Here is a 57,671-nt window from a genome sequence, read left to right as displayed (position 1 = left end):
GGCTAGACGATTCAAAAAGCAAAAAAAAACGCCTGAAACCTTTCGGTTCCAGGCGTCTTTGCCTGTTCTTTTGCGGTGTTGATACCAGACGTCTATGCCTGATCCACCGATGTTGCCCGCGATTCGATCGTCGTTGACCGAGGGGGCTGCCCACTCGACTGTATTCACGGTGGGCCTGCAGGGTGTCTTGCAGCGTTTGTGCCACTTTTCGCGCAGGGTGCTTCAGGCCTGCTTTTCAGGCTTAAAGCCGCTCAATGAGCACCGATATACATCCGGTACTTGCCTTCGCATAGTGCAGCGACAGGCGCTACGGCTTTATAAAAGTGCACGGAAGGGGCCGACATCAGTCCTTCAACCCGAAGAACCAGCCGGCAGGACGACAAAAAACGCACAAACAAAAAACGCCACTCTATTGAGTGGCGTTTTTGTGAATCTTGGAGCGGGAAACGAGACTCGAACTCGCGACCCCGACCTTGGCAAGGTCGTGCTCTACCAACTGAGCTATTCCCGCGTCTTGGTGTGGCGCATTCTATAGAAATCAGAAGCCCCGTCAACCCCTTGATTCAAAAAAGTTTTATTTCTTTTCAACGTCAGTCTTCAGATGCGGCCAGGCAGCCCGCAAGTACTGGACCATCGACCACAATGTCAGGCCCGCGGATACCATCAACAAGGCATAACCGATCAAGACCCAGAAGGAAAAATCTGACGGATTGGCCAGCAGGATCACCAGCGCAAGCATCTGCGCGGCGGTTTTCCATTTACCCAGGTTCGACACCGCGACATGCGCGCGGGCGCCGAGTTCAGCCATCCATTCGCGCAAGGCCGAGACGACAATCTCACGACCGATGATCACGGCGGCCGGCAGCGTGAGCCACAGGTTGCCGTGTTCCTGCACCAACAAGACCAGCGCGACGGCGACCATCAGCTTGTCAGCCACGGGATCAAGGAACGCCCCGAACGGAGTGCTTTGTTCCAGGCGTCGAGCCAGATAACCGTCCAGCCAGTCTGTGGCGGCGGCAAATGCGAACACCGAGGCGGAAGCCACGTAGCTCCATTGGTAAGGCAGGTAGAACAGTAAAATGAAGATCGGGATGAGCAGGACGCGTAGAACGGTAATCAGATTAGGGATATTCATCGGCACAACTGGCTACGAGGTGAGTTGGCATTCTACTCGCTGTGCAGATTTGCATAAATCAACTCTGCGAGCTTTTTACTGATCCCGGGTGCTTTGGCGATCTCTTCGATGCTGGCACGAGACAGCTCCTGCAATCCACCAAAATGTTTCAATAAATCGCGACGTCTAGTTGGTCCGACACCGGCAACGCCCTCAAGCGTGGACGTGCGGCGGGTTTTCCCACGACGGGCGCGGTGCCCGGTAATGGCGAATCGGTGAGCTTCGTCACGTATTTGCTGGATCAAATGCAGCGCGGGGGAATCGCCGCGCAAGGTGAATTCGTGGGCCGCATCGTTGAGGTACAGGGTTTCGAAACCGGCCTTGCGCGTCGCCCCTTTGGCCACGCCCAACAGGATCAGGTCCGGCACCGCCAGTTCATTGAGTACATCACGGGCCATCGACAGCTGGCCTTTGCCACCGTCCACTAACAATATGTCCGGCAGCTTGCCCTCCCCGTCCTTCAGCTTGCTGAAGCGACGGGTCAAGGCCTGATGCATCGCGGCATAGTCATCACCTGCCGTCACGCCTTCGATGTTGTAGCGGCGATAGTCCGACTTGATCGGACCTTCCGGACCAAACACCACGCAAGACGCCACGGTGGCTTCACCACTGGAATGGCTGATGTCGTAGCACTCCAGACGCTGCGGCGGTTCGTCCAGCTTCAATACCTCGGCCAAGGCATCGAAACGTTCGGCGACATGCTGACGGTTAGCCAGGCGTGCGCCCAATGCCTGCTCGGCATTGGTGACCGCCAATTGCTGCCAGCGTGCTCGTGTGCCACGCACCCGATGGCTGATGGTCAGTTCGCGACCGCGCAGCGCTTCGATGGCTTCGATCAGCGTCGGGAAATCTTCATGAACCACGTTGACGATCAATTCACTCGGCAAGTCGCGCTCGGGGCTGGTGATGAAGTATTGGCCGAGAAAGGCAGCCATGACTTCGGATACGTCTTCGTCGATACCGGTTTGCGGGAAAAAGTTCTTGCTGCCCAGTACCCGGCCGCCGCGAACGCTGATCAGGTGGACGCAAGCACCACCTGGGTTTACGAACGCCGCGATCACATCGATATCGCCGGTGCCGCCTTCCATGCTTTGCTGGTCCTGAACCCGACGCAGCAACGATATCTGGTCGCGCAACTCGGCGGCCCGCTCGAACTCAAGGTTGATCGCCGCCTCTTCCATGCCCGCGGACAATTCGTCAGTCAGCGCATTGCTGCGGCCTTCAAGGAACATCACCGAGTGGCGAACGTCTTCGGCGTACACCTCAGGCTCCACCAGCCCTACGCACGGCGCCTTGCAACGTTTGATCTGGTATTGCAGGCAAGGACGCGTGCGGTTTTTGAAATAGCTGTCTTCGCACTGACGGACAAAGAAGGTCTTTTGCAAAAGACTCAGGCTTTCACGAATCGCTCCGGCGCTCGGGTACGGACCAAAATACTTGCCCTTGGCTTTTTTCGCACCGCGATGGATGCTCAAGCGAGGGAACTGGCCATCCGAAAGAAAGACGTAAGGGTACGATTTGTCATCGCGCAGCAGGATGTTATACGGCGGCCGCCATTCCTTGATCAGCGTCTGCTCAAGCAGCAGGGCTTCAGTTTCATTGGCGGTGATGGTGGTTTCGACCTGGGCGATGCGCGCCACCAGCGCTGCGGTCTTGGGCGCCAGACCGGATTTTCGGAAGTAGCTCGACAGGCGATTTTTCAGGTTCTTGGCTTTGCCGACATACAACAGGCGCGCATCGCTGTCGAACATGCGATACACACCGGGACGCCCACTGACCGTCGACAGAAAGGCGCTGGGATCGAAGACTTCAGTCATTGTCAGAGGCTGGCATCGACCATGCCGTGACGAACCGCCAACAGCGTCAACTCCACATCACTGCTGATCGATAGCTTCTCGAAAATGCGGTAACGGTAGGTGTTGACCGTTTTGGGCGACAGGCAAAGCTTGTCGGAAATGATCTGTACCTTCTGACAGCCGACAATCATCAGCGCGATCTGGATTTCGCGCTCGGACAATGCGTCAAAGGGCGAATCATTGGTCGGCTGGAAAGATTTGATCGCCAATTGCTGGGCAATTTGCGGGCTGATATAGCGTTGGCCAGCAAACACCAGGCGAATGGCCTGGACCATTTCCGGCAACCCGGCACCCTTGGTCAGATAACCTGCGGCACCGGCCTGCAACAACCGTGTAGGAAACGGATCTTCCTCACAGACGGTGACTGCGACGACTTTGATATCCGGATGACTGCGCAACAGTTTGCGCGTGGCTTCAAGACCGCCAATGCCGGGCATCTTGACGTCCATCAAGACCACATCGGGTTTCAGCTCACGCGCTTTCAGCAGGGATTCTTCCCCTGACTCAGCCTGGCCGACCACTTGCAGGCCATCGATGTCAGCCAGCATTCGTGTAATGCCTGTACGAACGAGATCATGGTCATCGACTACTAGCACCCTAATCAAGCAGACACCTCGCGAAATGGTCTTATTGGGTTGCCGGACACCTTAGCAAAAAGCAATGGGCAGACCTAGCGGCAAGCGTCATATAAAAAGTATCAATACGTCATGAAAGGCTTGTCGCCAGCGTGTTTCAGCGATGAAGTCCGCCGACATCCCGCTGCATTCTCAGGAAACACTCGTCTTGACCGACCACCTTCAGGCCTTTTCTCTCGTAAAGTTTTTTGCCGGATTATTTTCAAAAACGGTCAAGCGCAAGGCCGGGCGTCGTTCCTCGCCTGCAATATCGAATACCTGATCGATTGCCCAGGCCCCCGCGCCCTGCCCCTGGAACGCTTCAAGGACCTGCAATTCGCGGATGTACAAGGCCCTCGCATCGCGACTCAGGCTGACAAAACCCAGCACGGCATCATCGCGCACAATCAAGCGATTCTCACGCCCCGCCCAAGCGACATCAAACGCTTCATCCAGCCAAAGCAGATCGTACTGAATGTAATAGCGCAGCATGTTGGTGCAGGTGAGCGTACGCGCGAAGTCGAGATCCGCGGATAAGACCGCACGCCATTGGAACGCCATTCAAGCCTCCGAAACGTCTACGACACTGCCCTTCCAGCCGCCTGCATCACGGCGAGCCACCACCATCACGCTCCCGGTACTGCTCGCCGCCACGATGAGTGAACCGTCCGGCGCCCAGATTGCGCTGCGTCCGGCTGACTCCCAGCCTCCGGTCGCACCGCCATGGTTTGCCATCAGCACCGTCATTGAATGAGTGCCGGCGTAGCCTTTCAGGAGCGCCGAGTCCGGGGCATAGCCGCTTTCAGTGATCAGCACACCGGCGGCATAAAGGTCGGCACCCTGCTGCGCAGCAGCGGCAGCGTGACTGGCGTGAGAAAAATCCGCACACACCGCCAACGCGACGGTATCGCCACCAATGTTCAGCATCGATCCGCCATTGCCTGGCGCAAACGCGACTTCCTCGCCGGGGTGCAGATGCTGTTTGCTGTAAACCCCAAGCGAACCATCAGCGCCCAAAACCAGCGCACCAATCAGGACTGGCGAATCGTCCGACAGTCGAATCGGCATTCCGACGACACTGGTTACGCCGACTTCGCGGGCGAAATCGCGCAATGGCTGCAGCTCTTTCGCATCAGGTACAACCGCAAGATCGGCCGCCAACCCCCGCTCATAGCCGGTCAATGACAGTTCCGGAAAGACCAGCAACTGAACGCCCTGCTCCGCGGCAACCTGCATGAAACGTTGATGCCAAACAATGTTGGCGGCGAGATCACCCGCGACGGAAATCGATTGTGCGGCGGCAATGGTCAATGGCGTCATGCTTCATCCTTGCGACGTTAGAGGGCGGGCAAAAAACCAAGTGTGTCATAAAGCGGCCCGTGCTCAAGCGATAGAAACCGCTGCCGGTGAGCGATAGCATTTTCTGATTGAAACCGCGCACCGGCCTCTAGTAAGCTCAGGCACATTCTTCGGAGACAGACCATGTTCAACACCCTCTCACAGCTTGCAACGACCAGCGCCCTGCGCTCGGTGGCGGCTGCGCGAGTGAATGACGTCTGTGCTTCGGTCAGCTTTTATTTTGGGTATTGGTTTAGCCACTGGCGCGCCTGATACCCACACGGCGCCCACTTTGAAACGGGTCGCCGCCAGAGTTTTCCAAACCCCCGGTCGGCCTCCCGACCGGGGGTTTTGTTTTTTCAGCCCCGAACATTTTTGCAGCACACCAGACAATTTGAGGATTCACGACATGAACTACGCCACTTATTACCGTTACGACAGTTTTTCCGCCTGGCGATTTAGCAGCCTCCGCTCGGGACAGCCTGCCGCCTCCGATCGGTCACCTACAGGTGGCAAGCACACACACGAAGCCAATCCGGCCAATTGTCGAACACCCCAGTAGGGCCGAGCGCGCGGGAACGAACCCGCCGCCAGCCCAGGAAGCCTGAATATGAACTCGTCCGTCTCTGCTCTGCCGCTGTCCACCTTGAGCCCTGCCAACGAAGCGCTGACCCTGCGTCTGCCCAACTCGTTGCAACTCAAACAGCAATTGCCCCTCAGCAATGCCCTGACCCGGCAAGTCGCTGCCCACCGCGATGCGGTCCGCGCGATTCTCAACGGTGAAGATTCCCGTTTGCTGGTGATCGTCGGTCCTTGCTCGATCCATGACCCGCAGTCCGCCCTCGAATACGCGGCCAATCTTGCCCGACTCGCCACCGATGTCAGCGATGAAATGCTGCTGGTGATGCGCGCCTACGTCGAAAAACCTCGCACCACGGTCGGCTGGAAAGGCCTGGCCTATGACCCGCATCTCGATGGCAGTGATGACATGGCCGGCGGTTTGACGCTGTCGCGTGAACTGATGCGTGAAATGCTTCGTCTCGGCTTGCCGATTGCAACCGAACTGCTGCAACCCATGGCAGCCGGCTACTTTGACGACTTGCTGAGCTGGGTGGCGATTGGTGCCCGCACCACTGAATCGCAGATCCATCGAGAAATGGCCAGCGGCCTGAGCATGCCCGTCGGGTTCAAAAACGGCACCGACGGCGGCGTGGCCGTTGCCAGCGACGCCATGCGCTCCGCTGCGCATCCGCACCGCCATTTCGGCGTCGATAGCCAGGGACATCCCGCGATCATCCAGACGCCCGGCAACCCCGACACTCACCTCGTATTGCGCGGCGGACACCATGGGCCAAACTACGCTCGCGACAGCGTCACCCAGGTGAACCGCGATTTGACCCAGCTCAAGATCCCGGCGCGAATCATGGTCGATTGTAGCCATGCCAACAGCGGAAAAGACCCGGCGCGGCAACCTGCGGTGTTCAACGATGTGCTCGAACAACGCCTGCAAGGCGACCGGTCGCTGATCGGCATGATGATCGAGAGCCATTTGTTCGAAGGCTGCCAACCCCTGAGTCCATCGCTGCGCTATGGCGTCTCGGTCACCGATGGCTGTCTTGGTTGGGAAGGCACGGAACAGTTGTTGCGTCAGGCCGCCGACCGGCTACGAGCGCAGCGCCAGAATCAATAAACGGCTAACGCACTTTCTGTAGCAGCTGGCGAAGCCTGCGTCGGCCGGTCCGCGCTCGGGCGCAGCAGTCGTAAACCTGAGTTTGCGGTCTACCTGAAACACCGCATCGTCTGATTTCACGACTGCTGCGCAGCCGAACGCAGGCTTCGCCAGCTGCTACAGATTGCGTTATGGCATAAACAGGGACATTACTGACAGGTAAAGGTGTTTCCTGAGTAGGCCATCGCGGAACAACGCGTTGTTACAGATAAATAGATGTCGAAATATTCCGAACAAGACCTCAACCACATTCGAACTTTCCTACTTTTTCTATACCTTTTTCATCAGCTTACAGCGGATTCTTCATACATCGCAGAACCGTTGGGGTGCTTTAGAGTGAGCCCATCTGCTCACCTCTGAACGACGGCGAAAAAGGAATCAACATGCTACGGAACGCAACCACCCAGTACCCAATTCTGCTGGTCCATGGGCTCTTCGGCTTTGATCGGATCGGCACAAACAGAACTCTTCCATAACGTCAAGCAATCCCTGCGAAGTGCGGGGGGCCAGGGTGTTCATCCCTCACCTCTCGGCTACCCATAGCAACGAAGCACGTGGTGACCAACTCTTGGCACAGATCAATCGGGTCCTGGAAGGAACCGGCGCCAGCAGGGTCAACTTGATCGGCCACAGCCAAGGGGCATTGGCGGCACGCTATGCGGCGGCAATAGCCCCCCATATGATTGCTTCGGTCACCTCGGTCAGTGGACCGAACCATGGCTCGGAACTGGCCGACTTCCTGCGCAAGGCGCTGACGCCAGGGCGGCTGCCGGAACATGTCGCAGCAACGATTGCGACGCTGTTCGCCGATTTTGTGTCGTTACTCAGCGGCAACGTGCACCTGCCACAAAACGCTGTCGCTGCGCTTAATGCTCTGACCACTGAAGGCGTCGGCGCTTTCAACGACAAGTTTCCTCAAGGGGTTGCCGAAGACCTGGGGCGGCAAAGGGCGCGAACTGGTCAACGGCGTGCGGTATTACTCCTGGAGCGGAACGTTGCAGGGAAACAGGCTCGATGAGGGACTGGATGCGCTCGATCCGTTGCACGGGTTCCTCCGCGCCTTCTCCCAATACTTCACTACGGAAGCGGAGCAAAATGACGGCATGGTCGGCCGCTACAGTTCACATTTGGGAAAAGTGATCCGCTCCGACTATTCCCTGGATCATTTGAGCAGCCTGGGTCACACCGCCAGTCCTGGTCGCAAAGGCACCGACCCTGCGGCATTGTATGTCCAACATGCCGAGCGCCTGAGAAACGCCGGCCTTTGAACCGTACGGAACTTTTGACAAGAAATGGAGCACTGAATCCGGTAGTCTGCGCACTTACTGTACGCAGATTATTGAAAGGAGTATTTCCCATGGCCAAAGCCACTGCCCGTCACATCCTGGTTGCCTCGGAAGCCAAGTGCAACGAACTCAAAGCCCAAATCGAAGCCGGCGCTGATTTCGCCGAAGTCGCCAAAGCCAACTCCACCTGCCCGTCCAGCCGTCAGGGCGGCGACCTGGGTTCGTTCGGTCCAGGCCAGATGGTCAAGGAATTCGACTCCGTCGTTTTCAGCGCTCCAATCAATGTCGTACAAGGCCCGGTGAAAACCCAATTTGGTTATCACCTGCTGGAAGTGACCAGTCGTCAGGACTGATCGATCCGCCAGGCTTTACGTGCAACGGCCCGCCAATTGGCGGGCCGTTCTGTTTCGGATACGTTTTTAGGCTGGCGAGGGACGCGCCGCTAGCGTACAAATTGTGCTTTTCGATCCTCCGGCTCTAAGGCTGACAATGCGACTGGCTTTCCCCACATTATTGTTCACTGCCGTGGCGCTGCTATTGGCCGCCGGTGTGAATGCTGCACTGCAACATGCGTTGACCGTGTACGGCGAACCCGCGAAGTATCCCGCCGGCTTCAGTCATTTTGCCTACACCAACCCACAGGCGCCCAAGGGCGGCACGATGCGACGTTCGGCAATCGAAATCGGTCATTTCGACCATATGCTGCCGTACATCGACAAGGGTATCGGCGTGACGCAAATTGACGGTTTGCTCTACTCGCCGCTGGCCCAGCGCTCGCTGGATGAGCCTTATACCGTATACGGCCTCGTCGCACAAAAGATGGAGCGCTCGGACGACGGCCTGTTTCTGCGCTTCTATCTCAACCCCAAGGCCCGCTTTGCCGATGGCAAACCGATCACGGCAGAAGACGTGCGCTACACCTTCGACTTGTTGATGACCCAAGGCAGCCTGCGCTATCGCACCCAATTCGCTGACGTCAAAGGCGTGGAAGTCGAGTCACCCTGATCGTCCGGTTCGACTTCAAAAGCAATGAAAACCGCACCCTGCCCCTCGACATCGCAACACTGCCGGTGTTTCCCGAGCATTGGTGGAAGAGCCGCGACTTCGCCAACGGCGGCGGCTACGAGGCCCCTTTGGGCAGCGGCCCTTATAAAGTGAGCAAAGTCGATTCCGGTCGCAGCATCACTTTCGAGCGCGACGCCAATTGGTGGGGCAAAGACTTACCGGTCAGCCGTGGCCTGTACAACTTCGATCATTTCAGCATCGAGTACTTCGGCGACACCGACGTGGCGCGCCAGGTGTTGCGCGGCGGTGCCTATGACTACAACCGCGAATTCTCCGCCACCGGCTACTCCATCGGCTACGACAGCCCGGCCTTGAGCGACGGTCGCCTGCAAAAGGCTCATCTGGCAACCGACGCGCCGCAACCGGCCCAAGGGTTTGTGTTCAACCTGCAAAACCCGATGTTCCAGGATCGCCGCGTGCGTCAGGCCCTGGTCATGCTCTGGGATTTCGAATGGAGCAACCGGCAGATGATGCGTGACATGTACATTCGCCAGCAGAGTTTCTTTTCCAACACCGACCTGGCTGCGCGGCAACTGCCGGATAAAGCGGAACTGGCCATTCTTGAGCCGTTGCGCGGACAGATCCCGGACGAGGTGTTCACCAAGGTCTTCGAAGCGCCGAAAACCGATGGCAGCGGTGTGATTCGCGACAAGCAACTGCAAGCACTGGACCTGCTCGGGCAGGCCGGCTGGAAACCCGATGGCGATCAACTGGTCAACGCCGAAGGCGAACCGCTGAGCTTCACTTTCCTGGTCAGCCAGAACGGCATGGACCGTTTGCTGCTGCCTTATAAGCGCACCCTGAAACAGATCGGTATCGACCTGAACATCCGCCGGATCGATTCGTCCCAATACGTGAATCGCCTGATGAGCCGCGACTACGACATGATCGTCACCGGCTACCCGGTCACCACCTCACCCGGCGGCGAGCTGTTCAATTACTTCGGCTCGATCTCGGCCAACGACCCCGGTGCCAACAACTACATGGTGCTGAAGAATCCGGCGGTCGATACCTTGATCACCGGACTGGTCCGCGCCACCACCCAGCCGGAGATGCTGCGCTACGCCCACGCACTCGACCGGGTACTGCAATGGAACTACTACTGGATTCCCAACTATTACCCGCCGGGCACATCGACCGTCTGGTGGAACCGGTTCGGCCGGCCCAACGTGCAGGCCAGCAATGACGAAGCCATCGAGAGCTGGTGGGAAATAAGCACCACCGCGCTGACCAACCAGCAAATGACGGCTGAGCAAATCAGTCGTGGCAGACCCGGAGGGCCGCACTGATGTGGGCTTACACACTGCGGCGCTTGCTGCTGATCATCCCGACGCTGGTGATCATCCTGTTGGTCAATTTCATCATCGTCCAGGCCGCGCCGGGCGATCCGGTGGAACAGGCGATTGCGCACCTGCAAGGCATCGGCGGCGCGACCGTCGGCGGCGGCGCCGGTGAACGCATGACCGGCACTTCGCGCGCCAGTCGCGGGCTCGACCCGCAACTGATCAAGGACATCGAAAAGCAATACGGTTTCGACAAACCCGCCCATGAGCGCCTGTGGCTGATGCTCACCAGTTACGCCAGGCTGGACTTCGGCAAAAGCTTTTTCCGGGGCGCCACGGTCACTGACCTGATCCTGGAAAAAATGCCGGTGACCATCTCCCTCGGCCTGTGGGCGACGCTGATCACTTATCTGGTGTCGATCCCCCTGGGCATCCGCAAGGCCGTGCACCACGGCAGCCATTTCGATATCTGGAGCAGCACCGCGATCATCATCGGTTACGCAATGCCGGCGTTCCTGTTCGCCATGTTCCTGATCGTGGTGTTTGCCGGAGGCACTTCGCTGAACTGGTTCCCGGTGCGCGGGCTGGTCTCGGACAATTTCGAGTCGCTATCAACCGTGGGCAAAGTCGCCGACTACTTTTGGCACCTGGTGTTGCCAGTCACATCGCTGGTCATTGGCGGGTTTGCCACGCTGACCATCCTCACCAAGAACTCGTTCCTCAATGAAATCACCCGCCAGTACGTGATCACTGCCCGCGCCAAAGGCATGAGCGAGCGCCGGGTGCTGTACGGGGCATGTGTTCCGCAATGCGATGTTGCTGGTGGTGTCGGGCATTCCGCAGGCATTCATCAGTGTGTTTTTCGCCGGTTCCTTGCTGATCGAAGTGATTTTCTCACTCGATGGCCTGGGCCGCATGAGTTATGAAGCCGCGGTCTCCCGAGACTATCCGGTGGTGTTCGGTTCGCTGTTTATCTTCACCTTGTTCGGGCTCCTGATAAAACTCGTCGGCGACCTCTGCTACACCCTGGTTGACCCGCGTATCGACTTCGCCGCGAGGAATGCCTGATGTTCAAGCTCTCGCCGGTTGGGTCGACGCCGTTTTGAGCGTTTCAAGAAAAACCGCCGGGGCTGGTGGTCGCTGTGGTTGTTCATCGGTCTTTTTATGCTGACGCTGGGTGGCGAGTTGATCGCCAACGACAAGCCGCTGGTGGTCAGCTATCAGGGGCAATGGTATTTCCCGGTGTTCAAACGCCACACCGAGCAGGAGTTCGGTGGGCAATTGCCGTTCCAGGCGGATTACCGCAGCGACTATGTGCAAAAGCTGATCAAACAGGATGGCGGCTGGATGCTGTTCCCGCCGATCCCGTTCAGTGACGACACACCCAATTACGACCTCAACAAACCCGCGCCGAGCCCACCCTCGGATGTGGAACTGGCTGGGCACCGACGATCAGGCCCGGGACGTATTGGCCCGGGTGATTTTCGGCGCCCGAGTGTCAATCCTGTTTGCGTTGATGCTGACCTTTGTCAGCGCCCTGATCGGCATTGCCGCCGGGGCGCTTCAAGGGTATTACGGCGGCTGGGTCGACTTGATCGGCCAGCGCTTGCTGGAAGTCTGGTCCGGGTTGCCGGTGCTGTACCTGCTGATCATTCTCTCGGGGTTCGTCGAACCGAATTTCCTGGTGGCTGCTGGGGATCATGGCGCTGTTTTCCTGGCTGGCACTGGTCGACGTGGTGCGCGCCGAGTTCCTGCGCGGGCGCAACCTGGAATACGTCAAAGCCGCCCGGGCGTTGGGCCTGACGGATCGCAAAGTGATCGTGCGGCACATTCTGCCCAACGCGATGAACGCGACCCTGAGTTACCTGCCGTTCATTCTCACCGGGGCGATTTCCACCCTGACGGCCCTGGATTTCCTTGGTTTCGGCATGCTGGCGGGCAGCGCATCGCTGGGCGAGCTGATCGGCCAGGGCAAGCAGAACCTGCAGGCGCCATGGCTGGGATTGACGGCGTTTTTCACCCTGGCATTGATTCTTTCTTTACTGGTGTTTATCGGCGAGGCATTACGTGATGCTTTCGATCCGAGATCCTGACGCGGACTGTTGATATGAGTACCAACCTGATCGAAATCCGTGACCTCAGCGTCGCCTTCAGTGGTGAAACCGTGGTGCGCAAGCTGTGCCTGGACATCCGCCCCGGTGAATGCCTGGCGCTGGTCGGCGAGTCGGGGTCCGGTAAATCGGTGACCGCCCATTCGATCCTGCAACTGCTGCCCGAAACCGGCACCGAGTCCACCGGCAGCATTCGTTATCGCGGCAGGGAATTGCTCGGCGCGACGCCCAAAGTGCTGCGGGAACTGCGCGGCAACCGGATCGCGATGATTTTCCAGGAGCCGATGACGTCGCTCAATCCGCTGCACAGCATCGAAAAGCAGATCGGCGAAACCCTGCTGCTGCACAAAGGCCTGACGGGTAAACCGGCGCAAGCGCGGATCCTTGAGTTGCTGCACCTTGTCGGCATTCAAAAGCCCAAGGAGCGGCTCAAGGCCTACCCCCATCAACTCTCGGGTGGTCAGCGTCAGCGCGTGATGATCGCCATGGCCCTGGCCTGTGAGCCTGAGTTGCTGATCGCCGACGAACCGACCACGGCGCTGGACGTCACGGTTCAGCGCAAGATTCTGATCCTGCTCAAATCGCTGCAACACCGGCTCGGCATGTCGCTGCTGCTGATCAGCCATGACCTCAACCTGGTGCGCAGCATTGCCCAGCGTGTTTGCGTGATGAAGGCCGGGGAAATCGTCGAGCAGGCCACGTGCGAAACGATTTTTACCGAGCCAAAACACCCTTACAGCCGCATCCTGCTCAACGCCGAGCCGGAGGGTGAAGCCCTGCCCCGTGACGAGCGCGAGAACGTACTGGAAGTGGACAACCTGCGCGTGCAGTTCGCTCTCGGCGGTGGTTTGTTTCAGCGCAAGACTTACCTCAATGCCGTGGACGGCATCAGCCTCAACATCCAGCGCGGCAAGACGCTGGGCATCGTCGGCGAGTCCGGCTCGGGCAAGTCGACGCTCGGCCAGGCGATCCTGCGCTTGCTCGACTCCCAAGGCAGCATTCGCTTTCAGGGCGAGGCACTGGATGGCCTGACGCAAAAACAACTGCCGACCGTGGCGCAAGAAAATGCAGGTGGTGTTCCAGGACCCTTATGGCAGCCTCAGCCCACGCATGTCGGTGGCACAGATCATCAGCGAAGGCCTTGAGGTACACAGCCAGTTGACCGACGAACAGTGCAAGGCCGAAGTGATTCGGGCACTGGAAGAAGTCGGCCTCGACCCGCAAAGTCGCCATCGCTATCCGCACGAATTTTCCGGCGGCCAACGTCAGCGCATCGCGATTGCCCGGGCGCTGGTGCTCAAACCGGCGCTGATCCTGCTGGACGAACCGACCTCGGCGCTGGACCGCACGGTGCAAAAACAAGTGGTCGCCCTGCTCCGCCAGCTTCAGGAAAAACATGGCCTGACGTACCTGTTCATCAGTCACGACCTGGCGGTGGTGCGAGCCCTGGCCCATGACATGATTGTGATCAAGGACGGCAAAGTGGTGGAAAGCGGCGCCAGCCATGATGTGTTCGATTCGCCGCAGCATCCGTACACCAAAGAGCTTTTGGCGGCGGCGCATCCGGCGGTAGGCATCATTTCAACAGGCAGTGAGACCGCGTCGCCCGCATCGCGAGCAAGCTCGGCTCCTACAGGTTGTACGGCGTTAGACCTGTGGGAGCCGGGCTTGCCCGCGATGAGGCCCGCCCCAGACACCACACTTTCTGGATATAAAACCCATGAACACCACCGAAAGCCTCAAGGATTACCAACGGGTCCGTCTGCTGGCGATCCGTTCGCTGTTCGAGATCATCGAGCAGTCCAGTGAAGGCACGGTGATTGTCGACCGCGATGCGAACATCGTGTGGATGAACGAGCGTTACGCCCGGCGTTTCGGTCTGGAATCGGCGCAAGGCGCCATCGGCAAGGCCTGCGAAAGCGTGATCCCCGGCAGTCTTTTGCGTGAAGTGGTGCGCACCGGGCGCCCGATTTTGTTGGACATGCAGGACACGCCGAAAGAGCCGCTGGTGGTCATGCGCCTGCCGATCCATGACGATGCCGGCGTGGTGATCGGCGCGATCGGTTTTGCCCTGTTCGACGAATTGCGCAGCCTGTCGCCGATGCTCAAGCGCTATATGAGCATGCAGGAAGAACTGGCGTCCACCCGCTCGCTGCTGCGGGCGCGGCAAACCAAATACAACTTCGCCCATTTCATCGGCACCAGCGCCGCCAGCCTGGAAGTCAAACGCAGGGCCCGGCGCAGCGCCAGTGCCGACTCGCCGGTGTTGCTGCTCGGAGAAACCGGCACCGGCAAGGAACTGCTGGCGCAGGCGATCCATGGCGCTTCGCCGCGTGCGCATAAAGCCTTCGTCAGCATCAACAGCGCGGCGATTCCCGAATCGTTGCTGGAAGCGGAATTCTTCGGCACCGCCCCCGGCGCCTTCACCGGTGCCGACCGCAAGGGCCGCGCCGGAAAATTGCAGATCGCCCAGGGCGGCACCTTGTTTCTCGATGAAATCGGCGACATGCCACTGCCGCTGCAAAGCAAATTGCTACGGGTTTTGCAGGAAAAGGAATTCGAGCCGGTCGGTTCCAACGAAGTGATCCAGAGTGATGTGCGGGTGATTGCCGCGACCTCCACGGACCTTGAGGCCGCGATCAAACGCGGCGAGTTTCGCGCGGATTTGTACTACCGCCTCAACGTGCTGCCCATCCACGTGCCGCCGCTGCGTGAACGCCTCGATGACCTGCCGGCACTCAGCGAAGCGATTCTTGAGGAACTGCGCAGTCAGCACGAACTGAACCGCGAGGCGCTGGAGGTGTTGGGCCAGCACGCATGGCCGGGGAACATTCGAGAACTGCGCAACGTCCTGGAGCGGGCGGCGTTGCTCAGTGATGATCTGCTGCTGGATGCCGACGAGATTCGTGCGGCGATTGGCACCTTCACGCCGGTGGAGCGAGTGGCACCGCTGATGATTGAGCCGGTTGCGCACGAGACGTTTAGCCAGGCTCGGGAGCGGTTTGACCGGCAGTTGATTGAGTCCGCACTCGCGCAATGCGGGGGCAAGGTGATTGAAACTGCGGCGCGGCTGGGGTTGGGTCGGTCGACGTTGTACAAGAAGATGGTGGCGCTCGGGATTGACGAGTCTCTATAAGGAGACATGAATCTCAATTATTAGACAGACCTTCGCGGGCAAGCCCGCTCCCACAGGGTCAGCTATTTTTCAGGAGAACGCCGTCAAACTGTGGGAGCGGGCTTGCCCGCGATGAGGCCATCACTGCCAAACAAGTCTCAATGTAGAGACAAGCTCTCCAGATACCCGCACCATTTCCGGCACACCCCCTTGTATTTCAAGGCCTCTAGCCTCTGGCACGAATCTCGCTATAGGCCTTTTCCACAACAGATCTACCCTACAAAAATAACAATCCAGGAGACACACCATGAGTGTGATCATTGCCTTGGCAGCGCTCGCGCTGTTGATGCTGGCTGCTTACCGTGGCTATAGCGTTATCCTTTTTGCCCCGATTGCCGCCCTCGGCGCCGTCCTGCTCACTGACCCTTCCGCCGTCGCCCCAGCCTTTACCGGGGTGTTCATGGAGAAAATGGTCGGCTTCATCAAGCTGTATTTCCCGGTGTTCCTGCTCGGCGCGGTGTTCGGCAAACTGATCGAGTTGTCCGGCTTCTCGCGCTCCATCGTCGCCGCTGCTATTCGCCTGCTCGGCACGCGCCAGGCGATGCTGGTGATTGTGCTGGTCTGCGCCCTGCTGACATACGGCGGCGTGTCGCTGTTTGTGGTGGTCTTCGCGGTGTATCCGTTTGCCGCCGAAATGTTCCGCCAGAGCAACATCCCCAAGCGTTTGATCCCGGCAACCATCGCCCTCGGCGCGTTCTCGTTCACCATGGACGCCCTGCCCGGTACCCCGCAAATACAGAACATCATCCCCAGCACCTTCTTCAACACGACCGCGTGGGCGGCGCCGTGGTTGGGTGTGATCGGCGCGATCTTCGTGTTCTGCGCGCGGCATGCTGTTTCTTCAGCGCCAGCGCAACAAGGCTCAGCTTGCCGGTGAAGGTTATGGCACCGAACTGCGCAACGAGCCGGAAACTGCTGCCGACATCAAGCTGCCCAACCCGTGGATCGCCCTGTCGCCGCTACTGGCCGTCGGCATCATGAACCTGCTGTTTACCCAGTGGATTCCGCAGTGGTACGGCAAGACCCACAGCCTCGCGCTGCCGGGTATGACGGCGCCGGTCACCACCGATATCGCCAAGCTCACCGCGATTTGGGCGGTTCAGGCAGCCTTGCTGGTCGGCATCATCATGGTGCTGGTGTTCGGCTTCCAGGCGATTCGCGGCAAGTTGGCTGAAGGCAGCCGAAGTGCAGTCAGCGGTTCATTGCTCGCGGCGATGAACACCGCTTCGGAATACGGCTTCGGCGCGGTGATCGCCTCGTTGCCAGGCTTCCTGGTGCTGGCCGACTGGCTCAAGAGCATCCCCAACCCGCTGGTCAATGAAGCGATTACCGTGACCTTGCTGGCCGGCATCACCGGTTCTGCGTCGGGCGGCATGAGCATTGCGCTGGCGGCCATGGCCAATGACTTCATCGCCGCTGCCCATGCAGCCAACATTCCGCTGGAAGTGCTGCACCGTGTGGCCGCGATGGCCAGTGGCGGCATGGACACCTTGCCGCACAACGGCGCCGTGATCACGTTGCTGGCGGTCACCGGCCTGACGCATCGCGAGGCCTACAAAGACATTTTCTGTATTACGCTGATCAAGACCCTGGCGGTCTTCGTGGTCATCGGCACTTTCTACGCCACTGGCATTGTGTGAGGTATTCATGACGACTCTTACAGGCAAAACCGCGCTGGTCACCGGTTCTACCAGCGGCATCGGCCTGGGCATCGCGCTCAGTCTGGCCAAGGCTGGCGCGAACGTGGTGCTCAATGGTTTCGGCGACGCCTCCAAGGTGATTGCCGAAGTCCAGCAGTTCGGCGGCAAGGTCGGTCATCATCCGGCCGACGTCAGCGACCCGGCGCAGATTGCCGACATGGTCGCTTATGCCGACCGTGAGTTCGGTGGCATCGACATTCTGGTCAACAACGCTGGCATCCAGCATGTGGCGCCGGTGGAAGAGTTCCCGGTGGAGCGCTGGGATTCGATTATCGCGATCAACCTGTCGTCGGTGTTTCACAGCACCCGCCTGTGCCTGCCGCGCATGCGGGCCAAGAATTGGGGGCGGATCATCAACATCGCCTCGGTGCATGGCCAGGTCGGATCGACGGGCAAGGCTGCCTACGTCGCCGCCAAGCATGGAGTGATCGGCTTGACCAAAGTGGTCGGCCTGGAAACCGCGACGACCCACGTCACCTGTAACGCGATTTGCCCGGGATGGGTGCTGACGCCGTTGGTGCAGAAGCAGATTGATGACCGCGCCGCGACCGGAATTGATCCGCAGCAGGCGCAGCATGATTTACTGGCCGAGAAGCAGCCGTCGCTGGAGTTCGTGACGCCGCCGCAACTGGGTGAACTGGTGCTGTTTTTGTGCAGCGAAGCCGGCAGCCAGGTACGTGGCGCGGCGTGGAATATTGATGGCGGGTGGTTGGCGCAGTAACCCACCAGTGGACCGCGTTATCGTTCTTCGCGGGCAAGCCACGCTCCCACATTAGATCGCGTTCCCTGTGGGAGCGTGGCTTGCCCGCGATTGGATCTGAAGCTAGAACAAGAGGCCAAGCCATGTCCGACATCCTCTGGCAACCCAGCGCCGAGCGAATCGCCAAGACGCGCATGGACGCCTTTCGGCGTTCCATCAGTCAGCGACACCACATCCATATCGATGACTACCCCGCCCTGCACCAATGGTCCATTGATCATCGCGAAGATTTCTGGCAAGCCATCGTCGATTACTTCGACATCGATTTTCACGACCAGCCGGATGCGGTGTTGGTCGAGGGCGCGCAAATGCCCAGCGCCCAGTGGTTCCCCGGCGCCACTCTGAATTTTGCCGAACACCTGCTGCGCCGTCGCGACGATGCCATCGCGGTGATTGCCATTGGCGAGAATGGCCAGCGCGAACACCTGACATGGGCGGAACTGGCCGAGCACGTTGCCGGGTTCCAACACAGCCTGATCGCTGCGGGTGTCGGCCTCGGTGATCGCGTAGCGGCGTGCATGCCCAACACCTGGCAAACGCTGGTGGCCATGCTCGGCACCACGAGCCTGGGGGCGATCTGGTCCTGTTCGTCGCCGGATTTTGGCACCCAGGGCGTGATCGACCGTTTCGGCCAGATCGAACCGAAAGTACTGGTCACCTGCGCCGGTTACCACTATGCCGGCAAGGACATCGACCAGACCGGCAAAATCAATGAAATCCTGGAACGCCTGCCGTCGTTGCAGCAGTTGATCGTGGTGCCTTTTGCAAAGCCGCAGGCACACATCGTGGACTTCCACACCCCGGCCAATGTCACGCTCTGGGAGGATTTCTACGACGTCGGCGGTGAACCGGATTTCGTCCCCGTCCCCTTCGCTCATCCGCTGTACATCCTCTATTCCAGCGGCACCACTGGCGTGCCGAAATGCATCGTCCACAGCACCGGTGGCGTATTGCTGCAACACGTCAAGGAACATGGATTGCATTGTGATCTGGGCGCCGGCGACCGTCTGTTCTACTACACCACTTGCGGCTGGATGATGTGGAACTGGCTGGTCTCGGCGCTGGCGGTGGGTAGCGCCGTTGTCCTGTACGACGGTTCACCCTTCCATCCGGACCCGCAACGCTTGATCGACCTGATCGATGACGAGCGCATCAGCGTCTTCGGCACCAGCCCCAAGTACCTGGCAACCCTGGAAAGCAACGGCGTCAAACCGCGCGAAAGTCACGCGCTGAGCAGCCTGAAAACCCTGCTCTGCACCGGCTCCGCGCTATCACCGCAGAGTTACGATTACGTCTATCGCGACTTCAAGACTGACCTGTGCCTGGCCTCGATGTCCGGTGGTACCGACATCGTTTCGTGCTTCGTGAACAGCAATCCGTTTCAACCGGTATGCCGTGGCGAGATTCAGGGCAAAAGCCTGGGCATGGCGGTCGAAGTCTGGAACGACGACGGCAAGCCTGTGATTGGCGAAAAAGGTGAACTGGTGTGCACCCGGCACTTTCCGGCGATGCCCATCGGTTTCTGGAATGACCCGCAGCAGGAGAAGCTTCACACCTCGTATTTCAGCCAGTTCCCGGGTGTCTGGGCCCAAGGCGATTACGCCGAACAACTGCCGCACGGCGCGATGATGATCCATGGCCGTTCGGATGCGGTGCTTAACCCTGGCGGCGTGCGCATCGGTACGGCGGAGATTTACCGTCAGGTGGAAAAAGTCCCGCAAGTGCTGGACAGCGTGGCCATTGGTCAACAATGGCAGGGAGACGTGCGGGTGGTGCTGTTTGTGCGATTGCGCGACGGTGTCGAACTCGATGAAGCCTTGCAGCAGCAGATCTGCCAGATGATCCGCGCCAACACCACGCCGCGGCATGTGCCAGCGAAGATCGTCGCGGTCACCGATATTCCACGAACCATCAGCGGCAAGGTCGTCGAGTTGGCGGTACGCAATGTGGTGCATGGGCAAAAGGTCAAAAACACCGATGCACTGGCCAATCCCGAGGCGCTGGAACAGTTCCGAAACCGCCCCGAACTGCAGGATTGAAAATGTTTCCCTGTGGGTCAGCGTCATTACAGTTGGCCCGCGGGGCTGACAGCGCATCGATTTCCATGGCAAAAAGCGCCCGCAAAGCATTCAATGCAAAAATAATGACCCCAAACGGGCCATCCAGCGTCTACCCCTCTACGAGAAAGTAGACGCCGCCACACCGGCTTAAACGCAGGACGACTTGATGAACGCATTCCCCATCGGCAGCGATGCCCAGGCCTTGATTGCCAGGCTGGACTGGACACGCACCCCATTGGGCGCGGCCGGCACCTGGCCACAGAGCCTGCGCACCGCCGTGGATATCGTGATCCACTCACCGATGCCAATGCTGTTGCTGTGGGGTCCGCAACTGACACAGATTTACAACGATGGCTTCGCCCTCCTCGCCGGCAGCAAGCATCCACACGCTTTCGGACAGCCGACGCATCAAATCTGGCCAGATCTCCAGGACTTTGCCGACCCGATTTACAGCGCTGTCCTACAGGGCCAGGTACGCACCTACAGCGAACAGCGCTTTACCTTGCAGCGTGACGGTGCGGATTCCGACTTCTGGCTGGATTTGACCTACAGCCCGATCCGCGATGAAAGCGCCGAGGTCGCCGGAATCCTGGTCACCGCCATTGAAACCAACGAACGCCGCCGCATCGCCCTGGAACTGGAGCAGCGCTCGGCCGCGAGCCTCAAGGCCCAGCGCGAAACCGAGCAACGCCTGCAACTGGCCTTGGCGGCCACCGACGCGGTCGGCACCTGGGACTGGGACATCGGTGAAGACCGTTTCCTCGCCGATGCCCATTTCGCCCAACTGCACGGCGTCAACCCGGAACTGGCCGGGCAGTTACCCATCAGCGAGTACTTGCACGGCGTGCACCCCGAAGACCGGGCGATGATCGCGCGCAGCATCAAGCACTGCATCACCCATGGCACCGAGTACGCCGAGGAGTATCGCCTGCTGCAACCCGACGGCCAGTTGCGCTGGGTGTTTGCCCGGGGTCGTTGCTATAAGGATCACCATGGCCGGCCGATGCGTTTTCTCGGGGCGGCGCTGGACCTTACCGAGCGCAAACACACCGAACAGGCGCTGCGCCAAAGCCAGACCGAGCTGCAACTGATCATCAATGCCATGCCGATCCTGATCAGCTACGTCGACAGTGAAGAGCGTTTTCGCCTGAACAATTCCGCCTACCTGGACTGGTACGGCCTGACGCCCCAAGAGCTCTTTGGCAAAACCATTCGTGAAGTGCTGGGTGACGAGGCCTATGCGTTGCGCGCCGAATACATCGGCGAAGCCCTGAAGGGCAAGCCCTGCAGTTTCAGTATCAGCACGCCACACCGTGACGGCAGCCTGCGCCAGGCGCTGATGAATTACCTGCCGCGCCACGGTGCGGACGGCGCGGTGAATGGTTTCTACATTTTTGTAATCGACGAAACCGAGCGCAAGCAGACCGAGGAAGCCTTGCGCAACCTCAACGAAACCCTGGAAGAGCGCGTCGCCGCCCGCACACAGCAGTTGGCCGAAGCCAACCAGCGTCTGCAGAACGAGATGGTCGAACGCGAGCGTGCCGAGGACGCCTTGCGTCATGCACAGAAAATGGAGGCCGTCGGCCAACTCACCGGCGGTATCGCCCATGACTTCAACAACATGCTCACCGGGATCATTGGCAGTCTCGACCTGATGCAGCGCTACATCGCCGACGGGCGTACTGCCGAGATTGGCCGTTTTACCGAAGCCGCCGTGTCCTCGGCCAACCGCGCCGCCGCGCTGACCCATCGCCTGCTGGCGTTCTCCCGTCGCCAGTCACTGGATCGCAAGCCGCTCAATGCCAACGAGCTGGTGCGTTCGCTGGAGGATTTGCTCAGCCGGACCAAGGGCGACCACATCGAGCTCAAACTGCAACTGGCCGATGAAGTCTGGTCGATCAGCACCGACGTCAGCCAACTGGAAAATGCCCTGCTCAACCTGGTGATCAACGCCCGCGATGCGATGCCCGGTGGCGGCGAACTGCTGATCGAAACGGCGAATGTTTACCTCGACGGCAGCGACATCACCACGGTGGAACCGGTCAAGGCCGGGGACTACGTGATGATCGCCGTCAGCGACAACGGCACCGGCATGACGCCGTCGGTATTGGCCAAGGCGTTCGACCCGTTCTTCACCACCAAGCCCATCGGCCAGGGCACCGGCCTGGGGTTGTCGATGATTTACGGCTTCGCCCAGCAATCGGGCGGGCATGTCAGCCTGTTCAGCTTGCCGGGCCAGGGCACCAGCGTGCGCCTGTATTTGCCACGCCTGCACGCCATGGAACCGCAGGACGTGCTGACGCCGGTGACGGGCGAGGCACCCGCAGCGATTGCCGGGGAAACCGTGGTGTTGGTGGAAGATGATCCGGCGGTGCGCATGCTGGTGCTCGATCTGCTCAAGGAGCTGGGTTACCACGCTTACGAAGCCGAAGATGCGACAACGGCCCTGCCCTTGCTGGAATCTGATTTGCGCGTCGACCTGCTGGTGACCGATGTCGGGCTGCCGGGCATGAACGGACGGCAGCTGGCAGAGATCGCCCGCCAGCATCGCCCGGGACTGAAAGTGCTGTTCATGACCGGTTACGCGGAAACAGCCGCCGAACGCCAGGGGTTCCTCGAAGAAGGCATGGACATGGTCGCCAAGCCTTTTTCCATTGATCTGCTGGCCAACAAGATTCGCACGATGATCGGCCAACCGGACTGAGTTAAGGCATAATCGCGCGCCCCGCTGGTACCAACATAGCCACCACCGTTGCAAGGTATGCCCCAATGAAAGCTCAAGCCCGCCATATTCTGGTGAAAACCTCGGAAGAAGCCGAGCAGCTCAAACAACGCATCGCCAAGGGCGAAGCCTTCGATGTGCTGGCCAAAAAGTACTCCACCTGCCCGTCCGGCAAGCGCGGCGGCGACCTGGGTGAAGTTCGGCCGGGGCAGATGGTCGGGGTCATTGATGCGGTGATTTTCAAGAAACCGCTGCGGGTGGTGCATGGGCCAATCAAGAGCAAGTTCGGGTATCACCTGGTGCAGGTGTTTTACCGGGATTGATCGGTTGGCTGTTGGGCCCCATCGCGGGCAAGCCCGCTCCCACAGGTTTTGTGAACACCGAAGATCCACTGTCGGAGCGAGCCTGCTCGCGAACCGATGGCGCAGCCAGTGGCCATCCACCGCTATCTTGGGATCAACGCTCCCGGCACCTGAATCACCCGGCTCGCCAGTCGATGCCCCGCCTCCGCCGCCTCCGCCGGGCTCCCGCCCTTGAGTCGGCTGGCCAGATACGCCGCACTGAACGAATCCCCCGCCGCCGTGGTGTCTACAACGCGCTCGACCTTCTGCGCCGGCACCTCGAACATCTCGCCGTCGCAACGAATCAAACAAGCCTCGGCGCCACGCTTGAGCACCACTTCCGGCGTACCGATCTGCTCGTAAGCCTCGAACACCGCCTCGCCGCTGGAGAAATGAAACAGCGCCTGCTCGTCCTCAAGGGTCAGCAACGCCAGGTCCACATACGGCAAAACACTGCGATACGCCGCGCGAGCTTCTTCGACTGAAGTCCACAGCCGTGGCCGATAATTGTTGTCGAAGACGATCCGCGCATCTCGTTGACGGGCTTCAATCAACGTTTCCAGCAACTTTTCCCGACCTTGCACACCGAGCACCGCCAGGGTAATGCCGCTGAAATACAGCACGTCGTAATCCGGCAGTGCCGCCAGGATCGGCGCGGCCGCTGGCGTGGTGAAGCAATCGCGCACGGCGGCTTCGTTGCGCCAGTAGAGGAAACGGCGCTCACCGGCGGCATCGGTCTGGATGCAATACAAACCGGGCAAGCGACCGGGCAAACGCTGGACCATGCCCAAGCCGATGTCTTCGCTGGCCCAGTGCTGGCACATCGCATCGCTGAAACTGTCGTCGCCCAGGGCCGTGACGTAGTCGACGATACCGCGCTCGCCCAGTTCACGGGCCAGGTAGACGGCGGTGTTCAGGGTATCGCCGCCGAAGCTTTGTTGGAGGCTGCCGTCGGCGCGATGTTGCAGCTCGATCATGCATTCGCCGATCAGGGCGATGCGTGGGGCATCTGGCCCCAGGGTGTTGATGGTGTGCATTGTGTGGGGTCTCTGGTGTTTCTTTGTTGTCTGGGCGGGCCTCATCGCGAGCAAGCTCCGCTCCTACAGGGATCGTCTAACCCCTGTAGGAGCCGGGCTTGCCCGCGATTGCCGCACCTCGGTATCAAGCCTTAGAAACAGGTTTCCATGGTTTCGATGACATTCAGCTGTTCATCCACCAGACACCCGGTACGCCACTTGTCGAACGTCAGGCACGGGTGCGAGGTGCCGAACGAAATGATGTCGCCCACCCGCAATTCAACCCCCGGCGCGACGGTCATGAACGCGTGTTGATCCATCACCGCTGTCACCTTGCAGGCGCTGACGTCATCGCCGTTGGCCGGGATCACCCCGGCCTTGTAACGCAGCAGCGGCACCGGCAAACCGGCGTCATAGGCCACATCGCGCTTGCCCAGGGCAATCACCGCAAAACCCGGCTCCGGCATCGACTGCACGTGCGCCCAGACTTCCAGTGCCGGGCGCAGGCCTTCGTGCAGGTCGCTGCGACGGTCGAGCACGCAGCACTGCGCTTCTTTGTAGATGCCATGATCGTGCGCCACGTAGCTGCCGGGACGCAGCACGCTGAGGAAACGGCCCGCGGCGTTCTGCGCTTCGAAAGACTCAGCGATCAAGTCGTACCAGGCCGAGCCCGACGCGGTGATGATCGGCTTGTCGATGGCAAACGCGCCGCTGTCCTGCAACTGCACCGCCAAACGCACCAGAGAGGCGGCGAAATCACGAATGCCGGTGACCGCATGATCACCATGGATCACGCCTTCGTAGCCTTCGATACCGGTCAGTGCCAACGCCGGTTGTGCGTTGATCGCTTTGGCCAGTGCGAGAACTTCGTCTTCCGTGCGGCAACCGCAACGACCACCCACCACGCCGTATTCGATCATCACGTTCAGGCGCACACCGCGCGAGGCGAAGAACGCCCCGAGGTCGGCGACGTTGTCCGGGTGATCGACCATGCAATGGAAATCAAAGGTCGGGTCTGCCAGCAGATCGGCGATCAGCGCCATGTTCGGCGTGCCCACCAACTGGTTGGCCATCAGCACCCGACGCACACCGTGGGCGTAAGCCGCGCGAGTTTGCGTAGCGCTCGCCAGGGTGATGCCCCAGGCACCGGCGTCCAGTTGGCGGCGAAACAGTGCCGGGGTCATGCTGGTTTTGCCGTGAGGCGCGAGTTCGGCACCGCTGTTGCTGACAAACGTCTGCATCCACCGAATGTTGTGCTCCAGCGCTTCGCGGTGCAGCACCAGCGCCGGCAGGCTGACGTCGCGTACCAGATTGGCGCCGGCCTGGGCAAAGCCCTTTTCCACGGCGGCAGTATTTTGGGCAGTAGACATGGTCGAACTCCTCACATTCGCGGCCGCAGGCAGCCGCTGTTATTCGTTGATACGCCGGGCCAGGCTGTTGGCGCTGTCGATCAGCACCTGGCGATAAGCGTCGTAATTGTTCTTGGCATCGTCCCGTGGAGCGACGATGCACAAGGTCGCGATGGCAACGCCGGTCGGGTCTTTGACCGGAGCGGCGAAGCAGTGGGTAAAGGTGTCGGCGACACTATCGAAAGAGAAGAAGCCCTCGATACCGGCCTGACGGATCTCCTGGAGAAACTGCTCCAGCGCCAGACGCTCGCCGTTGGGCAGGATGAAGTCGTCGTGGTCGATCAAGTCGACGATTTCCTGGTCACTCAAGTGCGTCAGCAGAAGGCGCCCGGACGCCGTCCACGGAATCGGCGCGTTCTCGCCGATGTCCGAAGAAATGCGGAAATGCCGCTCGCCTTCCTTCATCAGTGCCACCGTGTATTTGCGCCCGTTGAGCAGGCACATCTGGGCGGTTTCATGGGTCTGGCTGACGATCTCCTGCAAGGCATGATCAGCCTCGCGGGTCAGGTCGAAATGACGCAAATGCGCCTGCCCCAGGAAGTACAGCTGACGGCCGAGGTAAACGTGACCGTCCTTGCCCACGGCCTCCAGAACCCGACGTTCCAGCAGCGAGGCCACCAGTTCGTAGACCGTGGATTTCGGACTGCCGATGCCGCTGGCGATTTCGTTCGGGCGCAGGGGTTTGCCGATTTCCTTGAGGAAGTCGAGGATATCGAACGCCCGGTCCAGCCCACGTGCCCGGCGCTTGATGGTGTCTTCGGTCATGTCAGTGGTTCCCATTCAAATTCGCCGGGGAGTTTACCCAGAGTCCCGCGGTGACCGTTAGGCCGCCATCGCTGGCAAGCCAGCTCCCACAGGGATTGTGTGAACACTGGAGATCCAATGTGGGAGCGTGGCTTGCCCGCGATGAAGTCACCTCGGTTCAGGCCTTTTTCTTGTACGCGATGCAGTCGATCTCAACCTTGCAGTCGACCATCATGTTCGCCTGCACACACGCGCGCGCCGGGGCGTGCTCGGGGCTGAAGTACTCGGAAAACACTTTGTTGAAGCTCCAGAAATCCCGTGGGTCTTCCAGCCATACGCCCGTGCGCACCACGTCTTCCAGGCCATAACCGGCCTCTTCGAGAATCGCGATCAGGTTTTTCATGGTCTGGTGAGTCTGCTCGACAATGCCACCCACAATGATTTCGCCATCCAGCGCCGGCACCTGGCCAGACACATGCAGCCAGCCATCGGCTTCAACGGCGCGTGCAAAAGGACGGGGCTGGCCGCCACCGGCGGTGCTGCCGGTGCCGTAACGAGTAATGCTCATGAGTGTTTCTCCTGATTGAGAAGTGAAAATGCTTCTGAAAAAATCAGAAGCGCGTGTTCTTGAGAAATTCCGCCAGTCGCGGTGATTGCGGACGTTCGAACAGCTCCTTGGGTGGCCCCTGCTCTTCAATGCGCCCCTGATTCATGAAAACGATCTTGTCCGAAACTTCGAACGCAAAACGCATTTCGTGGGTGACCAGCAACATGGTCATGCCTTCGTCGGCCAGGCCCTTGATCACGTTCAGCACCTCGCCTACCAGCTCAGGGTCGAGCGCCGAGGTGACTTCATCAAACAGCATCAGGCTCGGGTTCATCGCAATCGCCCGGGCAATCGCCACGCGCTGTTGCTGACCGCCGGACAACTGACCGGGATAGTGATCACGGCGCTCCAGCAAACCGACGCGCTCCAGCCATTTTTCCGCCAGCGCGACCGCTTCGTCCTTGTGGAGCTTCTTGACCTTGAGCAAACCCAGCGTGACGTTTTGCAACGCGGTGAGGTGCGGGAACAGGTTGAACTGCTGGAACGCCATGCCGGTCATCGCACGATGACGGGCGATGACTTTTTCCGGGTGGCGCACACGCTTGCCGTTGACCTCGTCATAGCCGATGGACTCGCCATCGAGCATGATCTGCCCGCCCTGAAACTCTTCGAGCATGTTCACGCAACGCAACAGTGTGGTTTTGCCCGAGCCGCTGGAGCCGATCAGTGTGACGACGTTGCCGCGCTGCATGCTCAGGTCTACGCCCTTGAGCACTTCGAGCTTGCCGTACTGTTTGTGCAGCCCGCGAATGTCCAGCAGGGCCTGACCGTTTTGCATGTTGGAAGTTTGAGTCATGGCAAGGCCACCCGCTTTTCAATGTGCCGGCCGAGTAATTCGATGCCGTAGTTGATGACGAAAAACAGAAATCCGGCGAACAGGTAAAACTCCAGGGTCATGAAGGTCCGGGCGATGATCTGCTGCGTGCTGAGCAGCAACTCGGCCACACCGATCACCGACAACAGGGTCGACGCCTTGACGATCTCGGTCGATGAGTTGACCCAGGTCGGCAGGATTTGCCGCAGCGCCTGAGGCAACAGCACATACCCGAGGGCCTGATAAAACGTCAGGCCGATGGCTTTGCTCGCTTCCATCTGCCCGCTGGGTAATGCTTGCAACGCACCGCGCACGATTTCGGCGACGTGGGAGCCGCAAAACAGCGTCAGACCCAAGGCACCGGCCTGAAACGCGCTGATCTGCCAACCCAGTGCCGGCGCCATGTAGAAGCAGGCCAGCACCAACACAAATACCGGCGTCCCGCGAATCAGGTCGACATAAAAACGAAACGGCGCGCGCATCCAGAACTTGCCGTAGGTCAGCACCAGGCCGGCGACAATGCCGACCATCGTACCCAGCAAAATGGCCAGTGCCGACACCTGCACGCTGGTCAAAAAGCCTTGCCACAACACTTCGCGGGCCACCCATAACTCATGCAACCAACTGGGGGATTCGTACATGGGGCCTCCTATCGGCGGATCGCCAGACGCTGTTCGAGGTAACGCAGCATCATGGCAATGAGGTAGCAGGCCGCAACATAGAGCGCCGTGGTCACCAGCCAGGTTTCAATCACCCGGTAGCTCTCGACATTGATCTTGCGCGCGTAATAGGTCAGCTCCGGCACCGCAATCGCAGCGGCCAGCGAAGTGTCCTTGAACAGCGAAATGAAGTTGTTCGACAAGGCTGGCAGCACATTGCGCAACATCACCGGAACGGTGACGTACGCCTTGACCTGCCACTCGCCCAGGCCAATGGCCAACCCGGCTTCGCGCTGCCCCTTGGGAATGCTCAACAAGCCGCCCCGGAACACTTCGGTCAGATACGCCCCGGCATACAGCGACAGCGTGATGATGAACGACGGGATCTTGTCCAGGCGAATGCCCAGGCTCGGCAAGGCAAAGTAGATCAACAGAATCAATACCAGAATCGGTGTATTGCGGATCACCGTCACATACACCGACGCCAGCACCCGCAATGCGCGGTGCTTCGAAAGCAAAGCAAACGCCATCATCAGGCCGATCACGCAGCCGATGGCGATCGACACCAGTGCCAGTTCGAGGCCCAGACCGAGCCCCGCCAGCAAGGTGTCGAAATCGCGCCACACGGCGGCAAAATTCAACTGATAGTTCATGGTCAGCAGTACCTTGAGCGGGGCGCGTTACAGGCGCCCCGCTCTCACGGGATCATTTGAATTCGACAGGGAAACCGATGGCCGGCGACGGCAGGTCGACACCGAACCACTGTTTGAACGACGCCGCGTAGGTCGGGAACTCCACGCCGGTCATGGCTTCATGCAAGGTGGTGTTGACGAAGTTCAGCCAGTCCTGATCGCCACGTTTGACTGCGCAGGCGTAGGTTTGCGGGCTCCAGGCGTAAGTCGGGCTGCGATAGCGGCCAGGGTTCTGCACCATCAGGTATTTGACCGACGACTGATCGGTGGCGGCGGCATCGGCACGGCCTGAGTTCACGGCCTGGTACATCAAATCCACACTGTCGTACTGATCGACCTTGGCCTTGGGCAGTGCCTGGTGCACCAACTCCTCGGCGTACACGTTCTGCAACACCGCCACGGTCACGCTGTCGCCAGCGGCCTTGAGGTCTTCGATTTCCTTGTACTTGCTGTTCGCCGGCAACAGCAGGCCGACGCCTTCACGGTAATACGGCAGGGTGAATGCCACCTGTTGCGCACGACTGGCGGTCACGGTGATGAACTGGCAACTGATGTCGACCTTGTCGGTGAGCAGATTGGGAATCCGCGCATCGGACGACTGCACCACGAACTCGACCTTGGTCGGGTCGTTGAACAACCCCTTGGCAATCATCCGCCCGATATCGATATCGAACCCCTGCAACTTGCCATCCGCTCCCTGGAAGTGCCACGGCGCATTGGTGCTGCCCGTGCCCACAATCAATTTCCCGCGGGCCAGCACGCTATCGAGCTTGCTGTCTGCTGCCTGGGCCATGCCCATGACAGAGGCAGACGCGGCGAAAAGAAAAACACACGCTTTAAACAAGGAAGGTCGGCGATGCATGGCAAGCACTCCAGGGTGATGTTTATTCCGCTATACCGGACACGAGTATGTAACAGCGGAATAGACAGCAGAAAGTGTGCCACAGGTTGTGGAGGGAATGTTGGGGAGATTGAAAAGTGTTTTGAATCAAATGGATGTGCGAAAGCACGGCAAGAGTGTTACGGAACGCACGATCAAGGGAGCGCTACCGTTGGCCACAGTTGGCGGGTATCTGGTTCACATCTGGGATGTCGATGAGCCAAGACGGTGCTGACTAATAATGCATTCTTTCTTGGAGGAATCGAGAAGGGCAAAGTATTGCGTGCCCTACACTCCACATTTTCTTCCACGATCAATCAGGGCATCTGGCATCTACGAGTACAGCGTCTCCGTCGGCGCACATTCCTTTCGGAATAAGCCTTCAGACAGCTCCCGTCAGCGATCGCCTGCATTTTTGTAAACATCGCCCCGTTCTCGTTTCCCCACGGCGATGACAGTCACTATCAACACCTCGTCCTTCACTCGATAAACCATCCTGTATCCAGCACCACGTAGCTTGATCTTGTAAGCATTTCCAAGCCCGCTTAGCCGGTCTGCGGGAACATGCGGATTAAGCAGTCGCTCCTGAAGCTTCCTTTTGAATTGCTCCCTTAGGTTGCCCCCCAGCTTTTGCCATTCTTTCCACGCTTTTTCAGAGAATTCCAGCTCATAGGTCATCAATTGAAACCTTTATGGTGGGATCGTTCTCTCGTTCTTTGCAAAGAGCGATTAACTCCAAATCTTCCAAACGACTCATCATCGCTTCGTACTCCTTGGCGGGAACGCAATAGAAAGCCGGCTCATTACGGTTGAGGATCGCAACAGATAAACCACCACCGGCAGCAACCGTACCCATCGGGTTTTTTTTCAGCTCGGAGATGCTCGCCACGACTTGCGAAAGCACGATATGTGTCATGAATTTGTTCCTATGAGTGCTTTTAGAGACGCTAAAAATAGCACTCTAAAGCGCATCTGAGTTCCATCCTTTTGAGAGAAATTTCACGCCCCCAAGGCAAGGGTGTCTCATTACAGATCCTGAACAGTGCTTGTTCTCGATTGCACAAAAAGTATCACGTCATACGCATCTGGATTTCTGAGATCTCCGTCGGGAGAATCGTGTAATACCGTGCGCAACTTCCGAGACAACGTAAGAAGTTTCCCACCTGTAATTTCTGACAGTAGACGCACCTCATTCCCCTCCTTTACCGTCGACAAACCCTCGATGGTCGTTGTGAAAAGGAGATTTCAATGAGCTCGACAAACCACCTGACCTCGCTGGCCCCGGTGTATCGCAAGGCACTGAAAACCTGGCGTCCTGTGATCCTGTATTTCGGCAACGAACACTGCCCGGCCTGCGAATGGGCGGAACCGATCTTTCGCCAGGTTGCCGAGCGCTATCGCCATCACGCGAATATCTACGTGTTGAACACCAGCGAATCACCTCGGCATCCGAACGTTACGGGTACGCCGACGGTGCTGTTTTTCAAGGACGGGAGATTGAGGAAGAAACTCAAGGGCATTGGCTCTCAGGAGACCCTGGAGCAGGATTTCGCCCACCACGTCGGCAGGCTCAGGCCGCGATATGTGCGCCAGGCGCCGAGTCACGATCTAGCATGGTTGCGCCAGACGTTGCGCAGATTGTGTACCGTGCCTCGGGCCTTTGAGCGGTTGAATCGTCGAGCCGGGTGTTAAGGCTTGGCAATAGTGGTGTTTGACAGGACGCTATCGCGTGCAAGCTTGCTCGCGAAATTGTCGTGCTCAGGAATGTTTGACCTGCTCGATGTACCTCACCACCGCCGCCGATTTCTCGAAGCGACGATAAATCAGCGACAGCCAGGACGTCGCTTCACAGCCGCTGATCTTGCGATACAGGACGCCGGGCAAACCGACGTGGCCGACCACCGATTCCGGCACGACTGCCACGCCCTGCCCCAACGACACCAAGGCAATCACGGCCACCAACCCGCCCGGTTGCGCCCCCAGGGTCGGCGAAAAGCCGCCTTGGGCGGCCACTTGCAAGGTGCCGCTGATTTGTTCCGGCAGGATGAACGTCTCGTTTTGCAAATGTTGCGGGCCGATGTCCGGCAAACGGCACAGCCAGGACTCGGCCGAGACCGCGAGCACAAAACCTTCTGCGTCGAGGCGGATCTCGTCCAGTCCTTCCGGCAGCGTCATCGGCGAACGGACGTAGCCCATGTCAAATCGACCATCGAGCACCATGGCCGGCAACGTGGCCATGGAGCTTTCCCGCACATTCAGACTCACGTCGGGGCATTCGCGGCTGAAGGCTTGCACCTGTTTTTGCAGCACGCCGCCGAACACCGCCGAGGCCACGTAACCCAGTTCGATATGACCAATGTCGCCACGCCCAGCCCGCTGTGCGTTGCGCTGTGCACATTCGAATTGGCGCACGGTGGCTTCGGCCTCGATCACCAGCGCCGCGCCCGCCTCGGTCAGCTTCACGTCACGCTGCTGGCGCAAGAACAACCGAGCCCCCAGTTCGCTTTCCATGTCCTGGATCTGTCGGCTCAAGGTCGGCGGCGCGATGCCCAAATGTTCGGCGGCGCGGGTGAAATTGCGCTGCCGGGCAACGGCCAGAAAATAGCGAAAATGGCGAATTTCCATTAGTGCGTTAGCCCAAAGGTAATAAATTGACGGTCCATGCCTAACAAAGCAAGCCCCTGCTGGCGATAAGCTGCATGGCCCCTCACAGTAAAGAGCTCCGGTCATGCCCGTCAAACCCAAGGTCAGCCCGCGACTGACGTTACTCACAGCCTCAGGTGTCTGCTCGCTGATCGTGCTGGACACCAACATCGTCGCGGTCACGTTGCCGACCATCGCACGGGACCTCGGCGCAAACTTTGCCGACATCGAATGGGTCGTCAGCGCCTACATGCTGGCGTTCGCCGCCCTGCTACTGCCCGCGGGCAGCATTGCCGACCGCTTTGGCCGGCAGAAAACCCTGCTCTGGGGCCTGGGCATTTTCATTCTTGCGTCCCTCGGGTGCGGTGCGGCGCCCAACGCGTTGTTCCTCGATATTGCGCGGGCGATCAAGGGGGTCGGCGCGGCACTGTTGTTGACCTCGGCACTGGCCTCCATTGGCCACACCTTTCACGATGAAGTCGAGCGGGCCAAAGCCTGGGCGTTCTGGGGGGCGTGCATGGGGGTGGCGATGACCGCGGCGCCGACGGTCGGCGGGCTGATCACCGAATACATCGGCTGGCGCTGGATTTTTTACCTCAACCTGCCCATTGGCGTGTTCTTGATGGTCATGGTCTGGCGCACCGTACCGGAATCCAGAGACGCCCAATCCGCACGCCTCGATCCCTGGGGCAGCCTGGCATTCAGTGCAAGTTTGTTGTGCCTGATCTGGGGGTTGATCGAGGCTAACCGGATTGGCTGGAACAACCCGACCACTTACGTCCGGCTCATCGGCGGCGCGTTATTGTTGGGGCTGTTCGTGGTGATTGAGCGGATGCAACAGCGGCCGATGGTCGACCTGCAATTGTTCAAGCATCCGCGTTTTATCGGCGCACTGCTCGGCATGTTTGCCTACGCCGGTTGCGCTCAAGTGATGATGACCTTGCTGCCGTTTTACCTGCAAAACGGCTTGGGCTTTTCGGCGATTGCGTCGGGGCTGGGGATGCTGCCGTTTGCGTTGACCATGCTGATCTGCCCACGCATCGGCGCGCGACTGGCCGGCCGTTTTTCGCCTGCCACCTTGATGGCGGCCGGGTTGACGCTCGTCGGCAGCGGCAACTTGCTCAGTGCCTGGGCGGTCAGCAGCGGCGGCTACCTGCCCTTTGCCCTGGCGATTGCCGTGACCGGCGCGGGTGCCGGGCTGCTCAATGGCGACACGCAAAAGAACATCATGGCGTGCGTACCCCGCGAGCGCACCGGCATGGCGTCGGGCATGAGCACCACCATGCGTTTCAGCGCCATCGTGCTGGCCATCGGTGTCTACGGCGCGCTGCTCTCCAGTCATACCGAACTGTTGTTGCGCGACAGCCTTTCCACTCAAGGCGTGGTGTGGCTCAGCCAGGCACAAGGCATTGCTTCGCGGGTAGTTGCCGGTGACATGGCGGCGGCCATGAACCTGCTACCGCAAACTGCACGCTCAGTGGTCGAGCCATTGGCGCGTCAGGCCTTTGTCGGCGGCTTCAGTCTGTTGCTCTGCGTCGCCGGGCTGGTGGCGTTGCTGTGTGCCTTGGTGGTGGGCACGCTGATGCGCAATCCGATTCCGGTGCAAAAACTTCTCCCTGAGCCTGGAATAAACCCGTACGGGGTTCGTCGTACTGCCACTGAAATTGATCAGTAGCCACTACGAGAGCCCCATCATGAAAAGCCTTCTGTCCGCGCTGTGTCTGATTGCCCTGAGCGGCACTGCCGCCGCTGCTTCTGCCGACAACGCCAGCCCCTCGAACGTCGAGGACTACAGCTATTCGAAATCGCTGAACATTGCCAGGGTCATCAACATCACCAACGGCGATTATTGCGGCATCGGCCCACGGGAGATGACCTATGTCGACACCACGGGCGCCACTCATGTCCTGCGCTACCAGGCTTACGGTGATTCATGCATCGATCAGAACTGATGCTTGAGCGACGCCAGCACCCTCTCGGCATTCGCATCACAGGCTATCCCTTCGGGTCGCACTTCGATGCTTTCGATCACCCCCAGCAACTTCGCCTTGCTCTGGGCCAGGTGAAGTTGCATTTCTTCGATCTGCTCGACTTTTCGCACAAGCCCCGCCACCAGTTCATCGCGCTTGAACTCGCCCGTTACGGTGTCAGGTAATAACTGCTTCAGCTCTTCGAGGCTGAACCCCGCCTGTTGGGCACACTGAATAATCATCAGTGTTTGCAGGGCCTGCTCTGAGTATCGCCGGTAGCCATTGGCCGAGCGCGCCACCTGACTGATCAACCCTTGAGCTTCGTAAAACCGGATTCGCGAAGCGTTCAAGCCGCTTAACTGCGCCAATTCACCAATTTTCATCACGGCCTCATTTGCCTGCTTGACATTAAAGTTAACTTTAAGCTTAGCCTCTACGCTTCACTGATGAGGAGTCAAGCATGTCGCCCTTCCAAGCGTTAAATCTACCCAACGGCCAGACCGTCGGTAATCGTATCGCCAAAGCCGCGATGGAAGAAAACCTCGCCGATACCGGCCAAGGGCCGTCACGCGCCTTGTTTCAGCTGTATCAGGCCTGGGCCGAGGGCGAAGCCGGCCTGTTGCTGACTGGCAATGTCATGATCGATCGCCGCGCCATGACCGGCCCCGGTGGCGTGGTGCTGGAAGACGAACGGCATATCGAACAGTTCCGTCAGTGGGCAACCATTGGCCGGGCCGGTGGTGCGCATTTCTGGGTGCAATTGAACCATCCCGGCCGCCAGACCATGGCCAACCTCGGCCAACAAGCCTTGGCGCCGTCGGCGGTGGCGCTGGACCTGGGGGGCTTTTCGAAGATGTTTGCCGAGCCCAAACCCATGTCCGAGGCCAATATAAGCGAGGTGATCACCCGCTTCGCCACCAGCGCAGCTCTCGCCGAAAAGGCCGGGTTCACTGGCGTGCAGATCCATGCGGCGCACGGTTACCTGCTCAGCCAGTTCCTCTCGCCGCTGACCAATCAGCGGACCGACCGTTGGGGCGGATCACTGGAAAATCGCGCGCGTTTGCTGCTGGACGTGGTCCGCGCCGTTCGCGAGGCGGTATCGCCGCAGTTTTGTGTGGCAGTGAAACTCAATTCCGCCGACTTCCAGCGTGGCGGTTTTGATGCCGACGATGCCCGTCAGGTGATCCGGTGGCTCAATGAGCAACGCATCGACCTGCTGGAACTCTCCGGCGGCAGCTACGAAGCCCCCGCGATGCAAGGTGAAGCCCGCGACGGCCGGACCTTGGCGCGCGAAGCCTACTTTCTGGAAATGGCCGGTGAACTGGCCAGTGTGGCGAACATGCCGGTGATGGTAACCGGTGGCATCCGGCGTCTGGCTATCGTGGAGCAGGTGCTCGACAGCGGCATCGCCATGGCCGGCATTGGCACGGCGATGGCCGTCGAACCGCAATTGGTCAAACAGTGGCGCCAAGGTCAGAACAGTCACCCGCAGTTGCCGCCGATCCGCTGGAAACGCAAACCATTGGCCGCGCTGGCGAACATGGCGGTGGTGAAGTTTCAGCTCAAGCGACTCAGCCGCGGGCGTAAGCCTCAGCCGCAGGTATCGGCGCTGTGGGCATTGATTCTTGACCAGTTGTACATCAGCCGACGGACTCGCCAGTATCGTCAGGCGATGAGTAAGTAACCTGAGCTAGACACGATGATGGCATATTAGTATCGTCTCTCTGCCCGCCCGGGACGATACTTTGCACTCCCAATATCGCAATCCGGAAGACGAGGCGCATCATTTGCCATGGAAGCCGAGTGTTCACAATGCTAACTGTAATAAACGTAGGTCAAGGCGACGCCTTTATTCTGAATCCAGGACAAGGTTGTGATTTAAGCGATCCACCGCTTCTAATAGACACAGGTCCCGCCAAGGCGAATATTGAAAACATACTGAGCCCAGGTATTTATCGGTTACTAATCACCCACTCACACGAAGATCATATCGGTGGGGTTCCGCGACTATTAAAGTCAAAAAAAATAGAAATTTCCCACACTTATATCCCCTACTATCTTCCTGAAATAACAAAAATATACGGCTATCTAAAAAAACACACCACTGAAAAACTTAAACAGCCGAACTGGAAGTTGATCAGCACCTTGCACCCGCAGTTGGTCGCACAGGGAGATACTTTGTGCACCCACGCAACAATATTGAACCCCCTCGCCACCCCGAAAAAATTTTCGACGACTTCCCAACCTCCGAAACGTCCATCGAACAAGCGCTGACTATACTTTCGGAATATGGAATAGAGCTTCCGAGAGAAGAAATAATTAACTATGTCTCACCACTGGTTTTGCAACGCCACATCGAAAGCCAATTGGAGTATGGGTTCTTTGCGCGAAAATTCGTGCATTTATTTTTCATCACGCTCAGTGAGTCACTCGCCGGTGCCTCAAAAAACAATATAGATTACTACGTCTCCCGGCACGTAAAGTTGAACTCCAACCGAGCCAGCATTGTATTCAAACACCAGCACGACAGCGGCGACTGGTTATTTACAGGTGATGCAGACAACTCGGTATTTGAACGGCTGATCGAAGAAAAAACCGACATATCTGCGAGATTTCTAAAAGTCCCACATCATGGCAGTAGAGAAAATATTTCCAACAACGCAATGCTCGCCATTAAACCTGATCATGCAATTATCAGCCATAACAACCGAAAGTTCGGCACTTCGAATGACCCACACCCACACAACGAAGTAATTGATTTGCTCGATCGACACCGAGTTAATTGCTACTACACTAACGAAGTAGTAAAAAAAATCCGTAACCATCAAAACCCAAGCTACCGGTTCCATTTTGGATGGGCTGATTAACTTTATTTAGATCTGCGAGTCCCCACACCACTGATCGCCCATCAGTGGTGCCGCCCCGAACATTTACCCTCAGAAAACAATGGGGGATTCCGGGATATCGATATGCAAATAAGTGGCACACAAGTCACTTGCCAACCGTTTAGCCCGGTTTAGTCGAATCGCTCCTCTTTCGATATCCACCAGCAAAATGGGACAATCCAGAGCAGGCAGAACTGACCACTCTTTCAATCGCCCATCGGTCAGCAGCAACACCCGTTGCTGTTCCGCCGGGAAGCGTTTTTTCCGCGCCGCCAACCAGCGCCCTGCCTCTTCCAGCGCCGCCAACACTGGCGTGCCGCCGCTTGCACCCAGCCCATCAAGCCAGGTACGCAAACCGCTGGAGGCTTTCAAGCCTTGCACCTGCCATTTCGGCACATTGCCGCTGGCCGTCAGCAACGCCAGTCGCGCACGTTGGCGATAGGCATCGTCGAATAGCTGCGCCAGCAAACCCTTGGCATCGCTTAATGCTTGATGACGCCGCGTCGAAGCCGACGCATCGACGATCACCAGCCACAATTCATGGGCGCTTCGCGTGCGCAGATGGAACAGTACATCGCTGCGTTGACGTGGCCGGCCGTTGAGCAAGGTTCCGGGCCAATTGATCGAGCCGCTGCGTGCAGCGTGACGCTTGCCTTGCTTGCCGTTGTTCAGCCGTCCTGCGCGGGGTCTGGCATTCGCCCCCGCATCAGATCGAGGGCGAATGCCTAAGGCTCTTTTGGCCAGCTCGGCACTTCACGGCGGGCGCCGACCGGCAACGCCTGGGCCGGCATGTCTCCCCATTGGCCCTGGCCTTCGCTCGGGTTGGAAGGTTGCGCAGACGGTGACTGACTGGATTGCGGTGCCGGCGGTGTTTGCTCGCGGCGACGATGACGCAAGGCGAAGTCGGCGACGGCGTCGATATCGTCCTCGGTGATCGCGTTCGCCCCTTGCCATGCGGCATGGGCGCGGGCGGCGCGCAGCCAGACCAGGTCGGCGCGCAAGCCATCGACCCCGGCGGCAAAGCAGCGCTCCGTAATCAGCGCGAGCGCTTGATCGTCGAGGGGGATGCTCGCCAACAGACTACGGGCCTTCTCGCAGCGTTCGCGCAGCGCCTGCTGTTGATGTTCCCACTGCGCGCAGAACTGTTGCGGATCGCTGTCGAAATCCAGTCGTCGACGGATGATCTGACCACGCTCGGTCGGTGCGGTATGGCCGCTGAGCGCAACGTTCAGGCCAAAGCGATCGAGCAGTTGTGGACGCAGCTCGCCCTCTTCCGGGTTCATGGTGCCGATCAGTACGAATTTCGCCGAATGCCGATGGGAAATGCCGTCGCGTTCGATCAGGTTGGTGCCGCTGGCGGCGACGTCAAGCAACAGGTCCACGAGGTGATCGGGCAGCAGATTGACCTCATCGACATAGAGCACGCCGCCGTCAGCCTTGGCCAGTACGCCGGGGGAAAATTGCGCACGGCCATCGCTCAGCGCCGCATCCAGGTCGAGGGTGCCGACCAGTCGTTCCTCGGTTGCACCCAGCGGCAGCGTGACGAATTGACCGCTGGCGAGCAGATCTGCCAGACCACGGGCCAGGGTCGATTTGGCCATGCCGCGAGGGCCTTCGATGAGTACGCCACCGATTTTCGGGTCGATCGCGGTCAGGTACAGGGCGAGCTTCAAGTCGTCGGCGCCGACCACGGCGGATAACGGGAAATGCGGGGTGTCGGTCATGTCGGGTCTCGTTTGTGGTCGGTGATGTGATCGTTCCCACGCTCCGCGTGGGAATGCAGCATGGGACGCTCTGCGTCCCCAGAGCCGAACGCGGAGCGTCCGTTGAGGCATTCCCACGCAGAGCGTGGGAACGATCATGCCCTCATGAATCTTCTTCTATATCCAACAACAAATTCTCCAGCGCCTCGCGATACTCGCCCGGTTCCTTCCACATCCCTCGCTGCTGCGCTTCCAGCATCCGTTCGGTCATGTCTCGCAACGCATGTGGGTTGTGCTCGCGAACGAAATCGCGAGTCGCCGGATCGAGCAAATAAGCGTCGGCCAGTAACGCGTACTGGTGATCGTCAATCAGTTGCGTAGTGGCGTCGAACGCAAACAGGTTGTCGACCGTCGCCGCCAGTTCAAACGCGCCTTTGTAGGCGTGACGCTTGACCCCGTCGATCCACTTTGGATTGGCCGCCCGGGAACGAATCACCCGGTTCAGCTCTTCCTTCAAGGTGCGGATTTTCGGCAAGTCCGGTTGACTGTGATCGCCGTGGTAACTGGCCGCGGCTTCACCGCTGAGGCTTTCTACGGCGGCGAGCATGCCGCCCTGGAACTGGTAATAATCGTTGGAATCGAGCAAGTCGTGCTCGCGATTGTCCTGGTTTTGCAGCACCGCTTGCACCTGGCTCAGGCGCTGGGCGAATTGTTCGCGAGCGGCGGTACCTTCGTCGGAGCCGCCATAAGCATAGCCGCCCCAGTTCAGGTATACCTCGGCCAGATCTTCGCGGCTTTGCCACAGACGCCCGTCGATGGCGCCCTGCACGCCGGCACCATACGCACCCGGTTTGGCCCCGAAAATTCGCCAACCGGCCTGACGATTCGCAGCGTCTTCATCCAGCCCCGATTGCATCAACGCTTCACGTTCGGCACGCACTTTGGCCGCCAACGGGTTCAGGTCGTCGGGCTCATCCAGCGCGGCGACCGCTTGCACCGCGGCGTCGAACAAGCGGATCAGGTTGGCAAAGGCATCGCGGAAAAAACCGGAGACGCGCAAGGTAACGTCCACACGCGGGCGGTCGAGCAAGCTCAGCGGCAGAATCTCGAAATCGTCGACCCGCTGACTGCCGGTCGCCCAGACCGGACGCACGCCCATCAGCGCCATGGCTTGGGCAATGTCGTCGCCGCCAGTGCGCATGGTCGCGGTGCCCCACACGGACAAACCGAGTTGGCGCAGATGATCGCCGTGGTCTTGCAGATGTCGTTCAAGGATCAGGTTGGCCGACTGGAAACCGATGCGCCACGCGGTGGTGGTCGGCAGGTTGCGCACGTCCACCGAATAGAAGTTGCGCCCGGTAGGCAGCACGTCCAGACGGCCGCGGCTGGGTGCGCCGCTGGGGCCGGCGGGAACGAAGCGGCCCTTCAGGGCGTCGAGCAGACCGCGCATTTCGGCTGGGCCGCAGGCGTCAAGGCGTGGTGCGACGACTTCGCGCAGGCTGTCGAGGATGGCTTGCACTTCTGCCCAGCGCGGAACCTGTGGGAGCGAGCTTGCTCGCGATAGCGGTGGGTCAATCGACATCAATGTTGAATGTTCAACCGCATCGCGAGCAAGCTCGCTCCCACAGAGTCCGCGCTCGGTGCTCAATGTTTGCGAGATGAGTTGTGCGGCGAACAATTCCAGTCGTTCACGGGTATCGCCCGCCGTACGCCAGAGTTCATCGTTCATCAGTTGCAGTTCAATTGGACGAGGCCCGGTCCACGGCTCGGCCAACGCACAATCCAGAGGATCGAATCCCAGCTCGAACGCCTTCGCCAACGCTCGCAGCAAACTGGATTGCGCACCACGACCATCGCCACGGGGAATCCGCAGCAAGGCCAGCAAGGTGTCGATGCGCAAGCGCCCGGTCGGTGACTCGCCAAAGATGTGCAGGCCATCGCGAATCTGCGATTCCTTCAAATCGCACAGATAGGTGTCCAGACGCGGCAACCAGATCGCCGCGTCGGCATCGCTGTCGAGTTTTTCGTCCAGTTGCAGTTCACGGTCAATGTGGGTGTCGCGCACCAGTTGCAGGATGTCGCGCTGCAATTCCCGAGCACGACGCGGATCGAGCAGTTGCGCTTCGTAATACTCGTCGGCCAGTAATTCGAGATTGCGCAATGGCCCGTAAGTTTCAGCGCGGGTCAGCGGCGGCATCAGGTGATCGATGATCACCGCTTGAGTGCGGCGCTTGGCCTGCGCGCCCTCGCCCGGGTCATTGACGATAAACGGATAAATGTTCGGCAGCGGCCCGAGCAATGCGTCCGGCCAGCAGTTTTCCGAGAGTCCGACACCTTTGCCCGGCAACCATTCGAGGTTGCCGTGCTTGCCGACGTGAATCACGCCGTGGGCGCCGTAGGTGTTGCGCAGCCAGAAGTAGAACGCCAGATAACCGTGCGGCGGCACCAGGTCCGGGTCGTGATACACCGCGCTCGGGTCCACCTGATAACCACGCGCCGGCTGAACGCCGACGAAGGTCAGGCCGAAGCGCAGGCCGGCGATCATCATTCGTCCGCCACGGCACATCGGATCGCTTTCGGGCGTGCCCCAGCGTTCCAGCACGGCTTGGCGGTTGGCCTCGGGCAAGGCGTCGAACATCTGCCGGTATTCGTCCAGCGCGAGGCTTTGATGACAGGGACGCTGATCCAGGGTATCGAGGTCGTTGCTGACCCCGCCGAGTAATTGCTGGATCAACGCCGTTCCGCTGTCCGGTAACTCGGCCGACAGCGGATAACCCTCGACCTGCAGCGCACGCAAGATATTCAACGCGGCGGCCGGGGTATCGAGGCCGACGCCATTGCCGATGCGGCCGTCGCGAGTCGGGTAGTTGGCGAGGATCAACGCGATACGTTTTTCGCTGTTCGCCAGCCGCGCCAGATCGATCCAGCGCCGCGCCAGTTCGGCGACGAAATCCATGCGTTCGGGTTGAGGACGATAGCAAACGACGTCCGACTGACTGCGCTCGCTGCGCCACGCCAAGTCCTTGAAGCTGATCGGGCGACTGATGATGCGGCCGTCCAGTTCCGGCAATGCGATGTGCATCGCCAGGTCACGCGGACCGAGGCCCTGCTCACTGGCGCGCCATCCTGGCTCGTTGTCCTGAGCGCAAATCGCCTGAATCACCGGGATGTTGCGGCGAAACGGGCGCAGGTGCGGCGCTTCGGGGCTGGATTGGGCGAAACCGGTGGTGTTCAAAATCACCCCCGCCTCGACTTCATCCAGCCAATCCTCGACCACCGTCAGGCAGCCGGGCTCTTTCAAACTGGCCACGGCAATCGGCAAGGGATTTAACCCCGCCGCCTGCAAACGCTGGCAGAAAACATCGATAAAACCGGTATTGGCCGCCTGCAAATGCGAGCGGTAAAACAACACCGCCGCCACCGGTTGATCGGCGTGCCAATCGGCTTGCCAGTCTTTCAGGGCTGCGGGGCTTTTTTCGGATGGTAAATCGCCGTGCGCGGCAGGGTTTGTGGCTCGGCCCAGGCGTAATCGCGGCCAAGCCATTGAGTGGCCAGGCAGCGGAAAAAATCCAGGGCATTGCCCATGCCGCCCTGACGCAAAAACTGCCAGAGCCGGTCGCGATCGCCGGCCGCCACGGTGCTCAGGTCGCTGAGTTCCGGGTCCGGGCGATCATCACCCGGCACCAGAATCAGTTGCACGCCCCGCTGGGAAAGCTCCACCAGCCGCTCGATGCCGTAACGCCAATAGGCGATGCCGCCGTGCAGCGAAATCAGAATCACCTTGGCGTGCCGCAGCACTTCGTCGACATACAGGTCGACCGAGGCATGGTTTTGCACCTGCATCGGGTTGGCCAGGCGCACGCTGGGGTAGTCGTCGGGCAATTGCTGCGCGGCTTCTGCGAGCAGCGCCAGGCTGGAATCGCCGCTGCACAGGATCACCAGCTCGGCGGGGGTTTGTCCAAGGTCGGCGATGTTGTCGTCCGACACGAAACCGCCGGGCTGGGTCCTGAGCAGGTGCATGGCTTAAACGCTGAGCGCGGCGCGCAATTGCGCTTCGAGTTGCGCGGCGTCCAGGTCTTGACCGATCAACACCAAGCGCGTGGTCCGCGCCTCATCGGCGCCCCACTGACGGTCAAAGTGCTTGTCGAAACGCGTGCCCACGCCCTGAATCAGCAAACGCATCGGTTTGTTGGGGATCGCGGCGAAGCCTTTCACACGCAGGATGCCGTGCTTGACCACCAGTTGGGTCAGCGCATCCAGCAGCAGGCTTTCGTCGGCTTGCGGCAGTTCGAGGGAGATCGAGTCAAACGCATCGTGATCGTGGTCGTCATGGTCATCACCGTCGTGGTGGTGGTCGTGATGGCTGTGACGGCTGTCAATGTGCTCTTCGGAGCCGGCACCGAGGCCGATCAGCACGTCCAGCGGTAGGCGACCGCTGCTGGCTTCGATGACTTTGACCGCCGGCGGCAATTCTTCAGCGACTTCAAGGCGCACGCGGGCCAGGTCTTCAGGGCTGATCAGGTCGGCCTTGTTGAGGATCACCAGGTCGGCGCTGGCCAATTGGTCGGCGAACAGCTCGTGCAGCGGCGATTCATGGTCCAGGTTCGGGTCGAGTTTACGCTGGGCGTCGACCTGATCCGGGAACGCGGCAAAGGTGCCGGCGGCCACGGCCGGGCTGTCGACGACGGTAATGACCGCGTCGACGGTGCAGGCACTGCGGATTTCCGGCCATTGGAAGGCTTGAACCAACGGTTTTGGCAGGGCCAGGCCCGAGGTTTCGATGAGGATGTGATCGAGGTCGCCGCGACGGGCAACCAGTTCGCGCATCACCGGGAAGAATTCTTCCTGAACCGTGCAGCACAGGCAGCCGTTGGCCAACTCATAAACGCGACCGTTGGCTTCTTCTTCGGTGCAGCCGATGGAGCATTGCTTGAGGATATCGCCGTCAATACCCAGCTCGCCAAACTCGTTGACGATCACCGCGATGCGACGGCCCTGAGCGTTGTCGAGCATGTGCCGCAGCAGCGTGGTTTTGCCCGAGCCGAGGAAACCGGTAACGATGGTGACGGGGAGTTTGGCCAGTGTTTTCATCGGATGCCCTTTGGCTTTGGTGGCGGGCATACGGGACGACGACCGGCAGCGCGCACGCGCATGCCTGAAGAGTTCGCCACCGGATCACCCCGCCCGGTTGAAAGTGAGAATCTGTGTCGAGGCAGGTCTCCTGGCTGACGGCTGGCCAGTCGATTGACTGGCGGTTGCTGCGCCTTCCCGCTCGCGCCATGGCTGGCGCATGCAGTGGCATGGCAGAAACTGAACCGTTCACAGTTGCGGGGGCAGCCGCGGCATTGACCGCGTTCCCTTCTTAGCTTCGACAAACGCCGAAGAACCTCGAAAGCGCAAGGCTACGCATCGCGCTGGGGCGGGTCAATGTTCACATGACATTGGCGGCGCGCCCTTCGCGAGCAAGCCCGCTCCCACATTCGACCACGTTCCAATGTGGGAGCGGGCTTGCTCGCGAATGGAGCGCCTCGGTTTTCGTGTTGAGAACCCTTGCCAATTGACGGCCAACCCCCGCCCATGCTCTCCTACACGCCTTGTTACGGGTGCCCTTCACAGGGTGAAACGGGAAACCGGTGAATCATGTGCTTTACTCAAAGCCATGTCAGTCCGGTGCTGCCCCCGCAACGGTAAGCGAGCGAAGCATCAAATCCACTGTGCCAGCAGTTCGGCATGGGAAGGTGATGTTTGCAGGCCACGGCGAAAGCCAACGCCCCTCGTGAGCCCGGAGACCGGCCCGCAACACACAGTGACCCTTACGGTCACGGAACAACAAACCCGCGGTGGGCGGGCGCTGTTTGAACGTCTGCGAGCCCGAATCGCAGGGGTTTTCCATGCGCTCTATTCACCCGCTGACAGACCAGAGGGAAGCGCGCCATGTCGATCATCACCAGCACCGGCTCCAGCAGCACCGCCAGCACCACCACAACCCTGACCCAACGCCTGACCGCCGCCGTGTGTGCGTCGATCCTGGGCGCGTGCCTTGTCTATTTCGCCGGTTTCTCGCACATAGAAGCGGTGCACAACGCCGCGCACGATACCCGTCACAGCTCTGCGTTCCCGTGCCATTGAGACCTGCCCAAATGATCAAGCGTATTGCGCAAACCGCAGGTTTCACCGGGTTGCTGGCCGCCCTGTTGCTGACCCTGCTGCAAAGTTTCTGGGTGGCACCGCTGATCCTTCAGGCCGAAACCTACGAAAAAGCCGAGCCGGCAGTGGTTCAACCCCATGAACACGCCGACGGCGCCATGGCCGCTCATACCCACGACGCCGAAGCCTGGGAGCCGGAAGACGGCTGGCAGCGCGTGCTGTCGACCACCGGCGGCAACCTGGTGGTCGCGGTCGGTTTTGCCCTGATGCTTGCCGGTCTCTATACCCTGCGGGCGCCAAACAGCACCGCACAAGGTCTGCTCTGGGGCTTGGCCGGTTACGCGACGTTCGTCCTCGCACCGACCCTCGGCCTGCCACCTGAATTGCCGGGCACTGCCGCAGCCGATCTGGCACAACGGCAGATCTGGTGGATCGGCACGGCGGCGTCCACAGCAGCCGGCATCGCCCTGATCGTGTTCAGCCGTCATTGGCTGATGAAAGTGCTGGGCGCGGCGATTCTGGCCACTCCACATGTCATCGGCGCACCTCAGCCGGAAGTGCATTCGATGCTCGCGCCGGAAGCCCTGGAAGCGCAGTTCAAAATCGCTTCGCAGCTGACCAACGTGGCGTTCTGGCTGGCCTTGGGCCTGATCAGTGCCTGGTTGTTCCGACGCAAAAACGATGGCCAATACCACGCATGACAGAGACCCGCACAGCGCCGACGTTAGTGGTCGGCCTGGGCTGCCAGCGCGGCTGCCCCGCCAGCACGCTGCGGGCATTGCTTGATCAGGCGTTACAGGCTCATCAAGTCGGACTTCACGAAATAAAGGCCCTGGCCAGCATCGACCTGAAGCGCGACGAGTCGGGTCTGGTCGAGCTGGCCGCACAACTCGAGTTGCCGTTGTTGTTTTTCAGCAGTGAACAATTGGCCTGCTATCACACCAAACTCACCCATCATTCAGACATCGCCTTCGAGCGCACGGGCTGTTATGGCGTAGCGGAAAGTGCTGCCCTAGCATTGGCCGAACAATTGGCCCAGGCGCCGGCGAAGCTGCTGATATCCCGACAAAAATACGCTCAGGCGACCCTGGCATTGGCCGGCGCTGCGTAAAATCCCTGGTAATCGCGCATTCGATCATGAGCAATCTTCATCTGAAGCCGTTGCCCTGCCCCTTTTCTCACAGGAACCGACGATGACCGTCTACTTCATTGGCGCAGGCCCCGGCGACCCGGAACTGATCACGGTCAAAGGCCAACGGCTGATTCGCAGCTGCCCGGTGATCATCTATGCCGGCTCCCTGGTGCCCGTGGCCGTGCTGGAAGGCCATCGCGCCGAACAGGTGGTCAACAGCGCCGAACTACACCTGGAACAGATCATCGAACTGATCAAAACCGCCCACGCCAACGGCCAGGACGTGGCACGGGTGCATTCCGGCGATCCGAGCCTGTATGGCGCGATTGGCGAACAGATTCGCTACCTGCGTGAGCTCGACATTCCGTTTGAAATCGTACCGGGCGTAACGGCGACAGCGGCGTGCGCGGCGCTTTTAGGGGCGGAACTGACCCTGCCGGACATTTCGCAAAGCGTGATTTTGACCCGCTACGCGGACAAGACAGCCATGCCGGCTGGCGAAGAACTGGGCAGCCTGGCGCAACATGGGGCGACCATGGCCATTCATTTGGGCGTCAATCACCTGGAGAAAATCCTCGCTGAACTGCTGCCGCATTACGGCGCGGACTGCCCGATCGCGGTGATCCACCGGGCGACCTGGCCGGATCAGGATTGGGTAGTGGGGACACTTGAGGACATTGCCGGGAAGGTTGAAGCGAAGGGATTTCGGCGCACGGCGTTGATCTTGGTCGGGCGCGTATTGGGGAGTGACCAGTTCAGCGCCTCGTCGCTGTATCGCGCGGGGCATGCGCATCTCTATCGCCCATAGGGCCTCTTCGCGAGCAAGCCCGCTCCCACATTTGATCTTCGTCGTACACAAAATTTGTTTTCGCGGGAGATTCAATGTGGGAGCGGGCTTGCTCGCGAAGGGGCCAGCGAACTCCACCCATAAAAAAACGGCACTCACGGGTGCCGTTTTTTCATTTCGCAGCGAACACCTTAGTAGTAGGCGTTTTCTTTCTGCGTGTGGTCGGTCACGTCACGAACACCCTTGAGCTCAGGAATACGCTCAAGCAACGTGCGCTCGATGCCTTCCTTCAGAGTCACGTCCGCCTGGCCACAGCCCTGGCAACCACCGCCGAATTTCAGAACGGCGATACCGTCTTCAACGACATCGATCAGGCTGACCTGACCGCCGTGGCTCGCCAGCCCCGGGTTGATCTCGGTTTGCAGGTAGTAATTGATACGCTCGTTAACCGGGCTGTCGGCATTGACCATCGGCACTTTGGCGTTTGGCGCCTTGATGGTCAGTTGGCCGCCCATGCGGTCGGTGGCGTAGTCGACCACCGCATCGTCCAGGAAGGCTTCACTGAAGTGATCGATGTAAGCGGTGAAGCTTTTGAGCCCCAGCGCCGTGTCTTCAAGTTTTTCTTCGCCCGGCTTGCAGTAGGCAATGCAGGTTTCGGCGTACTGGGTGCCAGGCTGGGTGATAAAGACGCGGATGCCGATACCCGGGGTGTTCTGCTTGGAAAGCAGGTCAGCCAGGTAATCATGGGCGGCGTCGGTAATGGTTATAGCGGTCATGGAAACTCCTCGCAGGCTTGGGCGCAGTTTACGCCAATCATCGCGCCGCACAAAGTCCTAGTATTTTTGTCAGGAAAGAAATGGTGATCCCTTGCAGGAGCGGGCTTGCCCGCGAACGCGTCAGGTCATTCAACATTTATGCTGAATGTGACGACCTCTTCGCGGGCAAGCCCGCTCCCACAGGGAATTGCAGTGGCTCAGAGATTCTCGTAGCGATTCATATCCAGCACGCCCTCTTCCACCGGGTCGGTTTCGTGGACGTAACGGCTGAGGTCGTGGAAATAGAACCAGAATTGCGGATGACTGCGACGAATCCCCCACCGTTCGACGATTTTCTCGAAATCATCCGTGTCTTTGGCGTTTTCCATTGCAGCGACGAACGCCGGGACCTGGTCGGCCGGAATGTTGAACATAAAGTTCGGGTAACTGCTGAGTACACCCGGGTAAATGGTCAACGTGTCGAGCCCCGGCTGGTAGCGCAAAGATTCACCGAGCAGGAACGCCACATTGCTGTGCGCACGGTTGCGCAACAGGCTGTAGGCCACGCGTTTGCCGCTCGTCGTTTCGATACGCAACATCGTTGCTTCCGGCAACTGGTCGATGACCCTCAAGCCGGCTGCCGGGCGCGAAGTCAGGCGACTCAATACTTGTTCGGCGTCCTGCAAGTCCGGGTCGATATTCGGCCGCGAGCAATACGCACCATTGCACCGGTTGATCGGATCGGGGTTGGCATTGAGTTCGCCGTAACGGGCCAGCAACTGCATGGCGAAATCGCGCTTGGGGTCTTTCTCGTCGAGTTTCAGCGCGGTCGGTTTGTCGTCATCGATGGACTCATAGTCCAGCCACATCTTGAACTTGCCGCTGTTCTGGTACCAATCGTCGAGGTAGCCGTCCCGTGAGTCGGCCGGCATCAGGCGCAGGAAGTTCTGTTCGGCGCCGTTACGGATCAGGTCAAAGTACAGGCGGGTCTGGGCCTGGTGGGAAACGTTGCCGAACACGTCGAAGTTCACCGCCAATTGGTAGTAGGTGCGCTCCAGCAGCGGAAAATCGAACAGCCACAGGGTTTGCGGCACATCGCCGATCAAGCCTTTGTTCACCGACGCACTGTCGAAGTGGCGGAAGATCGTCAGTAACGCGTTGTCATTCCCCGCCCACAAGGTCGACCAGCTAGGCGCCGGTGCGTCGGCGTAATTGTCCCGGCGCAGCGCTTCGTATTCGTTACGCTTGTCGCGGTAGCCATGCCACAGGCTCAAGACGCTACCGACATCGTCATTCTGACCCGGCATGGCCAGCAACGGTGTGGCCTGGCCGCGGTAATTCGGGTCGGTGATATAGAGGTCGTGCTCAGGGGCCTGGAACAGCGCCCAGAAGTTGTCGCGAATCACATCCGTGGCGATCTGCCCACGGCAAACCGGGCCACGAATGAACGTGCGCACGAAGTATTCGGCGTTATCGAGCATGAACTGGTAGCGCGCCTGCGCCGGAATAGCTTCGAAGGTATCGAACGGATTGGCCCGCCGTTCCGGCCCGTAGCCTGGCAAGGCGTTGACCTGCCAGTTGCCGCTATAGAACAGGCTTTTGACCCGCGCCATCTTCGCCGCACTCAGCGGATAGGTGATGTGGGTTTTCTGCACAATCACACCCTGCACCGGCCACAAGCGGTAATACACCTGAGTACCCGGGTCATCATTCGGACGGCGTGTGTTGATCAGGTCAATCGGCTGACCGGTGGGCGTACGCGAGCGCACCCACTGGAAAAAGTGCCCTGGCTCGCCGTCCTTGAAATAGAGATGGGCAAGAAACCAGTGCTCGAACAACCAGCGGGCCACCAGACTTTGCCGGGAGCCGGGGGCGTTGAGCAGGTTTTCCCACTGCACCACCTGCAACGCTTCTTTCGCGCTCGGCACCAGCCCCTGTTCATCAATCGGCGCACCCGAGGCCAGCCAGCGCTGCAGCGTCTGGTATTGCTGGTCGGTCAGGCCGGTGACCGCCAGCGGCATGCCTTCTTTGGGATGTGAACGGGCATAGCCGTCGAACTCCGCTGGCATGGCGCAGCGGTTTTCCCGGTTCAGACCCAGCACGATCTCGTCCGGCAATTTGGCATTGGGCTGCAAGGGGGTTTTATGGCCCAGCTCAAGCATCCGCGCCATCAACGCAGCCTGACTGCCTTGAGCGTCAAGCACGGGGAAGAAGCCCTTCTGCTGCCAGGCATGCTTGCCAAAGGCATCGTAAAACAGGCGGGTCGGTGCTGCGGCCGTTCGGCGATCGCCATCGTAGACCGGCACTTTGGTCGCGCCACGTGCCGCCCCTTCGCCACTGCCCAGGTTGAGCTGACAGGCGGCATCGTTGCAGGCATGGCAGGCCACGCACTTTTCAGTAAAGATCGGTTGAATGTCCCGGCTGTAGGAAATAGCGGTGGAAATGGCCGGACCTTGCGCCGCGGCGTCCCAGCTTAGAAGCAGCATAAAAATGCTGGTGATGACGCGATACGACATATCCCTGGTCCCAATCTTGAAAAATCGCCGCGATTCTACCGGGCAGGCACCCTGTCCAACATGAACGATATTCATGCAAAACCGGGGCATGCTCTAAAAGCGCACAGGTTTGCTATGATCCGGCCCCTTCGTCATGGTCTTTCCGAGTAGTCCAAATGTCCGATCGCAGTGTTCGCCTTCAAGCTCTCAAGCACGCCCTCAAAGAGCGCATCCTGATTCTCGATGGCGGCATGGGCACGATGATCCAGAGCTACAAGCTCGAAGAGCAGGATTACCGTGGCAAACGTTTTGCTGACTGGCCAAGCGATGTCAAAGGCAACAACGACCTTCTGGTGCTGACTCGCCCGGATGTGATTGGTGGCATCGAAAAAGCCTACCTGGACGCCGGCGCCGACATCCTGGAAACCAACACCTTCAATGCCACCCAGATTTCCCTGGCCGACTACGGCATGCAGGGCCTGGCGTACGAGTTAAACGTAGAAGGCGCACGCCTGGCCCGCAAGGTGGCCGACGCCAAGACCCTCGAAACCCCGGACAAGCCGCGCTTCGTCGCCGGTGTACTGGGCCCGACCAGCCGTACCTGTTCGTTGTCGCCAGACGTGAACAATCCTGGCTACCGCAACGTGACCTTTGATGAGTTGGTGGTGAACTACACCGAATCCACCAAAGGCCTGATCGAAGGCGGCGCCGACCTGATCCTGATCGAAACCATCTTCGACACCCTGAACGCCAAAGCCGCGATCTTCGCCGTGCAAGGTGTGTTCGAAGAGTTGGGCATCGAGTTGCCGATCATGATCTCCGGCACCATTACCGATGCTTCTGGCCGAACCCTGTCCGGGCAAACCACCGAAGCGTTCTGGAACTCCGTGGCGCACGCCAAGCCCATCTCGGTCGGTCTGAACTGCGCCCTCGGCGCCCGCGAACTGCGCCCGTACCTGGAAGAGCTGTCGAACAAGGCCAGCACCCACGTTTCCGCGCACCCGAACGCCGGCCTGCCGAACGAATTCGGTGAGTACGACGAGTTGCCGGTGGACACCGCCAAGGTCATCGAAGAGTTCGCTCAAAGTGGCTTCCTGAATATCGTCGGCGGCTGCTGCGGCACCACCCCGGGCCACATCGAAGCCATCGCCAAAGCCGTGGCCGGTTACGCACCGCGTCAAATCCCGGAAATCCCCAAGGCCTGCCGTTTGTCGGGCCTGGAACCGTTCACCATCGATCGCAGCTCGTTGTTCGTCAACGTCGGCGAGCGGACCAACATCACCGGCTCCGCGAAGTTCGCCCGCCTGATCCGTGAAGACAACTACACCGAAGCCCTGGAAGTTGCCCTGCAGCAGGTCGAAGCCGGCGCGCAGGTGATTGACATCAACATGGACGAAGGGATGCTCGATTCGAAGAAGGCCATGGTGACCTTCCTCAATCTGATTGCCGGCGAGCCGGACATCTCCCGCGTACCGATCATGATCGACTCCTCCAAATGGGAAGTGATCGAAGCCGGCCTGAAATGCATTCAGGGCAAGGGCATCGTCAACTCGATCAGCATGAAAGAAGGCGTCGAGCAGTTCATTCATCACGCCAAGCTGTGCAAGCGCTACGGCGCCGCGGTTGTCGTAATGGCGTTCGACGAAGCCGGCCAGGCCGACACCGAAGCGCGTAAAAAGGAAATCTGCAAACGTTCCTACGACATTCTGGTCAACGAAGTGGGCTTCCCGCCGGAAGACATCATTTTCGACCCGAACATCTTCGCCGTCGCCACCGGTATCGAAGAACACAACAACTACGCTGTGGACTTCATCAATGCTTGCGCCTACATCCGCGACGAACTGCCGTATGCCCTGACCTCGGGCGGCGTGTCCAACGTGTCGTTCTCGTTCCGTGGCAACAACCCGGTGCGCGAGGCGATTCACTCGGTGTTCCTGCTGTATGCGATCCGCAACGGCCTGACCATGGGTATCGTCAACGCCGGCCAGCTGGAGATCTACGACCAGATCCCGCAAGAGCTGCGCGATGCCGTCGAAGACGTGATCCTCAACCGCACCCCGGAAGGCACCGACGCCCTCCTCGCCATCGCCGACAAATACAAAGGCGACGGCAGCGTCAAGGAAGCCGAGACCGAAGAATGGCGCGGCTGGCCGGTCAACAAGCGTCTGGAGCATGCGCTGGTCAAGGGCATCACCACCCACATCGTGGAAGACACCGAAGAATCTCGCCAATCGTTCGCCCGCCCGATCGAAGTGATCGAAGGCCCGCTGATGTCCGGCATGAACATCGTCGGCGACCTGTTCGGCGCCGGCAAAATGTTCCTGCCCCAGGTGGTGAAATCCGCCCGCGTGATGAAGCAGGCCGTGGCGCACTTGATCCCGTTCATCGAACTGGAAAAAGGCGACAAGCCAGAAGCCAAGGGCAAGATCCTGATGGCCACGGTAAAAGGCGACGTGCACGACATTGGCAAGAACATCGTAGGCGTGGTGCTGGGCTGTAACGGCTACGACATCGTCGACCTCGGCGTGATGGTCCCGGCGGAAAAAATCCTGCAAGTGGCCAAAGAGCAGAAGTGCGACATCATCGGCCTGTCCGGCCTGATCACGCCTTCGCTGGATGAAATGGTCCACGTCGCGCGCGAAATGCAGCGCCAGGAATTCTACCTGCCGTTGATGATCGGTGGCGCGACCACCTCCAAAGCCCACACGGCGGTAAAAATCGAACCCAAGTACAGCAACGACGCGGTGATCTACGTGACGGACGCCTCCCGCGCCGTGGGCGTGGCGACACAATTGCTGTCCAAGGAACTGAAACCGGCATTCGTCGAGAAAACCCGCCTGGAATACATCGACGTTCGCGAACGCACGGCCAACCGCAGTGCCCGCACCGAACGCCTGAGCTACCCGGCAGCCATTGCCAAGAAGCCGCAGTTCGACTGGAGCACTTACGCGCCGGTCAAACCGACGTTCACCGGCTCCAAAGTGCTGGACAATATCGACCTCAAAGTCCTGGCCGAATACATCGACTGGACGCCGTTTTTCATCTCCTGGGACCTGGCCGGCAAATTCCCGCGCATTCTCGAAGACGAAGTGGTTGGCGAAGCCGCTACCTCGCTGTACGCCGATGCCCAGGAAATGCTCGCCAAGTTGATTGACGAAAAGCTGATCAGTGCCCGCGCAGTGTTTGGCTTCTGGCCGGCCAACCAGGTGCGTGAAGATGACATTGAAGTCTACGGCGATGACGGCAAGGCGATTGCCAAGCTGCATCACCTGCGCCAGCAAATCATCAAGACCGACGGCAAACCGAACTTCTCGCTGGCCGACTTTGTCGCGCCCAAAGACAGTGAAGTGACCGACTACGTGGGCGGTTTCATCACCACCGCGGGCATTGGCGCCGAAGAAGTGGCCAAGGCTTATCAAGACGCGGGCGACGATTACAATTCGATCATGGTCAAGGCACTGGCCGACCGGTTGGCCGAGGCCTGCGCCGAATGGCTGCACCAACAGGTCCGTAAAGACTATTGGGGTTATGCCAAGGACGAGACGCTCGACAACGAGGCGCTGATCAAAGAGCAATACACCGGCATCCGCCCTGCTCCGGGCTACCCGGCCTGCCCGGATCACACCGAAAAATCCACGTTGTTCAAACTGCTGGACCCGGAAGCCGAAGAGCTGAAGGCCGGTCGCAGCGGTGTGTTCCTGACCGAGCACTACGCGATGTTCCCGGCAGCGGCGGTCAGTGGCTGGTACTTCGCTCACCCGCAGGCGCAGTACTTTGCCGTGGGCAAGATCGACAAGGATCAGGTGCAGAGCTACACCTCGCGCAAAGGCCAGGAATTGAGCGTCACCGAACGCTGGTTGGCACCTAACCTCGGTTACGACAACTAAGTCAGCTACCTGGCCACAATACTGTGGCCAGCAGTGATTCCCTTGTGGGAGCGAGCCTGCTCGCTCCCACAGTTGTTTGTGTCCGCCGTAGGTCTATGCTTATGGCTCAAACATAAATGACGGGGGATGTATGGACGATCCAGTCGACAACAAGCCGCCAACCTTCTGGCAAATGCTGCACAGCGTCATGGCAGCAGCGTTCGGGGTGCAGAGCGGGAAGAACCGGGCCCGGGATTTCACTCACGGCAAACCGAGTCATTTCGTGATTCTGGGGATTTTGTTCACAACGGTGTTCGCGCTGATCCTGTACGGCATCGTGCAACTGGTGGTGCATCTGGCCGGGGTCTAGCGCATCAGTGTTTGCAGGGTGAACGGGTAGCGGTAGGACGTCGGCCGCCCTTTGGCTGAGAGTCGACGGAAGTTCACGCCGTAGTCCGGCGTTGCCCCCATGGCCAGCATTCGCTTGGCTTGCGCCTTGTCGATCAGTTGCAACAACGGTATCTGTCGGTCACGGCCGCCGTACCGGTCGAGGTCGACGCCCCTGTCATAATCATGCAACTGCACCAACGCCCAGCCACCCAACGTGAAGTGACCGCCCAACAGCACGCTCAGACGACCGTCAATCATCGCCTGCAACGCGACGGGAGACGCAGAGATTGCGCTGAACAACGCATCTTTGCCGGGTTTTCCACCGGTTTCCTCGAACGCCTGCATCGCGCCAAACGCCATCTCGTCATTGGCTGACCACACCAGGGATACCTTGGGGTAACGCCGGAACAACAGCTTCGCCTGCTCATAGGCCCGCTCCCGGTTCCAGCCGCTGTAAACCAATTGGCGCAAACGCACTTCAGGGTGTTCGGCCAAGGCGCGCATCATCCCTTGCTCGCGCAGTTGCGCCGAGGGGGTAATTTTCAGACCCGAGAACGCCAGCAACTCGATGGGCTGGCCGGGCACTGCCCGCGGGTGCTGGCGGATCAGTTCCTTGAGCATCAGGTAACCGCCCTCCTCGTCGTTAGGCACCAGACTGCCCACTTGGTCCTCACGCTCACCCAGCAGGCTCTGCTGATTGGCCGTCAGCGACGCATTAACCATGAACAGCTTTACCCCGCTGCCTTGAGCCAGGCGCAGGATTTGCGGGGCGACGTACTGTTCATTGGCGAAAACCAGGTAGTCCGGGCGATCAGGACCCTGGAGGGCCAGCCGGGCTTGCGCCACCGTGAGTTCAGGCATGCGCTGGGCATACAGAATTTTCAGGTCAATGCCCAAGTCTTTGGCGGCGGCTTGCATGAATTGAACGTAGCTGATCCAGAAGGCTTCCTGGGTGGTGCCGGGGCTCAGGAACAGCACCGACTCTGCACGCGCAGTCGGACCGTAAATCGCGCCAAACGCCAGCAGGAAGGTGTAGAAAAACTTCAACATTTAACGTCCGAGCCCCCGGAAATTCCGCCGCGCATTATAGCCAGTGAAGTTCCGTAAAACGGGGTTTATTACGGCTTTTGTCCGACAATCGTCGGGTTGGGGCCCGGACGGGGTCGTTTATTGATGACTGACCCAGAATACCGCCGTGCCCACGACCAGGATGATCAGAAACAAGATCGCCCAAGCATCGACCGTACTGTCAGGCTTTGTAGCTTTGGTAGGGTTGCTCATTGCATCGCCTCTTGTCGGTTTTATCGGTGATTGCACAAAGACTCGACCACAGTAAAGACGACGATTGCCCGCACCACAAATAAGGGTTTTGCAACAACGATTCTCATTAGGCGATTTGGTTCTTTACATATACTTAAACATCACTTTTGCGCATAACTGCAAACTGGTATCTTGCCCCGGCTCCGTGGGGAGTGCGCGGCCGTGCGCGCAGAATTGCAGAGGCTCTTTCGGACTCCGGCAAGCACAAAAACGCAGCTGTATCCGAGCGACCCAAGCCTGAGAACAGGACCTATATGTACGTATACGACGAATACGATCAGCGGATCATCGAGGACCGCGTCAAGCAGTTCCGTGATCAGACCCGACGCTATCTGGCAGGCGAGCTGAGCGAAGAAGAGTTCCGCCCCCTGCGCCTGCAAAATGGGCTTTACATCCAGCGATTCGCGCCGATGTTGCGAGTGGCGGTGCCTTACGGCCAACTGACTTCGCGTCAGATCCGCATGATGGCCAAGATTGCCCGCGACTATGACAAGGGCTATGCCCACATCAGTACCCGGCAGAACGTTCAGTTCAACTGGCCGGCCGTGGAAGACATTCCGGACATTCTGGCTGAACTGGCGACCGTGCAGATGCACGCGATCCAGACCAGCGGCAACTGCCTGCGCAACGTCACCACCGACCAGTTCGCCGGTGTTGCCGCCGATGAATTGATCGATCCGCGTCCATGGTGCGAGATCGTCCGTCAGTGGACCACGTTCCACCCGGAATTTGCCTACCTGCCGCGTAAATTCAAGATCGCTGTCAACGGTTCGACGTCCGACCGTGCCGCCATCGAAGTCCATGACATCGGCCTTGAGCCGGTACACAACGCCGCTGGCGAGCTGGGTTTCCGTGTGCTGGTCGGCGGTGGCCTGGGCCGTACGCCGGTGGTGGGCGCGTTCATCAATGAGTTCCTGCCGTGGCAAGACCTGTTGAGCTACCTCGACGCCATCCTGCGGGTCTACAACCGTTATGGCCGTCGTGACAACAAGTACAAGGCGCGGATCAAGATTCTGGTGAAGGCACTGACACCTGAAGTCTTCGCACAGAAAGTCGATGCGGAAATGGAACACCTTCGCGGTGGCCAGACCACGCTGACCGAAGCCGAAGTACATCGTGTTGCCAAACACTTCGTCGACCCGGACTACAAGGCCCTGGACAACCAGGCCGCCGAACTGGCCGAACTCGACCAGCAACACCCTGGTTTCGCACGCTGGCGCACCCGCAATACCCTGGCGCACAAGAAGCCGGGTTATGTCGCCGTGACCCTGTCACTGAAGCCAACCGGTGTTGCACCGGGCGACATCACCGACAAGCAGCTCGACGCTGTGGCCGACCTGGCCGACCGTTACAGCTTCGGTCAGCTGCGTACCTCGCACGAACAAAACATCATTCTGGCCGACGTGGAACAGTCCCGACTGTTCGCGATGTGGGGCGAGTTGCGCGAGCAAGGTTTCGCCACGCCGAACATAGGCTTGCTGACCGACATCATCTGCTGCCCGGGCGGCGACTTCTGCTCGCTGGCCAACGCCAAGTCGATTCC

45 protein-coding genes, 1 tRNA gene, 7 pseudogenes and 2 riboswitches (1 of these 55 running past the window's edge) are annotated in these 57,671 nt (G+C 59.6%); of the genes and pseudogenes, 27 read left to right on the top strand and 26 right to left on the bottom strand.

Features of this window, described 5'->3' with window-relative positions:
• Positions 1-435: 435 nt before the first annotated feature.
• From AB4N76_RS27830 to AB4N76_RS27805, 6 genes and pseudogenes are all read right to left on the bottom strand, one after another.
• Positions 436-511 (bottom strand) — tRNA-Gly (locus tag AB4N76_RS27830).
• A gap of 63 nt (positions 512-574) precedes the next feature.
• Positions 575-1,135 carry a CDP-diacylglycerol--glycerol-3-phosphate 3-phosphatidyltransferase gene (pgsA, locus tag AB4N76_RS27825; protein WP_046027416.1) on the bottom strand — a complete coding sequence of 187 codons (561 nt, stop codon included), beginning with the start codon at positions 1,133-1,135 and terminating at the stop codon, positions 575-577.
• A gap of 32 nt (positions 1,136-1,167) precedes the next feature.
• Positions 1,168-2,991 carry an excinuclease ABC subunit UvrC gene (uvrC, locus tag AB4N76_RS27820; RefSeq protein ID WP_046027417.1) on the bottom strand — a complete coding sequence of 608 codons (1,824 nt, stop codon included), beginning with the start codon at positions 2,989-2,991 and terminating at the stop codon, positions 1,168-1,170.
• Positions 2,992-2,993: 2 nt separating this feature from the next.
• Positions 2,994-3,635 carry a response regulator transcription factor GacA gene (gacA, locus tag AB4N76_RS27815; RefSeq protein ID WP_008015884.1) on the bottom strand — a complete coding sequence of 214 codons (642 nt, stop codon included), beginning with the start codon at positions 3,633-3,635 and terminating at the stop codon, positions 2,994-2,996.
• Between the two features lie 127 nt (positions 3,636-3,762).
• Positions 3,763-4,205: pseudogene (locus AB4N76_RS27810) on the bottom strand (GNAT family N-acetyltransferase).
• Positions 4,206-4,964: a carbon-nitrogen hydrolase family protein gene (locus AB4N76_RS27805; protein WP_046027419.1), complete on the bottom strand. Its 759-nt coding sequence runs from the start codon at positions 4,962-4,964 to the stop codon at positions 4,206-4,208. It lies immediately after the preceding pseudogene.
• A 162-nt stretch (positions 4,965-5,126) separates the two neighbouring features.
• On the opposite strand from AB4N76_RS27805, the gene AB4N76_RS27800 reads away from it, so the two are divergent.
• The 14 genes and pseudogenes from AB4N76_RS27800 (at position 5,127) to AB4N76_RS27735 (ending at position 23,196) form a co-directional block, all read left to right on the top strand.
• Positions 5,127-5,255, top strand: coding sequence for a hypothetical protein (locus AB4N76_RS27800; protein WP_256577122.1), 129 nt, complete (start codon positions 5,127-5,129; stop codon positions 5,253-5,255).
• 337 nt (positions 5,256-5,592) lie between these two features.
• Positions 5,593-6,672: a 3-deoxy-7-phosphoheptulonate synthase gene (locus tag AB4N76_RS27795; protein WP_460163818.1), complete on the top strand. Its 1,080-nt coding sequence runs from the start codon at positions 5,593-5,595 to the stop codon at positions 6,670-6,672.
• A 422-nt stretch (positions 6,673-7,094) separates the two neighbouring features.
• A pseudogene (locus AB4N76_RS27790) lies at positions 7,095-7,979 on the top strand (lipase family alpha/beta hydrolase).
• A gap of 89 nt (positions 7,980-8,068) precedes the next feature.
• On the top strand, positions 8,069-8,350 hold the full coding sequence (locus tag AB4N76_RS27785) for a peptidylprolyl isomerase (RefSeq protein ID WP_460163817.1): 282 nt from the start codon (positions 8,069-8,071) through the stop codon (positions 8,348-8,350).
• Between the two features lie 136 nt (positions 8,351-8,486).
• Positions 8,487-10,351, top strand: a pseudogene (locus tag AB4N76_RS27780) (extracellular solute-binding protein).
• Positions 10,351-11,413: pseudogene (locus AB4N76_RS27775) on the top strand (microcin C ABC transporter permease YejB). Before AB4N76_RS27780 ends, AB4N76_RS27775 begins: the two co-directional pseudogenes overlap by 1 nt.
• Positions 11,413-12,438 (top strand): annotated as a pseudogene (locus AB4N76_RS27770) (ABC transporter permease). Before AB4N76_RS27775 ends, AB4N76_RS27770 begins: the two co-directional pseudogenes overlap by 1 nt.
• Before the next feature lie 14 nt (positions 12,439-12,452).
• Positions 12,453-14,022: pseudogene (locus tag AB4N76_RS27765) on the top strand (ABC transporter ATP-binding protein); the annotation flags it as partial.
• Positions 14,023-14,176: 154 nt separating this feature from the next.
• Positions 14,177-15,592, top strand: a complete 1,416-nt coding sequence (locus tag AB4N76_RS27760) for a sigma-54 interaction domain-containing protein (protein WP_109784719.1) — start codon at positions 14,177-14,179, stop codon at positions 15,590-15,592.
• 286 nt (positions 15,593-15,878) lie between these two features.
• Positions 15,879-17,271: pseudogene (locus AB4N76_RS27755) on the top strand (GntP family permease).
• A gap of 7 nt (positions 17,272-17,278) precedes the next feature.
• Positions 17,279-18,052 carry a 3-hydroxybutyrate dehydrogenase gene (hbdH, locus tag AB4N76_RS27750; protein WP_077430237.1) on the top strand — a complete coding sequence of 258 codons (774 nt, stop codon included), beginning with the start codon at positions 17,279-17,281 and terminating at the stop codon, positions 18,050-18,052.
• A gap of 122 nt (positions 18,053-18,174) precedes the next feature.
• Positions 18,175-20,130, top strand: a complete 1,956-nt coding sequence (locus AB4N76_RS27745) for an acetoacetate--CoA ligase (RefSeq protein WP_460163816.1) — start codon at positions 18,175-18,177, stop codon at positions 20,128-20,130.
• A gap of 187 nt (positions 20,131-20,317) precedes the next feature.
• Positions 20,318-22,855 carry a PAS domain-containing hybrid sensor histidine kinase/response regulator gene (locus tag AB4N76_RS27740; RefSeq protein WP_460163815.1) on the top strand — a complete coding sequence of 846 codons (2,538 nt, stop codon included), beginning with the start codon at positions 20,318-20,320 and terminating at the stop codon, positions 22,853-22,855.
• A 65-nt stretch (positions 22,856-22,920) separates the two neighbouring features.
• A complete protein-coding gene (locus AB4N76_RS27735) occupies positions 22,921-23,196 on the top strand; it encodes a peptidylprolyl isomerase (RefSeq protein ID WP_007898282.1) in 276 nt (91 codons plus the stop codon).
• Between the two features lie 122 nt (positions 23,197-23,318).
• Here AB4N76_RS27735 and AB4N76_RS27730 read toward each other — a convergent pair whose 3' ends face one another.
• From AB4N76_RS27730 to AB4N76_RS27685, 10 genes are all read right to left on the bottom strand, one after another.
• Positions 23,319-24,251: a sugar kinase gene (locus AB4N76_RS27730; protein WP_077430240.1), complete on the bottom strand. Its 933-nt coding sequence runs from the start codon at positions 24,249-24,251 to the stop codon at positions 23,319-23,321.
• A 131-nt stretch (positions 24,252-24,382) separates the two neighbouring features.
• Complete coding sequence (locus AB4N76_RS27725) at positions 24,383-25,600, bottom strand: amino acid deaminase (RefSeq protein WP_046027433.1); 1,218 nt, start codon at positions 25,598-25,600, stop codon at positions 24,383-24,385.
• A gap of 39 nt (positions 25,601-25,639) precedes the next feature.
• Complete coding sequence (locus AB4N76_RS27720; RefSeq protein WP_077430241.1) at positions 25,640-26,404, bottom strand: IclR family transcriptional regulator; 765 nt, start codon at positions 26,402-26,404, stop codon at positions 25,640-25,642.
• 157 nt (positions 26,405-26,561) lie between these two features.
• Positions 26,562-26,951, bottom strand: a complete 390-nt coding sequence (locus tag AB4N76_RS27715) for a RidA family protein (protein ID WP_046027435.1) — start codon at positions 26,949-26,951, stop codon at positions 26,562-26,564.
• A gap of 43 nt (positions 26,952-26,994) precedes the next feature.
• Complete coding sequence (locus AB4N76_RS27710; RefSeq protein WP_077430242.1) at positions 26,995-27,786, bottom strand: amino acid ABC transporter ATP-binding protein; 792 nt, start codon at positions 27,784-27,786, stop codon at positions 26,995-26,997.
• The gene (locus AB4N76_RS27705; RefSeq protein WP_046027437.1) at positions 27,783-28,445 is read right to left on the bottom strand and encodes an amino acid ABC transporter permease; all 663 of its coding nucleotides are present in this window, start codon (positions 28,443-28,445) and stop codon (positions 27,783-27,785) included. Before AB4N76_RS27705 ends, AB4N76_RS27710 begins: the two co-directional genes overlap by 4 nt.
• 8 nt (positions 28,446-28,453) lie before the next feature.
• On the bottom strand, positions 28,454-29,116 hold the full coding sequence (locus tag AB4N76_RS27700; RefSeq protein ID WP_008015908.1) for an amino acid ABC transporter permease: 663 nt from the start codon (positions 29,114-29,116) through the stop codon (positions 28,454-28,456).
• 52 nt (positions 29,117-29,168) lie between these two features.
• Positions 29,169-30,017 (bottom strand): transporter substrate-binding domain-containing protein, encoded by an 849-nt coding sequence (locus AB4N76_RS27695; RefSeq protein WP_046027438.1) that lies wholly within the window; start codon positions 30,015-30,017, stop codon positions 29,169-29,171.
• A 414-nt stretch (positions 30,018-30,431) separates the two neighbouring features.
• A complete protein-coding gene (locus AB4N76_RS27690) occupies positions 30,432-30,713 on the bottom strand; it encodes a type II toxin-antitoxin system RelE family toxin (protein ID WP_077430244.1) in 282 nt (93 codons plus the stop codon).
• Complete coding sequence (locus tag AB4N76_RS27685) at positions 30,703-30,951, bottom strand: type II toxin-antitoxin system Phd/YefM family antitoxin (RefSeq protein ID WP_046027440.1); 249 nt, start codon at positions 30,949-30,951, stop codon at positions 30,703-30,705. Before AB4N76_RS27685 ends, AB4N76_RS27690 begins: the two co-directional genes overlap by 11 nt.
• A gap of 332 nt (positions 30,952-31,283) precedes the next feature.
• Between AB4N76_RS27685 and AB4N76_RS27680 the strand changes: the two genes are divergently transcribed.
• The gene (locus AB4N76_RS27680) at positions 31,284-31,727 is read left to right on the top strand and encodes a thioredoxin family protein (protein ID WP_046027441.1); all 444 of its coding nucleotides are present in this window, start codon (positions 31,284-31,286) and stop codon (positions 31,725-31,727) included.
• A 66-nt stretch (positions 31,728-31,793) separates the two neighbouring features.
• Here AB4N76_RS27680 and AB4N76_RS27675 read toward each other — a convergent pair whose 3' ends face one another.
• Positions 31,794-32,660 (bottom strand): LysR family transcriptional regulator, encoded by an 867-nt coding sequence (locus AB4N76_RS27675; RefSeq protein ID WP_077430245.1) that lies wholly within the window; start codon positions 32,658-32,660, stop codon positions 31,794-31,796.
• A gap of 103 nt (positions 32,661-32,763) precedes the next feature.
• On the opposite strand from AB4N76_RS27675, the gene AB4N76_RS27670 reads away from it, so the two are divergent.
• Both AB4N76_RS27670 and AB4N76_RS27665 read left to right on the top strand, forming a co-directional pair.
• Positions 32,764-34,353 (top strand): MFS transporter, encoded by a 1,590-nt coding sequence (locus AB4N76_RS27670; RefSeq protein WP_460163814.1) that lies wholly within the window; start codon positions 32,764-32,766, stop codon positions 34,351-34,353.
• Between the two features lie 19 nt (positions 34,354-34,372).
• Positions 34,373-34,630 (top strand): DUF2790 domain-containing protein, encoded by a 258-nt coding sequence (locus AB4N76_RS27665; RefSeq protein WP_046027444.1) that lies wholly within the window; start codon positions 34,373-34,375, stop codon positions 34,628-34,630.
• Here AB4N76_RS27665 and AB4N76_RS27660 read toward each other — a convergent pair.
• Positions 34,621-35,031 carry a MerR family transcriptional regulator gene (locus AB4N76_RS27660; protein ID WP_046027445.1) on the bottom strand — a complete coding sequence of 137 codons (411 nt, stop codon included), beginning with the start codon at positions 35,029-35,031 and terminating at the stop codon, positions 34,621-34,623. The two genes, AB4N76_RS27665 and AB4N76_RS27660, sit on opposite strands and share 10 nt — an antisense overlap.
• 77 nt (positions 35,032-35,108) lie before the next feature.
• Here AB4N76_RS27660 and AB4N76_RS27655 point away from each other — a divergent pair, with 77 nt between their 5' ends.
• The 3 genes from AB4N76_RS27655 (at position 35,109) to AB4N76_RS27645 (ending at position 37,515) form a co-directional block, all read left to right on the top strand.
• Positions 35,109-36,332 carry an NADH:flavin oxidoreductase/NADH oxidase family protein gene (locus AB4N76_RS27655; RefSeq protein WP_077430248.1) on the top strand — a complete coding sequence of 408 codons (1,224 nt, stop codon included), beginning with the start codon at positions 35,109-35,111 and terminating at the stop codon, positions 36,330-36,332.
• Positions 36,333-36,460: 128 nt separating this feature from the next.
• On the top strand, positions 36,461-36,922 hold the full coding sequence (locus tag AB4N76_RS27650; RefSeq protein WP_460164650.1) for an MBL fold metallo-hydrolase: 462 nt from the start codon (positions 36,461-36,463) through the stop codon (positions 36,920-36,922).
• Entirely contained in the window at positions 36,829-37,515 is a 687-nt protein-coding gene (locus AB4N76_RS27645) for a ComEC/Rec2 family competence protein (protein WP_460163813.1), read from the top strand. Before AB4N76_RS27650 ends, AB4N76_RS27645 begins: the two co-directional genes overlap by 94 nt.
• 69 nt (positions 37,516-37,584) lie before the next feature.
• Here the strand turns inward: AB4N76_RS27645 and AB4N76_RS27640 are convergent, their stop codons facing one another.
• The 5 genes from AB4N76_RS27640 to cobW form a co-directional block, all read right to left on the bottom strand.
• Positions 37,585-38,277 (bottom strand): vWA domain-containing protein, encoded by a 693-nt coding sequence (locus AB4N76_RS27640; protein ID WP_460164649.1) that lies wholly within the window; start codon positions 38,275-38,277, stop codon positions 37,585-37,587.
• Entirely contained in the window at positions 38,259-39,257 is a 999-nt protein-coding gene (locus AB4N76_RS27635) for an ATP-binding protein (protein WP_460163812.1), read from the bottom strand. The genes AB4N76_RS27640 and AB4N76_RS27635 overlap by 19 nt, the downstream gene beginning before the upstream one ends.
• Before the next feature lie 142 nt (positions 39,258-39,399).
• Positions 39,400-42,780 (bottom strand): cobaltochelatase subunit CobN, encoded by a 3,381-nt coding sequence (gene cobN, locus AB4N76_RS27630; protein ID WP_460163811.1) that lies wholly within the window; start codon positions 42,778-42,780, stop codon positions 39,400-39,402.
• Positions 42,693-43,256 carry a hypothetical protein gene (locus AB4N76_RS27625; protein ID WP_460163810.1) on the bottom strand — a complete coding sequence of 188 codons (564 nt, stop codon included), beginning with the start codon at positions 43,254-43,256 and terminating at the stop codon, positions 42,693-42,695. The genes cobN and AB4N76_RS27625 overlap by 88 nt, the downstream gene beginning before the upstream one ends.
• Positions 43,257-43,259: 3 nt before the next feature.
• Positions 43,260-44,327, bottom strand: coding sequence for a cobalamin biosynthesis protein CobW (gene cobW / locus AB4N76_RS27620; protein ID WP_460164648.1), 1,068 nt, complete (start codon positions 44,325-44,327; stop codon positions 43,260-43,262).
• Between the two features lie 103 nt (positions 44,328-44,430).
• Positions 44,431-44,642, bottom strand: a riboswitch (cobalamin riboswitch).
• A 178-nt stretch (positions 44,643-44,820) separates the two neighbouring features.
• Positions 44,821-45,048: riboswitch (cobalamin riboswitch) on the top strand.
• A gap of 122 nt (positions 45,049-45,170) precedes the next feature.
• On the opposite strand from cobW, the gene AB4N76_RS27615 reads away from it, so the two are divergent.
• The 4 genes from AB4N76_RS27615 to cobM all read left to right on the top strand — a co-directional run bounded on the left by AB4N76_RS27615 (position 45,171) and on the right by cobM (position 47,323).
• Complete coding sequence (locus tag AB4N76_RS27615) at positions 45,171-45,365, top strand: CbtB domain-containing protein (RefSeq protein ID WP_046027452.1); 195 nt, start codon at positions 45,171-45,173, stop codon at positions 45,363-45,365.
• A gap of 11 nt (positions 45,366-45,376) precedes the next feature.
• Positions 45,377-46,084: a CbtA family protein gene (locus AB4N76_RS27610; RefSeq protein ID WP_077430253.1), complete on the top strand. Its 708-nt coding sequence runs from the start codon at positions 45,377-45,379 to the stop codon at positions 46,082-46,084.
• Positions 46,081-46,494 carry a cobalamin biosynthesis protein gene (locus AB4N76_RS27605; RefSeq protein WP_046027454.1) on the top strand — a complete coding sequence of 138 codons (414 nt, stop codon included), beginning with the start codon at positions 46,081-46,083 and terminating at the stop codon, positions 46,492-46,494. The genes AB4N76_RS27610 and AB4N76_RS27605 overlap by 4 nt, the downstream gene beginning before the upstream one ends.
• Positions 46,495-46,576: 82 nt before the next feature.
• Entirely contained in the window at positions 46,577-47,323 is a 747-nt protein-coding gene (gene cobM / locus AB4N76_RS27600) for a precorrin-4 C(11)-methyltransferase (RefSeq protein WP_046027455.1), read from the top strand.
• A gap of 170 nt (positions 47,324-47,493) precedes the next feature.
• On the opposite strand, the gene nfuA is transcribed toward cobM, so the two are convergent.
• Together nfuA and AB4N76_RS27590 are read right to left on the bottom strand one after the other, a co-directional pair.
• Positions 47,494-48,078 (bottom strand): Fe-S biogenesis protein NfuA, encoded by a 585-nt coding sequence (gene nfuA / locus AB4N76_RS27595; RefSeq protein WP_046027456.1) that lies wholly within the window; start codon positions 48,076-48,078, stop codon positions 47,494-47,496.
• A gap of 197 nt (positions 48,079-48,275) precedes the next feature.
• On the bottom strand, positions 48,276-50,573 hold the full coding sequence (locus AB4N76_RS27590) for a fatty acid cis/trans isomerase (RefSeq protein WP_046027457.1): 2,298 nt from the start codon (positions 50,571-50,573) through the stop codon (positions 48,276-48,278).
• A 155-nt stretch (positions 50,574-50,728) separates the two neighbouring features.
• Here AB4N76_RS27590 and metH point away from each other — a divergent pair, with 155 nt between their 5' ends.
• Both metH and AB4N76_RS27580 read left to right on the top strand, forming a co-directional pair.
• The gene (gene metH / locus AB4N76_RS27585; protein WP_046027458.1) at positions 50,729-54,439 is read left to right on the top strand and encodes a methionine synthase; all 3,711 of its coding nucleotides are present in this window, start codon (positions 50,729-50,731) and stop codon (positions 54,437-54,439) included.
• Positions 54,440-54,569: 130 nt separating this feature from the next.
• Positions 54,570-54,788, top strand: a complete 219-nt coding sequence (locus AB4N76_RS27580; protein ID WP_046027459.1) for a DUF2970 domain-containing protein — start codon at positions 54,570-54,572, stop codon at positions 54,786-54,788.
• Here the strand turns inward: AB4N76_RS27580 and AB4N76_RS27575 are convergent.
• Positions 54,785-55,858 (bottom strand): ABC transporter substrate-binding protein, encoded by a 1,074-nt coding sequence (locus AB4N76_RS27575; RefSeq protein WP_046027460.1) that lies wholly within the window; start codon positions 55,856-55,858, stop codon positions 54,785-54,787. The two genes, AB4N76_RS27580 and AB4N76_RS27575, sit on opposite strands and share 4 nt — an antisense overlap.
• Before the next feature lie 524 nt (positions 55,859-56,382).
• Here AB4N76_RS27575 and AB4N76_RS27570 point away from each other — a divergent pair.
• On the top strand, positions 56,383-57,671 hold the 5' portion of the coding sequence (locus AB4N76_RS27570) for a nitrite/sulfite reductase (RefSeq protein ID WP_046027461.1). It continues 370 nt past the right edge of the window; 1,289 of the gene's 1,659 nt are visible here — the first part of the coding sequence; it begins with the start codon at positions 56,383-56,385; the stop codon falls past the right edge of the window.

It is taken from the genome of Pseudomonas sp. S2_F03, assembly GCF_054668335.1.
This window is presented reverse-complemented; position numbering and strand designations above follow the sequence as displayed.

Bases quoted from the DNA above. Each gene is read 5' to 3' on its own strand.
- pgsA (WP_046027416.1), bottom strand. From the start codon at position 1,135: ATGAATATCCCTAATCTGATTACCGTTCTACGCGTCCTGCTCATCCCG.
- uvrC (WP_046027417.1), bottom strand. From the start codon at position 2,991: ATGACTGAAGTCTTCGATCCCAGCGCCTTTCTGTCGACGGTCAGTGGG.
- AB4N76_RS27805 (WP_046027419.1), bottom strand. From the start codon at position 4,964: ATGACGCCATTGACCATTGCCGCCGCACAATCGATTTCCGTCGCGGGT.
- AB4N76_RS27800 (WP_256577122.1), top strand. From the start codon at position 5,127: ATGTTCAACACCCTCTCACAGCTTGCAACGACCAGCGCCCTGCGCTCG.
- AB4N76_RS27795 (WP_460163818.1), top strand. From the start codon at position 5,593: ATGAACTCGTCCGTCTCTGCTCTGCCGCTGTCCACCTTGAGCCCTGCC.
- AB4N76_RS27785 (WP_460163817.1), top strand. From the start codon at position 8,069: ATGGCCAAAGCCACTGCCCGTCACATCCTGGTTGCCTCGGAAGCCAAG.
- AB4N76_RS27760 (WP_109784719.1), top strand. From the start codon at position 14,177: ATGAACACCACCGAAAGCCTCAAGGATTACCAACGGGTCCGTCTGCTG.
- hbdH (WP_077430237.1), top strand. From the start codon at position 17,279: ATGACGACTCTTACAGGCAAAACCGCGCTGGTCACCGGTTCTACCAGC.
- AB4N76_RS27745 (WP_460163816.1), top strand. From the start codon at position 18,175: ATGTCCGACATCCTCTGGCAACCCAGCGCCGAGCGAATCGCCAAGACG.
- AB4N76_RS27740 (WP_460163815.1), top strand. From the start codon at position 20,318: ATGAACGCATTCCCCATCGGCAGCGATGCCCAGGCCTTGATTGCCAGG.
- AB4N76_RS27735 (WP_007898282.1), top strand. From the start codon at position 22,921: ATGAAAGCTCAAGCCCGCCATATTCTGGTGAAAACCTCGGAAGAAGCC.
- AB4N76_RS27730 (WP_077430240.1), bottom strand. From the start codon at position 24,251: ATGCACACCATCAACACCCTGGGGCCAGATGCCCCACGCATCGCCCTG.
- AB4N76_RS27725 (WP_046027433.1), bottom strand. From the start codon at position 25,600: ATGTCTACTGCCCAAAATACTGCCGCCGTGGAAAAGGGCTTTGCCCAG.
- AB4N76_RS27720 (WP_077430241.1), bottom strand. From the start codon at position 26,404: ATGACCGAAGACACCATCAAGCGCCGGGCACGTGGGCTGGACCGGGCG.
- AB4N76_RS27715 (WP_046027435.1), bottom strand. From the start codon at position 26,951: ATGAGCATTACTCGTTACGGCACCGGCAGCACCGCCGGTGGCGGCCAG.
- AB4N76_RS27710 (WP_077430242.1), bottom strand. From the start codon at position 27,786: ATGACTCAAACTTCCAACATGCAAAACGGTCAGGCCCTGCTGGACATT.
- AB4N76_RS27705 (WP_046027437.1), bottom strand. From the start codon at position 28,445: ATGTACGAATCCCCCAGTTGGTTGCATGAGTTATGGGTGGCCCGCGAA.
- AB4N76_RS27700 (WP_008015908.1), bottom strand. From the start codon at position 29,116: ATGAACTATCAGTTGAATTTTGCCGCCGTGTGGCGCGATTTCGACACC.
- AB4N76_RS27695 (WP_046027438.1), bottom strand. From the start codon at position 30,017: ATGCATCGCCGACCTTCCTTGTTTAAAGCGTGTGTTTTTCTTTTCGCC.
- AB4N76_RS27690 (WP_077430244.1), bottom strand. From the start codon at position 30,713: ATGACCTATGAGCTGGAATTCTCTGAAAAAGCGTGGAAAGAATGGCAA.
- AB4N76_RS27685 (WP_046027440.1), bottom strand. From the start codon at position 30,951: ATGACACATATCGTGCTTTCGCAAGTCGTGGCGAGCATCTCCGAGCTG.
- AB4N76_RS27680 (WP_046027441.1), top strand. From the start codon at position 31,284: ATGAGCTCGACAAACCACCTGACCTCGCTGGCCCCGGTGTATCGCAAG.
- AB4N76_RS27675 (WP_077430245.1), bottom strand. From the start codon at position 32,660: ATGGAAATTCGCCATTTTCGCTATTTTCTGGCCGTTGCCCGGCAGCGC.
- AB4N76_RS27670 (WP_460163814.1), top strand. From the start codon at position 32,764: ATGCCCGTCAAACCCAAGGTCAGCCCGCGACTGACGTTACTCACAGCC.
- AB4N76_RS27665 (WP_046027444.1), top strand. From the start codon at position 34,373: ATGAAAAGCCTTCTGTCCGCGCTGTGTCTGATTGCCCTGAGCGGCACT.
- AB4N76_RS27660 (WP_046027445.1), bottom strand. From the start codon at position 35,031: ATGAAAATTGGTGAATTGGCGCAGTTAAGCGGCTTGAACGCTTCGCGA.
- AB4N76_RS27655 (WP_077430248.1), top strand. From the start codon at position 35,109: ATGTCGCCCTTCCAAGCGTTAAATCTACCCAACGGCCAGACCGTCGGT.
- AB4N76_RS27650 (WP_460164650.1), top strand. From the start codon at position 36,461: ATGCTAACTGTAATAAACGTAGGTCAAGGCGACGCCTTTATTCTGAAT.
- AB4N76_RS27635 (WP_460163812.1), bottom strand. From the start codon at position 39,257: ATGACCGACACCCCGCATTTCCCGTTATCCGCCGTGGTCGGCGCCGAC.
- cobN (WP_460163811.1), bottom strand. From the start codon at position 42,780: ATGGCTTGGCCGCGATTACGCCTGGGCCGAGCCACAAACCCTGCCGCG.
- AB4N76_RS27625 (WP_460163810.1), bottom strand. From the start codon at position 43,256: ATGCACCTGCTCAGGACCCAGCCCGGCGGTTTCGTGTCGGACGACAAC.
- cobW (WP_460164648.1), bottom strand. From the start codon at position 44,327: ATGAAAACACTGGCCAAACTCCCCGTCACCATCGTTACCGGTTTCCTC.
- AB4N76_RS27615 (WP_046027452.1), top strand. From the start codon at position 45,171: ATGTCGATCATCACCAGCACCGGCTCCAGCAGCACCGCCAGCACCACC.
- AB4N76_RS27610 (WP_077430253.1), top strand. From the start codon at position 45,377: ATGATCAAGCGTATTGCGCAAACCGCAGGTTTCACCGGGTTGCTGGCC.
- AB4N76_RS27605 (WP_046027454.1), top strand. From the start codon at position 46,081: ATGACAGAGACCCGCACAGCGCCGACGTTAGTGGTCGGCCTGGGCTGC.
- cobM (WP_046027455.1), top strand. From the start codon at position 46,577: ATGACCGTCTACTTCATTGGCGCAGGCCCCGGCGACCCGGAACTGATC.
- nfuA (WP_046027456.1), bottom strand. From the start codon at position 48,078: ATGACCGCTATAACCATTACCGACGCCGCCCATGATTACCTGGCTGAC.
- AB4N76_RS27590 (WP_046027457.1), bottom strand. From the start codon at position 50,573: ATGTCGTATCGCGTCATCACCAGCATTTTTATGCTGCTTCTAAGCTGG.
- metH (WP_046027458.1), top strand. From the start codon at position 50,729: ATGTCCGATCGCAGTGTTCGCCTTCAAGCTCTCAAGCACGCCCTCAAA.
- AB4N76_RS27580 (WP_046027459.1), top strand. From the start codon at position 54,570: ATGGACGATCCAGTCGACAACAAGCCGCCAACCTTCTGGCAAATGCTG.
- AB4N76_RS27575 (WP_046027460.1), bottom strand. From the start codon at position 55,858: ATGTTGAAGTTTTTCTACACCTTCCTGCTGGCGTTTGGCGCGATTTAC.